Annotated in this window: 60 protein-coding genes and 1 other RNA gene (2 of these 61 cut by a window edge); 41 read left to right on the forward strand and 20 right to left on the reverse strand. The window is 61.9% G+C overall.

Going from position 1 to position 55,660, the window contains the following annotated elements; translation table 11 throughout:
- On the reverse strand, positions 1–110 hold the 5' end (the start) of the coding sequence (locus tag D4A92_RS00620; RefSeq protein WP_246753998.1) for a methyl-accepting chemotaxis protein. It extends 2,170 nt beyond the left edge of the window; 110 of the gene's 2,280 nt are visible here — the first part of the coding sequence; the start codon lies at positions 108–110; the stop codon falls past the left edge of the window.
- Between the two features lie 156 nt (positions 111–266).
- Positions 267–1,268, reverse strand: a complete 1,002-nt coding sequence (locus D4A92_RS00625) for an LLM class flavin-dependent oxidoreductase (protein WP_203017431.1) — start codon at positions 1,266–1,268, stop codon at positions 267–269.
- 151 nt (positions 1,269–1,419) lie between these two features.
- On the opposite strand from D4A92_RS00625, the gene ruvC reads away from it, so the two are divergent.
- The 18 genes from ruvC (at position 1,420) to glmM (ending at position 16,698) form a co-directional block, all read left to right on the forward strand.
- Complete coding sequence (gene ruvC / locus D4A92_RS00630) at positions 1,420–1,932, forward strand: crossover junction endodeoxyribonuclease RuvC (protein ID WP_006726817.1); 513 nt, start codon at positions 1,420–1,422, stop codon at positions 1,930–1,932.
- A 55-nt stretch (positions 1,933–1,987) separates the two neighbouring features.
- Complete coding sequence (locus D4A92_RS00635) at positions 1,988–2,248, forward strand: AbrB/MazE/SpoVT family DNA-binding domain-containing protein (RefSeq protein ID WP_203017432.1); 261 nt, start codon at positions 1,988–1,990, stop codon at positions 2,246–2,248.
- Positions 2,229–2,648, forward strand: a complete 420-nt coding sequence (locus tag D4A92_RS00640) for a type II toxin-antitoxin system VapC family toxin (protein ID WP_203017433.1) — start codon at positions 2,229–2,231, stop codon at positions 2,646–2,648. Before D4A92_RS00635 ends, D4A92_RS00640 begins: the two co-directional genes overlap by 20 nt.
- A 16-nt stretch (positions 2,649–2,664) precedes the next feature.
- A complete protein-coding gene (gene ruvA, locus D4A92_RS00645) occupies positions 2,665–3,282 on the forward strand; it encodes a Holliday junction branch migration protein RuvA (RefSeq protein WP_203017435.1) in 618 nt (205 codons plus the stop codon).
- A gap of 54 nt (positions 3,283–3,336) precedes the next feature.
- Positions 3,337–3,597, forward strand: coding sequence for an AbrB/MazE/SpoVT family DNA-binding domain-containing protein (locus D4A92_RS00650; RefSeq protein WP_203017437.1), 261 nt, complete (start codon positions 3,337–3,339; stop codon positions 3,595–3,597).
- On the forward strand, positions 3,594–3,992 hold the full coding sequence (locus D4A92_RS00655; protein WP_203017439.1) for a PIN domain-containing protein: 399 nt from the start codon (positions 3,594–3,596) through the stop codon (positions 3,990–3,992). The genes D4A92_RS00650 and D4A92_RS00655 overlap by 4 nt, the downstream gene beginning before the upstream one ends.
- Positions 3,989–5,029, forward strand: a complete 1,041-nt coding sequence (gene ruvB, locus D4A92_RS00660; protein ID WP_203017441.1) for a Holliday junction branch migration DNA helicase RuvB — start codon at positions 3,989–3,991, stop codon at positions 5,027–5,029. Before D4A92_RS00655 ends, ruvB begins: the two co-directional genes overlap by 4 nt.
- Positions 5,030–5,033: 4 nt before the next feature.
- The gene (locus D4A92_RS00665) at positions 5,034–5,549 is read left to right on the forward strand and encodes an NUDIX hydrolase (RefSeq protein ID WP_203017442.1); all 516 of its coding nucleotides are present in this window, start codon (positions 5,034–5,036) and stop codon (positions 5,547–5,549) included.
- A 118-nt stretch (positions 5,550–5,667) separates the two neighbouring features.
- Positions 5,668–6,051: a tol-pal system-associated acyl-CoA thioesterase gene (gene ybgC / locus D4A92_RS00670; protein WP_203019773.1), complete on the forward strand. Its 384-nt coding sequence runs from the start codon at positions 5,668–5,670 to the stop codon at positions 6,049–6,051.
- A 245-nt stretch (positions 6,052–6,296) separates the two neighbouring features.
- Entirely contained in the window at positions 6,297–7,016 is a 720-nt protein-coding gene (gene tolQ, locus D4A92_RS00675; protein WP_203017443.1) for a protein TolQ, read from the forward strand.
- 24 nt (positions 7,017–7,040) lie between these two features.
- Positions 7,041–7,493, forward strand: a complete 453-nt coding sequence (gene tolR / locus D4A92_RS00680) for a protein TolR (RefSeq protein WP_006726828.1) — start codon at positions 7,041–7,043, stop codon at positions 7,491–7,493.
- A 10-nt stretch (positions 7,494–7,503) separates the two neighbouring features.
- Positions 7,504–8,538, forward strand: a complete 1,035-nt coding sequence (locus tag D4A92_RS00685; RefSeq protein ID WP_006726829.1) for a cell envelope integrity protein TolA — start codon at positions 7,504–7,506, stop codon at positions 8,536–8,538.
- 21 nt (positions 8,539–8,559) lie between these two features.
- On the forward strand, positions 8,560–9,864 hold the full coding sequence (gene tolB, locus D4A92_RS00690; protein WP_203017444.1) for a Tol-Pal system beta propeller repeat protein TolB: 1,305 nt from the start codon (positions 8,560–8,562) through the stop codon (positions 9,862–9,864).
- 165 nt (positions 9,865–10,029) lie between these two features.
- Positions 10,030–10,569 (forward strand): peptidoglycan-associated lipoprotein Pal, encoded by a 540-nt coding sequence (gene pal / locus D4A92_RS00695; protein WP_006726831.1) that lies wholly within the window; start codon positions 10,030–10,032, stop codon positions 10,567–10,569.
- Between the two features lie 162 nt (positions 10,570–10,731).
- On the forward strand, positions 10,732–11,721 hold the full coding sequence (gene ybgF, locus D4A92_RS00700) for a tol-pal system protein YbgF (RefSeq protein ID WP_203017445.1): 990 nt from the start codon (positions 10,732–10,734) through the stop codon (positions 11,719–11,721).
- Positions 11,721–13,040, forward strand: coding sequence for a tRNA lysidine(34) synthetase TilS (gene tilS / locus D4A92_RS00705; protein WP_203017446.1), 1,320 nt, complete (start codon positions 11,721–11,723; stop codon positions 13,038–13,040). The genes ybgF and tilS overlap by 1 nt, the downstream gene beginning before the upstream one ends.
- Before the next feature lie 120 nt (positions 13,041–13,160).
- Complete coding sequence (gene ftsH, locus D4A92_RS00710) at positions 13,161–15,092, forward strand: ATP-dependent zinc metalloprotease FtsH (RefSeq protein WP_006726834.1); 1,932 nt, start codon at positions 13,161–13,163, stop codon at positions 15,090–15,092.
- A gap of 250 nt (positions 15,093–15,342) precedes the next feature.
- Positions 15,343–16,698, forward strand: coding sequence for a phosphoglucosamine mutase (gene glmM, locus D4A92_RS00715; RefSeq protein WP_203017447.1), 1,356 nt, complete (start codon positions 15,343–15,345; stop codon positions 16,696–16,698).
- Positions 16,699–16,778: 80 nt separating this feature from the next.
- On the opposite strand, the gene D4A92_RS00720 is transcribed toward glmM, so the two are convergent.
- On the reverse strand, positions 16,779–17,525 hold the full coding sequence (locus D4A92_RS00720) for a YebC/PmpR family DNA-binding transcriptional regulator (protein ID WP_203017448.1): 747 nt from the start codon (positions 17,523–17,525) through the stop codon (positions 16,779–16,781).
- Positions 17,526–17,672: 147 nt separating this feature from the next.
- On the opposite strand from D4A92_RS00720, the gene D4A92_RS00725 reads away from it, so the two are divergent.
- Entirely contained in the window at positions 17,673–18,176 is a 504-nt protein-coding gene (locus tag D4A92_RS00725) for a pyridoxamine 5'-phosphate oxidase family protein (RefSeq protein WP_006726837.1), read from the forward strand.
- Positions 18,177–18,191: 15 nt separating this feature from the next.
- Here D4A92_RS00725 and D4A92_RS00730 read toward each other — a convergent pair whose 3' ends face one another.
- The 3 genes from D4A92_RS00730 to D4A92_RS00740 form a co-directional block, all read right to left on the reverse strand.
- Positions 18,192–19,034: an MBL fold metallo-hydrolase gene (locus D4A92_RS00730; protein ID WP_203017450.1), complete on the reverse strand. Its 843-nt coding sequence runs from the start codon at positions 19,032–19,034 to the stop codon at positions 18,192–18,194.
- 108 nt (positions 19,035–19,142) lie between these two features.
- The gene (locus tag D4A92_RS00735; RefSeq protein WP_203017452.1) at positions 19,143–19,967 is read right to left on the reverse strand and encodes a TIGR00282 family metallophosphoesterase; all 825 of its coding nucleotides are present in this window, start codon (positions 19,965–19,967) and stop codon (positions 19,143–19,145) included.
- 10 nt (positions 19,968–19,977) lie between these two features.
- The gene (locus D4A92_RS00740) at positions 19,978–20,556 is read right to left on the reverse strand and encodes a 5-formyltetrahydrofolate cyclo-ligase (protein WP_203019775.1); all 579 of its coding nucleotides are present in this window, start codon (positions 20,554–20,556) and stop codon (positions 19,978–19,980) included.
- Positions 20,557–20,724: 168 nt separating this feature from the next.
- On the opposite strand from D4A92_RS00740, the gene D4A92_RS00745 reads away from it, so the two are divergent.
- Positions 20,725–22,749: a methyl-accepting chemotaxis protein gene (locus D4A92_RS00745; RefSeq protein ID WP_203017454.1), complete on the forward strand. Its 2,025-nt coding sequence runs from the start codon at positions 20,725–20,727 to the stop codon at positions 22,747–22,749.
- An 84-nt stretch (positions 22,750–22,833) separates the two neighbouring features.
- Here D4A92_RS00745 and ssrS read toward each other — a convergent pair.
- The 3 genes from ssrS to D4A92_RS00760 all read right to left on the reverse strand — a co-directional run bounded on the left by ssrS (position 22,834) and on the right by D4A92_RS00760 (position 23,771).
- A non-coding RNA gene (gene ssrS, locus D4A92_RS00750) (6S RNA) lies at positions 22,834–22,992 on the reverse strand.
- Positions 22,993–23,046: 54 nt separating this feature from the next.
- Entirely contained in the window at positions 23,047–23,427 is a 381-nt protein-coding gene (locus tag D4A92_RS00755) for a cell division protein ZapA (RefSeq protein WP_203017456.1), read from the reverse strand.
- A 71-nt stretch (positions 23,428–23,498) separates the two neighbouring features.
- Positions 23,499–23,771 carry a DUF4164 domain-containing protein gene (locus tag D4A92_RS00760; protein WP_076394074.1) on the reverse strand — a complete coding sequence of 91 codons (273 nt, stop codon included), beginning with the start codon at positions 23,769–23,771 and terminating at the stop codon, positions 23,499–23,501.
- A gap of 342 nt (positions 23,772–24,113) precedes the next feature.
- Here D4A92_RS00760 and tkt point away from each other — a divergent pair, with 342 nt between their 5' ends.
- From tkt to D4A92_RS00800, 8 genes are all read left to right on the forward strand, one after another.
- Positions 24,114–26,096, forward strand: coding sequence for a transketolase (gene tkt, locus D4A92_RS00765; RefSeq protein WP_203017457.1), 1,983 nt, complete (start codon positions 24,114–24,116; stop codon positions 26,094–26,096).
- 75 nt (positions 26,097–26,171) lie between these two features.
- On the forward strand, positions 26,172–27,182 hold the full coding sequence (gene gap / locus D4A92_RS00770; RefSeq protein WP_203017458.1) for a type I glyceraldehyde-3-phosphate dehydrogenase: 1,011 nt from the start codon (positions 26,172–26,174) through the stop codon (positions 27,180–27,182).
- Between the two features lie 249 nt (positions 27,183–27,431).
- On the forward strand, positions 27,432–29,090 hold the full coding sequence (locus D4A92_RS00775) for a BCCT family transporter (RefSeq protein ID WP_203017459.1): 1,659 nt from the start codon (positions 27,432–27,434) through the stop codon (positions 29,088–29,090).
- 212 nt (positions 29,091–29,302) lie between these two features.
- Positions 29,303–31,132 carry a potassium/proton antiporter gene (locus D4A92_RS00780; RefSeq protein ID WP_203017460.1) on the forward strand — a complete coding sequence of 610 codons (1,830 nt, stop codon included), beginning with the start codon at positions 29,303–29,305 and terminating at the stop codon, positions 31,130–31,132.
- A gap of 84 nt (positions 31,133–31,216) precedes the next feature.
- A complete protein-coding gene (locus tag D4A92_RS00785; RefSeq protein ID WP_203017461.1) occupies positions 31,217–32,416 on the forward strand; it encodes a phosphoglycerate kinase in 1,200 nt (399 codons plus the stop codon).
- Positions 32,417–32,844: 428 nt separating this feature from the next.
- Positions 32,845–33,759 carry a fructose bisphosphate aldolase gene (locus D4A92_RS00790; RefSeq protein WP_203017462.1) on the forward strand — a complete coding sequence of 305 codons (915 nt, stop codon included), beginning with the start codon at positions 32,845–32,847 and terminating at the stop codon, positions 33,757–33,759.
- 125 nt (positions 33,760–33,884) lie between these two features.
- Positions 33,885–34,808, forward strand: coding sequence for a PhzF family phenazine biosynthesis protein (locus tag D4A92_RS00795; protein ID WP_203017463.1), 924 nt, complete (start codon positions 33,885–33,887; stop codon positions 34,806–34,808).
- A gap of 163 nt (positions 34,809–34,971) precedes the next feature.
- Positions 34,972–35,415, forward strand: coding sequence for a PACE efflux transporter (locus D4A92_RS00800; RefSeq protein ID WP_203017464.1), 444 nt, complete (start codon positions 34,972–34,974; stop codon positions 35,413–35,415).
- A 6-nt stretch (positions 35,416–35,421) separates the two neighbouring features.
- Here D4A92_RS00800 and D4A92_RS00805 read toward each other — a convergent pair whose 3' ends face one another.
- A complete protein-coding gene (locus D4A92_RS00805) occupies positions 35,422–35,577 on the reverse strand; it encodes a hypothetical protein (RefSeq protein WP_006726853.1) in 156 nt (51 codons plus the stop codon).
- Positions 35,578–35,784: 207 nt separating this feature from the next.
- On the opposite strand from D4A92_RS00805, the gene D4A92_RS00810 reads away from it, so the two are divergent.
- The 4 genes from D4A92_RS00810 (at position 35,785) to D4A92_RS00825 (ending at position 39,353) form a co-directional block, all read left to right on the forward strand.
- Complete coding sequence (locus D4A92_RS00810; protein WP_203017466.1) at positions 35,785–37,080, forward strand: MFS transporter; 1,296 nt, start codon at positions 35,785–35,787, stop codon at positions 37,078–37,080.
- Positions 37,077–37,271 carry a DUF1192 domain-containing protein gene (locus tag D4A92_RS00815; protein WP_203017467.1) on the forward strand — a complete coding sequence of 65 codons (195 nt, stop codon included), beginning with the start codon at positions 37,077–37,079 and terminating at the stop codon, positions 37,269–37,271. Before D4A92_RS00810 ends, D4A92_RS00815 begins: the two co-directional genes overlap by 4 nt.
- Before the next feature lie 360 nt (positions 37,272–37,631).
- Positions 37,632–38,150 (forward strand): DUF1465 family protein, encoded by a 519-nt coding sequence (locus D4A92_RS00820; RefSeq protein WP_054148260.1) that lies wholly within the window; start codon positions 37,632–37,634, stop codon positions 38,148–38,150.
- A gap of 141 nt (positions 38,151–38,291) precedes the next feature.
- Positions 38,292–39,353 (forward strand): patatin-like phospholipase family protein, encoded by a 1,062-nt coding sequence (locus D4A92_RS00825; protein WP_203017468.1) that lies wholly within the window; start codon positions 38,292–38,294, stop codon positions 39,351–39,353.
- A gap of 79 nt (positions 39,354–39,432) precedes the next feature.
- Here D4A92_RS00825 and rpmE read toward each other — a convergent pair whose 3' ends face one another.
- Complete coding sequence (gene rpmE / locus D4A92_RS00830; protein WP_006726858.1) at positions 39,433–39,654, reverse strand: 50S ribosomal protein L31; 222 nt, start codon at positions 39,652–39,654, stop codon at positions 39,433–39,435.
- 188 nt (positions 39,655–39,842) lie between these two features.
- Between rpmE and D4A92_RS00835 the strand changes: the two genes are divergently transcribed.
- The gene (locus D4A92_RS00835; protein WP_203017469.1) at positions 39,843–41,645 is read left to right on the forward strand and encodes an ABC transporter transmembrane domain-containing protein; all 1,803 of its coding nucleotides are present in this window, start codon (positions 39,843–39,845) and stop codon (positions 41,643–41,645) included.
- A 12-nt stretch (positions 41,646–41,657) separates the two neighbouring features.
- On the opposite strand, the gene D4A92_RS00840 is transcribed toward D4A92_RS00835, so the two are convergent.
- The 7 genes from D4A92_RS00840 to D4A92_RS00870 all read right to left on the reverse strand — a co-directional run bounded on the left by D4A92_RS00840 (position 41,658) and on the right by D4A92_RS00870 (position 49,788).
- Positions 41,658–43,304, reverse strand: a complete 1,647-nt coding sequence (locus D4A92_RS00840; RefSeq protein ID WP_203017470.1) for an FAD-binding dehydrogenase — start codon at positions 43,302–43,304, stop codon at positions 41,658–41,660.
- 88 nt (positions 43,305–43,392) lie between these two features.
- Positions 43,393–44,424, reverse strand: a complete 1,032-nt coding sequence (locus D4A92_RS00845; protein ID WP_203017471.1) for a peptidoglycan -binding protein — start codon at positions 44,422–44,424, stop codon at positions 43,393–43,395.
- The gene (locus tag D4A92_RS00850) at positions 44,425–45,456 is read right to left on the reverse strand and encodes a flagellar motor protein MotA (protein WP_203017472.1); all 1,032 of its coding nucleotides are present in this window, start codon (positions 45,454–45,456) and stop codon (positions 44,425–44,427) included.
- 99 nt (positions 45,457–45,555) lie between these two features.
- Positions 45,556–46,356: an inositol monophosphatase family protein gene (locus D4A92_RS00855; RefSeq protein WP_203017473.1), complete on the reverse strand. Its 801-nt coding sequence runs from the start codon at positions 46,354–46,356 to the stop codon at positions 45,556–45,558.
- Positions 46,357–46,495: 139 nt separating this feature from the next.
- Positions 46,496–47,761 carry an MgtC/SapB family protein gene (locus D4A92_RS00860; RefSeq protein WP_203017475.1) on the reverse strand — a complete coding sequence of 422 codons (1,266 nt, stop codon included), beginning with the start codon at positions 47,759–47,761 and terminating at the stop codon, positions 46,496–46,498.
- Between the two features lie 180 nt (positions 47,762–47,941).
- A complete protein-coding gene (locus D4A92_RS00865; RefSeq protein WP_203017477.1) occupies positions 47,942–49,132 on the reverse strand; it encodes a tetratricopeptide repeat protein in 1,191 nt (396 codons plus the stop codon).
- Between the two features lie 8 nt (positions 49,133–49,140).
- Positions 49,141–49,788: a thiamine phosphate synthase gene (locus D4A92_RS00870; protein ID WP_203017479.1), complete on the reverse strand. Its 648-nt coding sequence runs from the start codon at positions 49,786–49,788 to the stop codon at positions 49,141–49,143.
- Positions 49,789–49,892: 104 nt separating this feature from the next.
- On the opposite strand from D4A92_RS00870, the gene D4A92_RS00875 reads away from it, so the two are divergent.
- The gene (locus tag D4A92_RS00875) at positions 49,893–50,669 is read left to right on the forward strand and encodes a sulfite exporter TauE/SafE family protein (RefSeq protein WP_203017481.1); all 777 of its coding nucleotides are present in this window, start codon (positions 49,893–49,895) and stop codon (positions 50,667–50,669) included.
- A gap of 84 nt (positions 50,670–50,753) precedes the next feature.
- Positions 50,754–51,014 (forward strand): ArsR/SmtB family transcription factor, encoded by a 261-nt coding sequence (locus D4A92_RS00880; RefSeq protein ID WP_040300270.1) that lies wholly within the window; start codon positions 50,754–50,756, stop codon positions 51,012–51,014.
- A 145-nt stretch (positions 51,015–51,159) separates the two neighbouring features.
- On the opposite strand, the gene D4A92_RS00885 is transcribed toward D4A92_RS00880, so the two are convergent.
- Entirely contained in the window at positions 51,160–51,336 is a 177-nt protein-coding gene (locus D4A92_RS00885) for a YdcH family protein (protein ID WP_069043460.1), read from the reverse strand.
- Between the two features lie 234 nt (positions 51,337–51,570).
- Between D4A92_RS00885 and D4A92_RS00890 the strand changes: the two genes are divergently transcribed.
- The 6 genes from D4A92_RS00890 (at position 51,571) to D4A92_RS00915 (ending at position 55,551) form a co-directional block, all read left to right on the forward strand.
- Positions 51,571–51,774, forward strand: a complete 204-nt coding sequence (locus tag D4A92_RS00890) for a YdcH family protein (RefSeq protein ID WP_006726870.1) — start codon at positions 51,571–51,573, stop codon at positions 51,772–51,774.
- Positions 51,775–51,791: 17 nt separating this feature from the next.
- Positions 51,792–52,292, forward strand: a complete 501-nt coding sequence (gene purE, locus D4A92_RS00895; RefSeq protein WP_203017482.1) for a 5-(carboxyamino)imidazole ribonucleotide mutase — start codon at positions 51,792–51,794, stop codon at positions 52,290–52,292.
- The gene (locus D4A92_RS00900; protein ID WP_203017484.1) at positions 52,289–53,353 is read left to right on the forward strand and encodes a 5-(carboxyamino)imidazole ribonucleotide synthase; all 1,065 of its coding nucleotides are present in this window, start codon (positions 52,289–52,291) and stop codon (positions 53,351–53,353) included. The genes purE and D4A92_RS00900 overlap by 4 nt, the downstream gene beginning before the upstream one ends.
- Before the next feature lie 177 nt (positions 53,354–53,530).
- Entirely contained in the window at positions 53,531–53,656 is a 126-nt protein-coding gene (gene ykgO / locus D4A92_RS00905; protein WP_006726873.1) for a type B 50S ribosomal protein L36, read from the forward strand.
- A gap of 113 nt (positions 53,657–53,769) precedes the next feature.
- Positions 53,770–54,405, forward strand: coding sequence for a tetratricopeptide repeat protein (locus D4A92_RS00910; protein WP_203017486.1), 636 nt, complete (start codon positions 53,770–53,772; stop codon positions 54,403–54,405).
- Positions 54,406–54,510: 105 nt separating this feature from the next.
- Positions 54,511–55,551: an alpha/beta fold hydrolase gene (locus tag D4A92_RS00915; RefSeq protein ID WP_425958571.1), complete on the forward strand. Its 1,041-nt coding sequence runs from the start codon at positions 54,511–54,513 to the stop codon at positions 55,549–55,551.
- Between the two features lie 57 nt (positions 55,552–55,608).
- On the opposite strand, the gene pyk is transcribed toward D4A92_RS00915, so the two are convergent.
- A protein-coding gene (gene pyk, locus D4A92_RS00920; RefSeq protein ID WP_203017489.1) for a pyruvate kinase crosses the window boundary here: on the reverse strand, positions 55,609–55,660 show its 3' end. The gene runs 1,388 nt beyond the window's last position; the window shows 52 of its 1,440 coding nt (coding positions 1,389–1,440); its start codon lies off the right edge, out of view — the gene reads right to left on this strand; it ends in the stop codon at positions 55,609–55,611.

Raw genomic sequence — 55,660 nt, forward strand, 5'->3', positions numbered from 1 at the left:
GCGCTGGAGCTGCGATAGGCAAAGACGTTAAGGAGCGCGACGGTGATGAAAGTCAGAACGAGAAATACGGCAATGACTTTGAACGATAGCGAATGGATGCGAGCTGTCATGATTGTTGTTCCCCTGAGCAGCCCGGCCAGAAGACCCTGCGCCCACAGTTTATGGCCTGCCAATTCGAGTCGGCAGGCTCCCCTTATGCGGGAACAATCACCCTCGGCGCTTAATCGGGGGTAAAGATCTCAGGCTAAACCCTGTAATCCAGGGGGTCAGGCCGTCTGCTCGACGCCCTGTCTGAGACCTGCAAACAGCTCGACAGACCGTAGGCGGGCGTCCAGGTCGTGTACCGGCGTCGAGACGATCACCTCGTCGGGCCGGACCGCCGCGAGGAAGCGCTCCAGTTTGTCCGATGCGGTTTCCCTCGAGCCAACGATGGAATAACGCAAGGTATGCTCGACCCCGATGCGCTCGATATCGGTCCAGAAGCCCTCCATTGTGTCGACGGGACGCGGAAAAGCCCGGCGAATGTTGCGCCGCAAATTGACGAACTGCTGCTGGGCCGAGGTGAAGAGATACGACGCCTCCGCATCCGTTTCGGCAATCGCGGCCATGACACCCACCATGACATATGGCTTCTGCAGGCCCGCCGACGGCTGGAACCGTTCGCGGTAGATCTCGACAGCCTCAAGCAATTGATCGGGCGCGAAATGCGAGGCGAAGGCATAAGGCAGGCCGAGGGCCGCCGCGAGATGCGCGCTGTAAAGGCTGGAACCAAGGAGCCAGATCGGCACATGGCTGTTCATGCCGGGCACGGCGATCAAGCCACTCTCTTCATCCGGTGTCCCGAGCAGCCGCTGCAATTCGATGATGTCATGGGGGAAGCTTTCAGCGCCGGCTTCCATGTTGCGGCGAAGGGCGCGCGCCGTGCGCATATCGGTGCCCGGAGCTCGACCGAGACCGAGCTCGATGCGCCCGGGATAGAGCGCCTCCAGCGTTCCGAACTGCTCAGCGATCACCAGCGGCGAGTGATTGGGCAGCATGATTCCGCCCGATCCGACGCGGATCGTCTCCGTGCCGGCAGCGACATGGGAAATGACGAGCGCAGTGGCGGCGCTGGCGATGCCGGGCATGCCATGATGTTCGGCCAGCCAGAAGCGGCGATATCCGTTTTTCTCGGCCACCTGGGCAAGCCGACGCGACGCATCCAGCGCTTCGCGCACAGTATGCCCTTCGGCAATCGGGGAGAGGTCGAGAATGGAAAACGGGATCATGTCGGCGGCTTTCGATCTGTGAGACCTTTCATGTAGGGAGGGCAGATCAGGCGCCCAAGAGGTGACGATAATAAAATATAATCACTTCGTTTGTTTTTGTTTTGTTCACATTTCAGTGGCACTTCTGCCCCGACCTGCACTAGGATTTGCCATGACTTCAACGATTCGCATCATCGGCATCGATCCTGGCCTTCGCCGCTGCGGCTGGGGCGTGATCGAGACACTCGGCAACTCGCTGCGTTTCGTCGCTTCGGGTACGGTCACCTCCGATGGCGACATGGATCTCGCATCGCGCCTCTGCCAATTGCATGACGGCCTGGCTGAAGTGGTTCATGCCCACAAACCCGACGAGGCGGCCGTCGAACAGACCTTCGTCAACAAGGATGCGGTGGCCACCCTGAAACTCGGCCAGGCCCGTGGCATCGCCATGCTGGTGCCTGCCCGCGCCGGTCTGCGTGTTTCCGAATACGCGCCGAATGCGGTGAAGAAAGCCGTCATCGGCGTCGGCCATGGTGACAAGAAACAGATCCACATGATGCTGAAGATCCTGATGCCGAAGGCCGAATTCAAGGGCAATGACGCAGCCGATGCCCTCGCCATCGCCATCTGCCACGCCCATAACAGAGGCGGCGAACGGATGCGCCAACTGCTCGCCAGCGCCTGATTTGTTCTTGACTTGTTCCAAGTCTGCACTTAAGTAATACCCCAGAGGTATTACCATGCGCGTTACGGAGAAAGGCCAAGTCACCATTCCCAAGGAAATCCGCGATCGGCTCGACATCAAGCCGGGGTCGGATGTCGACTTCGTCATCGCTGACACAGGTGTCATGCTGATCAAGACCGGCGATGCAACGGATGCATTCAAGGACTTCGATGCCTGGGCGCAGAGCGTCCAAGGGACCTTCGACACCAACGGAATGACAGCAGACGAATATGTCGATTGGCTTCGAGGACCGCGTGATGACCTCGACCATCATTGACACAAATGCGCTGATCGACGTGCTGGGACCGAACAGCGAAACGCGCGCCTGGTCGCTTGATGCAATGAAACGCTGCTTCCATGAAGGGCCGCTCGTGATCAATCCTGTGATTTGGTCCGAACTAGCAGCCTCGCCCTTGAGCGAGCAGCAGCTGAGCCTGGCCCTTGATTGGCTCGATCTGAAGAAGGAACCGCTTTCCTACGAAGTGGCGTTTCGCGCTGGCAAGGCTCACCGTCTCTATCGAAGGAACGGGGGGCAGCGCGAACGCACTCTGCCGGACTTCTTCATCGGCGCGCATGCCGCCGTCCGGTCTCACCGGCTACTGACACGGGATGCAGCGCGCTACCGCAGCTACTTCCCCGACCTCGACATCATCTCTCCCGAAACCCATCCCCTGTAACGCGACGGACGCTCCCATGATCGGCAAACTCAAAGGCACCATCGACGAGATCGGCGACGACTACGTTCTCGTCGACGTCCACGGCGTCTGCTATGTCGCGCATTGCTCGGCCCGCACCCTGTCGCGCATCGGCTCCGTCGGCGAAGCTGTCGTGCTGTTCATCGAGACCTATGTGCGCGAGGATCAACTGAAACTCTTCGGCTTCATGAGCGCGCTTGAGCGGGAGTGGTTCAACCTCTTGCAGAGTGTCCAGGGCGTCGGCGCCAAGGTGGCACTTGCCGTCCTCTCCACGCTCACCCCGTCGGAACTGGCGAATGCCATCGCGCTGCAGGATAAGGCCGCTATCTCCCGCGCACCCGGCGTCGGCCCGAAGGTCGCACTTCGCCTGGTAACCGAACTGAAAAACAAGGCACCCGCCTTTGCCGGCGAGGCCTCAGGCAATATCGGCCTCAAGCAGGAACTTGGCGAAGGCGTCGCCTCCGCACCTGTGGCCGATGCTGTGTCGGCGCTCACCAATCTCGGTTATTCCCGAGACCAGGCCGCCAATGCCATCGCCGCAGCCTTGAAGAACGGCGGCGAAGGGGCTGACAGCGCAAAATTGATCCGACTGGGGCTGAAAGAGCTGTCGCGGTGAATTCCTTGCCCGGAAGAAAATTCCTTACTATCATGGAATTGTAAGGAGAAAGCCATGAACGTGTTCTATGGGACGATGACCTCCAAGGGGCAAACAACCGTTCCCCAAGAGATCAGAGAGCTTCTGAAGTTGAAGCCGGGAGATAGAATTCGCTACGTCGTGCGAAACGGCGAAGTCGTGATCAAGGCAAAGAACAAACGGTTGATCGATGTGGCGGGTATCCTTCATCGTCCAAACGTTCCGGCGCTCAGCCTGACCGAGATGGATGAGGCCATTGCCGATGCCATCGTCGAACATGTGAACCGAAGCACATGATCGGACTCGACACCAACATTCTGCTTCGGTTGATACTTCAAGATGACGAAACACATTCGAAAAAGGCGCTTGCGCTGGTCGGCAGCCTGACACCGGCAGAACCAGGCTTCGTTAACAGCGCGGTCCTCCTGGAATTCATCTGGACAGCACGTCGGCAGGCAAGGATGTCCAGGGAAGAGCTCAAGCAGATCCTGGGAGGTCTTCTGGATTCAGACAATCTGGTGCTGGAGGATGAGAACGTCATCGAACTTGCACTAGACGAGATGGAGCGAAACGAAGAAGAGTTCGCCGATATTTTTATTGCCTTGAAGAACCGCGAACTCGGCTGCCGAACCACCCTGACCTTCGACAAACGCGCCGCCACCCGTGTGCCCGGTATGGAACTCCTCGCATGATGAACAACAACCCGATCCTGACGCCGGAAAAGCGCGGCGAAGATCTCGACGCCGCACTGCGCCCGCAGACGCTTGACGACTTCACCGGCCAGGCGGAGGCGCGCGCCAATCTGAAGATCTTCATCGAGGCGGCCAAGAATCGCGGTGAAGCGCTCGATCACGTGCTCTTCGTTGGCCCGCCGGGGCTCGGCAAGACGACCCTTGCCCAGATCATGGCCAAGGAACTCGGCGTCAACTTTCGCTCGACCTCAGGCCCTGTGATCGCCAAGGCTGGCGACCTCGCCGCCCTCTTGACCAATCTCGAAGAGCGCGACGTGCTCTTCATCGATGAGATCCATCGCCTGAGCCCCGCTGTCGAGGAAATCCTGTATCCGGCGATGGAAGACTTCCAGCTCGACCTGATCATCGGCGAAGGCCCGGCGGCCCGTTCGGTCAAGATCGACCTGTCAAAATTCACGCTGGTGGCCGCAACCACGCGCCTTGGCCTTTTGACGACGCCGCTGCGCGACCGTTTCGGCATTCCGGTCCGCCTGAATTTCTACACCGTCGAGGAACTGGAATCGATCGTCCGTCGCGGTGCCCGGCTGCTCAACCTGCCGATGACCGAAGACGGCGCCCGCGAAGTCGCCCGTCGTGCGCGCGGCACACCACGCATCGCCGGCCGTCTGCTGCGCCGCGTGCGCGACTTCGCCGAAGTCGCCCGTGCCGAGGCCGTCACTCGCCAGATCGCCGACGAAGCGCTCACGCGGCTGAACGTGGACAATATGGGCCTCGACCAGCTCGACATGCGCTACCTCTCGATGATCGCCGTCAACTTCGGCGGCGGCCCGGTCGGCATCGAAACCATCGCCGCAGGCCTGTCCGAACCACGCGACGCGATCGAGGACATCATCGAGCCCTACATGATCCAGCAGGGCTTCATCCAGCGCACACCGCGTGGCCGCGTCTTGACGGCCACCGCCTGGAAGCACCTCGGCATGACCCCGCCCAAGGATCTCGAGGCCGCACAATTCCGGCTGACGCTTGAGGATGACTGAACCCGTGTCGAAACGCACCCTGATCACCATCAAGGACGGCAAGCGACGCTTCAACCATCGTATCGCGGGCCTTGCCTTTCGCGACGGCCATGTGCTGGTCCACCGCGCAACGCATGAGACCTTCTGGACCTTTCCGGGCGGTCGGGCCGAGATCGGCGAGACCTCGGCCGAGACGCTGGTGCGTGAAATGCACGAGGAGCTGGGCGTGGCCGCAGAGGTCCGCGAGCTACTCTGGATCGTCGAGAACTTCTTCGACTACGAGCAAAAGGCCTGGCACGAACTCGGACTTTACTACCGGATGGAGATCCCGGAGCACTTCCCCTTCCACGCGACCGACATCATCCACCGCAACGAAGACGGCAAGAACAGCCGCGAATTCAAATGGGTGCCGGCGACGCGGGATGCGCTGGTCGCGCTGGATATCCCGCCCTACTTCATCGCCGATGAAATCGAATCCTTGCCGACCTCTCCCAAGCATATCGTCTGGCATGATGGCGATCTCGACGAGAACCAAGGCTGAGACTGGCTTCGGCCCATGGCTTCTGCTAGGTGCCGCCTGAGATCAGCGAGGACAGGGCGTGGTAGACAAAAGATCCATTTCGATTTGTGGCGAAATCATCGACGGCGTGCACCTCCTCATGCAGCGAGTCTACTACGAAGACACCGATTTTTCCGGTGCCGTCTATCATGCCCGTTACCTGCACTTCATGGAGCGCGCCCGCACCGACTATCTGCGCTGCCTCGGTGTTGCGCAATCGACCCTCTTCGAGACATCCGACGAAGGCCTCGCCTTCATGGTTCATCGGATGGAAATCGACTTCAAGGCCCCTGCCCGCATGGATGACGTCGTCACCGTCATCACGCGGACGGAAAAGGCCGGTGGCGCCAAGATGATCCTGCAACAGGAAATCCGCCGCGCGGATCAGCTGCTCATCGCAGCGAAGGTCGTGATCGCTGTCGTCAATCGCAATGGCCGGCCCAGGCGCTTGCCGGACGATCTCGCCAGGCAGTTCCTCACCTGACTTCACAAAGCCCTGATCGAGCTCTGCGGTAACCCCTTTTTAACCTTAATCGGGTCTTACTCGGAGGCTGGAAGATTGTGCAGCGCACGCCTTCCTTTGACCAAATTTTCATACCAGAAGCACTCTGGGAGCTAAGGCGGGAAAAGGGTTTCGGCGGCTGCGACCGCGCAAACTTTCCACAGCAGAGCTCATGTCACCGCCCGGTCCAACCCACCGGGCGTTTGGATTTCGGGGAATTGAAGGCGATGGAACAAGTTGGAATGGCTGCAGCAGCGCATGATGTGAGCCTTTGGGGCCTGTTCATGCAGGCAGGCCTGATCGTCAAGCTGGTCATGATCGGCTTGGTGGCTGCCTCCGTCTGGACCTGGGCCATCGTCATCGACAAGTATGTGAGCTATGCCCGCGCCCGGCGCCAGTTCGACCAGTTCGAACAGGTCTTCTGGTCCGGCCAGTCGCTGGAAGAGCTGTACCGGACGCTTGCCGAGCGCAGCAATACCGGCCTTGCCGCTATCTTCGTCGCCGCCATGCGCGAATGGAAGAAGAGCTTCGAGCGCGGCGCCCGTTCGCCGATCGGCCTGCAGATGCGCATCGACCGCGCCATGGATGTCACCATGGCACGCGAATCCGAAGCGCTCGAATCCCGCCTTTCGTCGCTCGCCACCATCGGCTCCGCCGGGCCGTTTATCGGTCTCTTCGGTACCGTTGTCGGCATCATGACCTCCTTCCAGGCCATCGCCGGCTCCAATAATGCAAGCCTCGCGGTCGTCGCCCCCGGTATCGCGGAAGCACTGCTCGCGACCGCCATGGGTCTGATCGCCGCTATTCCCGCCGTCATCGCCTACAACAAGTTTGCGGGCGAAGCCGGCAAGCTTGGTGCGCGTATGGAAGGCTTTGCAGACGAATTCTCGGCCATCCTGTCGCGTCAGATCGACGAGAAGCTGCAGCCTCGCCAGGCCGCCCAGTAAAGCTCAGGGAGCAGGAGACGCATCATGGGTATGTCGGTTGGATCGGGTAGCAAGGGCGGTGGACGCCGCGGTCGCCGCGGTGGCAAGAAAGCCCTCGTCAGCGACATCAACGTCACACCCTTCGTCGACGTCGTTCTCGTGCTGCTGATCATCTTCATGGTCGCAGCCCCGATGATGACCGTTGGCGTGCCGATCGACCTGCCGCAGACCCAGGCACAGGCGATGAGCAGCGAAAATCAGCCGATCACCGTCTCGGTCAATCCGGAAGGCGAGATCTATCTGCAGGAAACGGCGATCCCGATCGAGGAAGTCGTGCCGAAGCTGCAGGCGATCGCCACCACCGGCTACAGTGAACGCATCTTCGTGCGCGCCGACACCGCCGCCACCTACGGCATCGTCATGCAGGTCATGGCGCGGATTTCAGCCGCAGGCTTTACCAATATTGGTCTTGTGACCCTGCAGGAACAGCAGAACTGATCGGACGGACATGAAGGGCAGCCTCTTCACATCCTCGCTTCTGCACACTCTGGCGCTCTCGGCGGCGCTGGTGAGCCTCGGCTCGCCTGAAAAACTCGAATTCGCTCCGATGGAATCGCTCCCGGTCGACATCGTTCCGATCGAGGAGTTCACCCAGATCCAGAAGGGCTCGACGGACGCGCCGATGGCGGAGAAATCCGCGCCCGTGCCGACCAAGAAGCCACCGATTGCGGAGCCCGCCGAGAATATCGGCGACAACGAGGTCGATCTTAAAGCCCCACCGACCCCCTCCAAGCGGCCGGTCGAACAGGAAGTCGCGGCCGCACCGAAGAAGGTCGAGACGCCGGCGCCGACGCCTGATCCGAAGGTTAACGAGGTGAAGGAAGTGGTCAAGGAAGACACGGCTCCCCCACCGGAGCCGGAACCCCAGCCCACGGAGCCTCAGCCGGTCGAACAGGCGGTAGCCGAAGAAATTCCCCTGCCCGAGCAGGCGCCCATCCCGGCTGCCCGCCCGAAGCCCGAGATCGCCAAGCCGGCGGAGAAGAAGCCGGCACCGAAGCCTGATGCCAAGAAAGACACCAAGGCGCAGGAAACGGCGAAATCCAAGCCGCAGATGGAAAGCGACTTCAACGCCGACGAAGTGGCAGCCCTTCTCAACAAGACGGATGCCGCCGGCGGTGGCGCGAAGCGTTCCACCGATCAGGAAGCACTGGGCGGCCGCACCGACACCGGCGGCTCGAAGCTCAGCCAGAGCGAACTCGATGCCCTTCGTGGCGTCATTCAGGACAACTGGCTGATTACGCCGGGCATGGCGGATGCAGCAGACGTGCGCATCCGCGTCACCTTCCGCCTCGACCAGAACGGCGCTCTGATCGGCGAACCCGAAGCGACGGCCACCGGCGGCTCGCCCTCGGCCCAACAGGTCCTCATGAGCGGCGCCGTTCGCGCCGTGCGCAAGTCCGCCCCCTTCACCAATCTGCCCCCGGACAAATACGACGCTTGGTCTGAAGTTGTCGTCAATTTCGACCCCAGCGAACTGATGTAAGAGCTGAAAGGCTTGGTAAGCATGAAAACTCTCCTCCTCCGACTTCTGCTGGTCTGTGCCGGCATGGCAGCTGCCTTTGTGGCGCCTGCAAACGCAGCCGTTGAAATCAACATCAACCGCGGCAACGTCCAACCGCTGCCGATCGCCATTACCGACTTCATCTCGGCCGATGGCATCGGCGCACAGATCTCTGCGGTCGTGGAAGCTGACCTGAAGCGCTCGGGCCTCTTTGCGCCGGTCAACCGTGCGGCCTTCATCGAGAAGATTCAGAACCCCGATCAGGCACCGCGCTTTCCCGACTGGACAGCCCTGAAGGCCGAGGCTCTGGTCGTCGGACGCATCGTGCGCGAACCCGATGGCCGCCTGCGCGCCGAATTCCGCCTCTGGGACACCTTCGGTGGCCAGCAGATGACCGGCCAGCAGTTCTTCACCGATCCGAAGAACTGGCGGCGCGTCGCCCATATGATCGCTGATGCGATCTATGAGCGCATTACCGGCGAAAAGGGCTATTTCGACACCCGTGTCGTCTTCGTCTCGGAGAGCGGCCCGAAGACAGACCGCAAGCGTCAGCTGGCCATCATGGACCAGGACGGCGAGAATATCCGCATGCTGACCAACAGCAACGACATCGTCCTGACGCCGCGCTTCTCGCCGAGCCGCCAGGAAATCACCTACATGTCGTTCGAAGGCCAACAGCCGCGCGTCTATCTTCTGCAGCTGGAAACCGGCGCCCGTGAAGTGGTCGGCAACTTCCCCGGCATGACCTTTGCGCCGCGCTTCTCTCCCGATGGCCAGCGGGTCATCATGAGCCTGCAGCAGGACGGTAACGCCAACATCTACACGATGGACCTGCGTTCGCGCACCACAACCCGTCTGACGAACACGGCCGCGATCGACACGTCGCCATCCTATTCGCCCGACGGCAGCCAGATTGTCTTCGAAAGTGACCGCGGCGGCCGCCAGCAGCTCTATGTCATGGGTGCCGATGGCTCCGGCCAGCGCCGCATTTCATTCGGTGACGGTTCCTACTCGACCCCGGTCTGGTCGCCCCGCGGCGATCTGATCGCCTTCACCAAGCAGTCCGGCGGCCGGTTCTCCATCGGCGTCATGAAGACTGACGGCTCCGGCGAGCGCATCCTGACCACGGGCTTCCACAACGAAGGCCCGACCTGGGCACCGAACGGACGCGTGCTGATGTTCTTCCGCCAGAACGCTGGCGCCGGTGGCCCGCAGCTCTACTCGATCGACCTCACGGGCTACAACGAGCAACTGGTGAAGACGCCATCCTTCGCCTCCGACCCGGCCTGGTCGCCACTGATGGAATAGTGACTGGAAAGAGGCGCAATTGCGCCTCTTTCTTGCCTCAAAGGGCCGGCAATTGCGCTGTTTCTGACGAGAATTGACGCTTCGTTAACCATAATTGTTGGAAGCCGGTTAACCGCGATTGGTTATGCTCCGGCAACCCTAACAGAGAATTCAAGGAGACCGGCGATGAGCCGCATTCATTCCCCGGCCACGAGCCGCCTGCAGAAGATGGCAACCAATCCGGCCATGGTCGCATTTGCCGTGGCCCTCGCCCTTGCCGGCTGTGCCAACAAGAAGAACCTGCCGAACAGCGCCGGCGAACTCGGCCTCGGCGCCGGTGGCGCTGGTGCCGCCACCCCGGGCTCTGCCCAGGACTTCACCGTCAACGTCGGCGACCGCATCTTCTTCGACACCGACTCGACCGCCATCCGCGCCGATGCCGCCCAGACGCTCGACCGTCAGGCGCAGTGGCTGCAGCGTTACCCGAACTACGCGATCACGATCGAAGGTCATGCCGACGAACGCGGCACCCGCGAATACAACCTGGCGCTCGGTGCTCGCCGTGCAGCAGCGACCCGCGACTACCTCGCACAGCGTGGCGTTCCGGCTCAGCGTCTGAAGACCATTTCCTACGGCAAGGAACGTCCGGTCGCCGTTTGCGACGACATCTCCTGCTGGTCGCAGAACCGCCGCGCCGTCACTGTTCTCGGTGGCGCCGGCATGTGATCCGGTTCACCCGGTCATCACCAGAGCTTGAAGGCGGCCCATGGGCCGCCTTTTACTTTTCTCCTTACTTTGGCCGAACTTGGTTGCTTTTTGCAGGCAATTGGGAAAACTCCTGTCGGCGCTGGTTCGGCGCAAAATCATCGCGAAAACAGGAAAAGGAACATGAACAAACTTGTGATGGCCGCTCTGTTTGCGACGGCCTCGCTTACCGGACTGAGCAGCGCTGCTAACGCATTCCAGCTGTTTCCGAATGTCCAGCTCGGCCAGAAGGCCACCGGACAAATGCCGAAGGCAGACGTCCAGTTCGCTCAGGCGACGGATCCGACCTTGCGTGTCCAGCAGCTCGAGGAAGAAATTCGCGCCCTGAACGGCCGGATCGAGGAAATGAGCTTCCAGCTCCTGCAGATGCAGGAAGCCCTCCGAAAGCAGCAGGAAGACAATGAGTTCCGCTTCCAGGATCTCGAGAAGAGAAGCGGCTCGCTGACGCGTCCTGCCACCGCCGGCGACCAGCAGGATTCGGTCGCAGAGATCATCACCGAAACCCCGGACGTCGGCGTAACCGCCGACGCTTCCGGTCTCGGGTCCGGAACGGCACCCGGCGAACAGACGCTCGGCTCCATCGCGCTCGATGAAAGCGGCATGCCCGTCACGGCCACGCTCAACCAGGATGCGCTGAACAACAGCTCGACCGCCCTGCCCGGCGTCGATACCGGCGTGACCGCCCCCTCGACAACGCCTCCGTCTGCGCCGCAGCAGACCGCCTCGCTCAATTCCGAGGGCGACGTCTATCAGATTGCCTATGCCCATGTGCTCTCCGGCGACTATTCGCTGGCCGAGAGCGAGTTCCGCGATTTCATCGCGGCCTATCCAAGCAGCGCCAAGATCGCCGATGCTCATTTCTGGCTCGGAGAAGCGCTCTACTCCCAGGGCAATTTCAACGAGGCGGCCAAAACCTTCCTGAATGCCCATCAGACCTACAACACCTCCCCGAAGGCGCCTGAGATGCTGCTGAAGCTCGGCATGTCGCTCGCCGCCCTCGACAATACCGAGACGGCCTGCGCCACGCTGCGCGAAGTCTCGAAGCGCTACCCTAAGGCTTCCCGCGCCGTCGTATCGAAGGTCGCGAGCGAGCAGAAGCGCCTCAGCTGCTGATGAGCGCCGTCCTCGCGGCAGGGTCTTCACTGCCCGAACGCTCGCCTGAAGCCGCGATCCAAGACTTTCTCCTCTCCCTCAACCGTCCCATGCGCCTGCTCGTCGCCGTATCCGGTGGCAGCGATTCGCTCGGCCTGCTTTTGTCGCTGAAGCGCGCGATCGACGGACACACATATCCTCACCGCCACTCTCTTTCCGCCGCAACCATCGACCACGGCCTGAGGCCGGAAGCCGCCGACGAGGCTGAGCAGATCGCGATACTGTGCGGAGAGCTCGGCATATCGCATCGGATCGAACGCTGGACCGGCGAGAAGCCCACGACCGGCCTCTCAGCTGCCGCTCGCGAGGCGCGTTATCGGTTGCTCGCCCATGCAGCAGACACCTACGACGCCGACGCAATCGTCACCGGCCATACTCTGGACGATCAGATCGAGACTGTGGCCATGCGCGCGGGTCGCTCCGCCGACGCGGTCCTCGGTCTTTCCGGCATGGCGCCAGCCACCCTGTATGCAGGCCGCCTCTGGATCCTCCGCCCGTTTCTTCACACGCGCCGTGCCGCGATCCGCAGCAGCCTCGAGGCCTCAGGCCGGGCATGGATCGACGACCCGAGCAATGACGATCCCCACTACGAGCGCGTACGGACACGGCGCGCGGCTCCGACAGTCGATGCCGCCACGATCGACGCCGCCGCCAGACAAAGAACTTCCCTTTCGGCACAAGCGGCAGACTGGTTGAGACGCCACGCGACTGCCGGCCCCGGAATGTTGGTCACAGTGTCGCTGCCTGCCTCGACTGAGAAGGCAGTTAGCGATCACGCCCTCGGCGCGCTGGTCGCCGTGCTCGGCGGCAAGCCCCATCGTCCGAGTGCCGACAGTCTCGCGCGGCTGAGCCACAACCTCGACGAAGGCTCTGATTTTCGCCTGACGCTGTCAGGTACGCTCATTCTGCGACGGCGTGATCGGCTCTATCTGGTCCGCGAAAGGCGCGGTCTTTTGCCGCTGTCGCTTTTACCAGCGGCAATCGGTGTCTGGGACGGCCGCTATACAATCCTGAATTCGAGCGATGACGAGGTCACGATCACAGGCGGTCCTGCATCCACGATCGACCGCGCTTTGCCTGGCTCGATCCGTTCTGCATTGCAGGGTAACGCGCCACAAATCGCTGATATCCATGGCATTTCCCACCAGCAGGGCCCACTCGTGACGGTCGCACCACGGCTCTCGCTCTACGCGGATTTCATGCCCAGTTTCGACCAGCCATTGGCCGACGCGATAGCCACACTCATTGGCGCGGAACCGAGCCCCAGCTGTCCCATTTAAGACTTATTGACGGAAAACGATCTGTGAAGGCCCGTTTGCCTTGGCAAGGATGCGGCGTGATCCTATGTTAGAGAGTAATTCTGCGGGGCTTCGTCCCGCACCACAGGTTCGGGGAGTTCAATGAACCCAAATTTTCGCAATTTCGCGCTCTGGGCGATTATCGCATTGTTGCTGATCGCGCTCTTCAGCATGTTCCAGACCTCGCCGTCGCAGACGGCCTCGAGCGAGGTTCCCTACTCGCAGTTCCTCCGCGAGGTGGATGCAGGGCGCGTTCGTGAAGTGACGGTCACTGGCAACCGCGTTCTCGGCAAGTATGTCGAGTCTGGAACGGCGTTCCAGACCTACGCTCCTGTGGTCGACGACAACCTGTTGACCAAGCTGGAAGCCAAGAACGTCATGATCGTCGCCCGTCCCGAAACGGACGGCTCCTCCGGCTTCCTGAGCTACATCGGCACGCTTCTCCCCATGCTGCTGATTCTCGGCGTCTGGCTCTTCTTCATGCGCCAGATGCAGGGTGGCTCGCGTGGTGCCATGGGCTTCGGCAAGTCGAAGGCCAAGCTTCTGACGGAAGCACATGGCCGCGTCACTTTCGATGACGTCGCTGGCGTCGACGAAGCCAAGCAGGATCTGGAAGAGATCGTCGAATTCCTGCGCGACCCGCAGAAGTTCCAGCGTCTCGGCGGCAAGATCCCGCGCGGCGTTCTGCTCGTAGGCCCTCCGGGCACGGGTAAGACGCTGCTCGCCCGCTCCGTTGCCGGCGAAGCCAATGTGCCATTCTTCACCATCTCCGGTTCGGACTTCGTTGAAATGTTCGTCGGTGTCGGCGCAAGCCGCGTCCGCGACATGTTCGAACAGGCGAAGAAGAATGCGCCTTGCATCATCTTCATCGACGAAATCGACGCCGTCGGCCGTCATCGTGGCGCCGGTCTCGGCGGCGGCAACGACGAACGCGAACAGACGCTCAACCAGCTGCTCGTCGAGATGGACGGCTTCGAAGCCAATGAAGGCATCATCCTGATCGCGGCGACCAACCGTCCCGACGTTCTCGACCCCGCCCTTCTGCGTCCGGGCCGCTTCGACCGTCAGGTTGTCGTGCCGAACCCCGACATCGTCGGCCGTGAGCGCATTCTGAAGGTTCATGCCCGCAACGTGCCTTTGGCCCCGAATGTCGACCTCAAGGTTCTCGCGCGTGGTACGCCCGGCTTCTCCGGTGCCGACCTGATGAACCTCGTCAACGAAGCTGCCCTCATGGCCGCCCGACGTAACAAGCGTGTCGTCACCATGTCGGAGTTCGAAGACGCCAAGGACAAGATCATGATGGGCGCGGAACGCCGCTCCTCCGCCATGACCGAGGCCGAAAAGAAGCTGACCGCCTATCACGAAGCTGGCCATGCGATCACCGCATTGCAGGTGCCCGTCGCCGATCCGCTGCACAAGGCAACCATCATCCCCCGCGGTCGTGCGCTCGGCATGGTCATGCAGCTCCCCGAGGGCGACCGCTACTCGATGAGCTACAAGTGGATGGTCTCGCGTCTCGTCATTATGATGGGTGGACGCGTGGCTGAAGAACTGACCTTCGGCAAGGAGAACATCACCTCCGGCGCGTCTTCCGACATCGAGCAGGCCACCAAACTTGCCCGCGCCATGGTTACCCAGTGGGGCTTCTCGGATGTCCTCGGTCAGGTCGCTTATGGTGAGAACCAGCAGGAAGTCTTCCTCGGTCATTCGGTCTCGCAGTCGAAGAACGTCTCGGAATCGACCGCCCAGAAGATCGACATGGAAGTCCGCCGCCTGATCGACGAAGCCTATACCGAGGCCCGTCGCATCCTGACTGACCACCACGATGAATTCGTGGCGATCGCTGAAGGCCTGCTCGAATACGAGACGCTCTCGGGCGAAGAGATCAAGGCGCTGATCCGCGGTGAAAAGCCGTCCCGCGACAGCGGTGACGACAGCACACCGAGCCGTGGCTCCGCCGTGCCCTCGACCGGTCGCAAGGATGCGCCGAAGGGTGGCGAACCGGAAGGCGGGCTGGAACCGCAGCCGCACTGATCGCACGTGATAGAGATCAAGCGAAAGGCCACCCTTCACGGGGTGGCCTTTTTTGTATGGAACGGGCCAAGCCGCAAAATCCGGTGGACGATAGGGCCTCCGGTAACGCCATGTAATGAGTTTTAGCGCTATTTTACGTGTTCTTCGCCGCGTTCTATGGCATGAGCAGCCAACCGCGGGCCCCTGCACGATCGCTTCCGGCTGATCACGTGCAGCGACCGCCAGCGAAATGGACTTGAAGGAACACTTGATGACACGTCGTTACTTCGGCACGGACGGTATTCGCGGCCTCTCCAACCGCTTCCCCATGACACCCGATCTCGCCATGCGTGTCGGTATAGCCGCCGGCACGATCTTCCGCCGCGGCGGGCACCGCCACCGGGTGGTGATCGGCAAGGACACGCGTCTTTCCGGCTACATGCTGGAAAACGCCATGGTCGCGGGCTTCACGGCGGCCGGCCTCGATGCCTTCGTTCTCGGCCCGATCCCGACGCCTGCGGTTGCCATGCTGACGCGCTCGCTGCGCTGCGACCTCGGCGTGATGATCTCCGCCTCGCACAATCCCTTTGCCGACAATGGCATCAAGCTCTTCGGCCCCGACGGCTACAAGCTGTCGGACGAACTGGAGCAGCAGATCGAGGAACTGCTCGAGAAGGATCTCTACGGCCAGCTTGCAGCCCCCAACGACATCGGCCGTGCCAAGCGCATCGATGGCGTGCATGACCGCTATGTCGAATTCGCCAAGCGCACCCTGCCCCGCGACGTGACCCTTCACGGTCTGCGTGTCGCCATCGACTGTGCCAACGGCGCGGCCTACAAGGTGGCGCCGGCTGCCCTTTGGGAACTCGGCGCCGACGTGGTCACCATCGGCGACGAGCCGAACGGCACGAACATTAACCTGGAATGCGGCTCGACCCATCCGGACGCATTGCAGAAGAAGGTCCACGAGACCCGCGCCGACATCGGCATCGCACTCGATGGCGACGCGGACCGCGTCATCATCGTCGACGAAAACGGCACCGTTATCGACGGCGATCAGCTGATGGCGGTCGTTGCCGAAACCTGGGCTCAGGACGGGCTGCTGCGTGGCGGCGGCATCGTCGCGACCGTCATGTCGAACCTCGGCCTGGAACGTTTCCTCGGCGACAAGGGCCTGACGCTTGCCCGCACCAAGGTCGGCGACCGCTATGTCGTCGAGCACATGCGCAACCACGACTTCAACGTCGGCGGCGAACAGTCCGGCCACATCGTTCTCGCCGATCACGGCACGACCGGCGACGGCCTTGTGGCTGCCCTGCAGATCCTGGCGGCGGTCAAGCGCACCGGCAAGACGGTCAGCGAACTCTGCCATCGTTTCGAACCCGTGCCGCAGCTTCTGCGCAATGTCCGCTTCTCCGGCGGCAAGCCCTTGGAAGACGCCGTCGTCAAGCAGGCGATCGCTGACGCGGAAGCCGAGCTCGCCAAGTCCGGCCGTCTGGTCATCCGCCCCTCGGGCACCGAGCCGCTGATCCGCGTCATGGCTGAAGGCGACGACCGCGAGCAGGTCGAGCGCATCGTCAACGAACTCGTCGACGTTATTGGAAGCGTGCGCAGCGACGCTGCCTGAGCCGACGCAGGGACGCTGAGTAGCAAAAAGCCCGGCTGCGATGCAGCCGGGCTTTTGTATGTCTCGATCGGTCCAGACGATCAGGCGGACAACTTCGCCATGACTTCGTCGGAGATTTCGAAGTTCGAATAGACGTTCTGCACGTCATCATCGTCTTCGAGTGTGTCGATGAGCTTCATCAGCGAGGTCGCCTTTTCTTCATCGACCTCGATCGTGTTCTGCGGCTTCCAGATTGCCTTGACCGATTCCGCACCACCGAGCACGGCTTCGAGCGCCTTGGACACTTCGTTCATGTCTTCGAAGGCGCAGTAGATGGTGTGACCGTCTTCATCCGACACCACGTCTTCGGCACCGGCTTCGATCGCCGCTTCCATAACCTTGTCGGCATCGCCGACAGAGGCCTTGTAGGTGATCTCGCCGACATGGTCGAAGGAGAAGGACACCGACCCTGTTTCGCCGAGTGCACCGCCAGCCTTGGAGAAGGTCGAGCGGACAACGGAGGCCGTGCGGTTGCGATTGTCGGTCAGCGTCTCGACGATGACGGCAACGCCGCCAGGACCGTAGCCTTCATAACGGATCGCGTCGTAGCTCTCGGCATCGGCACCGGACGCCTTCTTGATCGCGCGTTCGATGTTGTCCTTCGGCATCGATTGCGCCTTGGCGTTCTGCACGGCGAGACGAAGTGCGGCATTCATCGCAGGGTCGGGCAGACCGGTCTTTGCGGCAACGGTGATTTCGCGCGCGAGCTTGGAGAACATCTTCGAACGGATACCGTCCTGCTTGCCCTTGCGGTGCATGATGTTTTTGAACTGTGAATGGCCAGCCATGGCACCCCTGATCAGGTCTGTTTGTGGGAATGGCCGCCTTATAAGGGCGAAAGCCAGCTGTTTCAAGGCCGCGACATCGGTTCAAAAAGCCGGAACAAGTGCCTGCCGAACTCGTTGCTCTGAGCACACACGACAAGGAGACAGAACATGGCAAGTTTTAGCGAAGCCCGCGAAAATCCCGTCGAACAGCTTTGGGATGAAATCGACAGCATCCATGCCGGTATGCTCGGCCTTATGGGCGGCAATATGCACATGCAGCCGATGGCCCCGAATGCGGATCGCAAGCGCAACAGCATCTGGTTCTTCTCCAAGACCGACAGCCATCTTGTGCAGGCCCTGCGTCCCGGCAGCCGCGCTCACTTCTGCGTCGTCGGCAAGGATCACGACTATCATGCCTGCCTCGCAGGCACGCTGGTGGAGAACAAGGATCCGGCCAAGATCGACGAATATTGGAATTCCGTCGTCGCAGCCTGGTACGAAGGCGGAAAGTCCGATCCGAAGCTGACGCTTCTGGAACTCAAGCTGGACGATGGCGAGATCTGGGCCTCCACCAACAGCTCGCTCAAGTTCGGCTGGGAAATCGCCAAGGCGAACATGAGCGACGAGAAGATGCCTGACGTCGGCGTACACCGCGAAGTCCGCTTCGCCTGAACCGCAGCGGGGGTACTAGACCCCCTGCAAGACGAGGATCAGCGGCTTTTTCGGCAATGTCCGCATCGACACCGTGAAGCCGCGATTCTCCGAGATCTGCGTATCGAAACTGTCGTCGAACATTGACAGGAAAGTTTCGATCGGTGGACCGCGACGATGCATGGGCAGGATCAGTGCGGAGCGCAGACGCTTCACGATCCGGCTCATGCTGTCTGCCCCGAGCGTCAATCCACCATCCACCGGCACCATGACGATATCCAGTCGGCCGATCTCACCGTAATGGGTGTCGGTCAATTCATGATGCAGATGGCCGAGATGGCCGATGCACAGGCCTGCGACCTCGATGATGAAGATCGAGTTGCCATTCGGCTCCATGGTTCCGCCCCAACTCCTGATATCCGTTGGCACGTTTCTGACATAGGCATCCCCCACGACCAGCCGGTGCTCGATCGGCTCTCCAGGCTGGGCCTCGTTCCAGCCGTGCAGGACTGCACCGATGGCGGGATCGGGATTGAGGGTATAGTGGCTCGAATGCGCCTTGTTCATCGTCACGACATCGGGTGTACGCGACGTGCGGAGCCAGCCATTGAAATCTGTTGCGATTGAAATGCCGGCCGGCGTGTCGATCTGGAAGGTGGAATGGCCGACAAAGCTGATAACCACATCTTCCTGCACCTGCGCGAGCGTCAAGACCGGGGCACCGGAGACTGCAGGCGTGAAGTTGGCGTACTGAACCTTGGGAATCTTCTCGGCGATCAGCTGGCACTGGCTGACCTGCGGTCGCTGTGCCTCTTGCGCCAAGGCACCACCGGCCAGAACCGAGAGCACCATCGTGGACAACACCAGTCTCAGCATCATGCCGCTCCCTGCACCGTCTAGCTTGAAAGCCAAGAATGCGGGAGCACCGGGAAAGCGTAAAGCTGCCTCCCCGTCTCCAGGCCTCACAATGGCGTTATCGCCGGGCCGTTAGGCCCAGAAGGGCGGGATCGTCTCGGCGAGCCGCGGGCCGAGCCGCAAGGGGGCGATCTTTTCGGCAAGCCCTGTGCTGTCGGAGATCTCGACGCCGACGCCGCAGATCGTCGCCGGCCCGCTTGCCGCCTCGAAGCGGCCCTTGGGCATCTTCGAGATGAAGCGGTTGAGCGGCTCTTCCTTCTCCATGCCGAGCGAGGAGTCGTAATCACCACACATGCCGGCATCCGACATATAGGCCGTGCCACCGTTCAGGATCTGGTGGTCGGCGGTCGGCACATGGGTGTGGGTGCCGACAACGAAGCTTGCACGGCCATCGACGAAATGTCCGAAGCACTGCTTCTCGCTGGTCGCTTCGGCATGGAAATCGAAGACGATGACGTCCGCCTGCTCCTTCAGCGGGGCGGCCGCAAGAATGCTCTCTGCAGACTTGAAGGGATCGTCCAGCTCAGGATGCATGAAGACGCGGCCCATGATGTTGGCGACGAGCACGCGCGCACCGTTGCGGGCGTAGAAAAGACCGGAACCCTTGCCGGGCGTGCCGGCCGGATAATTGGCCGGGCGCAGGAACTGGTCGTGCCGGGTGCAGAACGACACCGCTTCCTTCTGGTCCCAGACATGGTTGCCGGTTGTCACCACATCGGCACCGGCATTGATCGTCTCGAGATAGATATCCTCGGTGATGCCAAAGCCGCCGGCGGCATTCTCGCCGTTGACGATGACGAAATCGAGCTTCAGATCGGAGATCAGGCCCGGCAACCGCTCCCATACAGCCGTACGTCCGGTCTTGCCCACCATGTCTCCGAGGAACAGAAGTCGCATTTTCGTCCAATCACTCCATGAATCTTCTAAGGCCGCTCTCGGTCAGCACGGCTTCCAGCCGGACGTCATGGGCCTCGTAGGGCACTTCTGCCACCTCCTGACAGTCGAATGCAATGCCGATCAGCCTCGGATGCCGGCCTTTTTCCCTGAGACGGGCGATCGCGCGGTCGTAATGACCGGCACCATAGCCGATCCGGTTGCCGGCAGCATCGAAGGCCGACAGAGGCACCAGAAGCAGATCGGGGTCGAGAACCGCAGCTTCAGGGCCTGGCCCCCGGGTGCCAAAACCGGTATCGACGAGCTCCGCGCCGGCTGCGAGTTCGCGAAAGACGATCGTCTGCTTGTCCAGAACGACAGGCAGGCAGAGCCGCGCGCCCCGGGCCTTGAGCCGTGCCATCAGAGGGCGAATATCCGCCTCGGAGCGGATCGGGAAGAAGCCGGAGACGACGAGCCCGGGCTCCAGCGAAAGATCGTCTCCCGCAAGCTCCGTCATGGCAAGACTGTGCTCCAGTCTCGTCTCCGCCGGGATCGCGTCCCGCACCGCCAGCCGCGCCTTCCGGATCTCGGCCTTCAATTCCCGCTTTTCCACCATTTCAAGGCCCTTTCTTTCCAGCCACGCCAGATTTGGGGAGGCCGACTAACGAGAAATCGTGTTTTTGCCCTTCGTCAACTCGATTCCGAAAACCTCTGTAAAACCAAGGATTAACTCAAAGCGCTTAGACTAACGTCCAAGTCAACGTCCAAAGGCCCTTTTATAATGCAGTTCTTTTCGCGCTTCGGCATCACGAAGACAATCACCGCCACGACGGTCCTCATCCTGATCGCGGCGCTCGGAGCCGTGGCCTGGGTCATCTCCGGCAGCATCGAAACCCGCATCCAGCAGCAGGCGATCGCCGGCCAGGATGCAAGCCTTCGCACGGCGGCCACGATTATCGAACGGGATTTGCCCGGCACCCAGATCACCTGGGCTCAGGACGGCAACGTCAGCCGCATCGTGATGGAATCCATTCCGACTGAGTTCACCGAGCACGGCATGATCGACGTCATCGGCCGCATGACCGGCCAGACGGCGACGATCTTTGCCTGGGATGCCGAAAGCAAGGACTTCTGGCGCCGCACCACCAACATCATCAAGCCGGATGGCAACCGCGCCGTCGGCACCGCACTCGGCCAGACCGGCGCTGTCTATCCCTATTCCGTCAAGGGCGAGGTCTATCGCGGCGAAGCTGTCATCCTGGAGACGCCATACTACACGATCTACCAGCCGATCTTCTCGCCGACCGGTGATGTGCTCGGCATTCTCTATGCCGGCGTCCGCAAGGCGGACATCAACAGCATCGCAACCGAGATGACCTATGCGATCGGCACCACCGCGCTGATCGTGCTTCTGATCGCCGCAACGCTGATCGCCCTACTCGTCCGTCGCATCGTCGGCTCCCTGCCGCGCCTGACGGCTGTTGCTGACCGCCTCGCCTCCGGCCAGCTCGAAACCGACGTGCCGGATCAGCATCTGCGCAACGAGATTGGCGCACTTGCCCGTGCGATCAACGTCTTCCGCGAAAGCGCGATCCAGAAGATCGAGATCGAACGCCGTGCTGCCGATGCCGCCGCCCAGGGCGAGCAGGAACGCGCCGAGCGCGAAGTCGCCAAGGCAGAGGATGCCCGTCTCGTACAGGAAGCCGTCGATGCTCTCGCCGACGGTCTGAACCGTCTGAGCGACGGCGACCTGACCGTGCGCATCGATCGCGCCTTCACCGGAAACCTCGACCGTCTGCGCGTCGACTTTAACGCCTCCGTCGAGAAGCTCAGCAGCACGCTCGCCGAGATCCGCAATGAAACCGCGGGCATCGAGGCGAGCTCGGCCGAGATGCGCTCTGCGACCGACGACCTGTCGAAGCGCACCGAACAGCAGGCCGCTTCTCTCGAAGAGACCTCCGCCGCCCTTGAGGAGATCACATCGACCGTGCGAGGCTCGTCGGCCAAGGCAGATGAAGCCGCCACCATGGCGACCAAGGCTCGCCAGAGCACGGAGACCTCGAGCAAGGTCGTGTCCAACGCGATCGAGGCCATGAGCCGCATCGAGCAGGCGTCGAGCGAGATCTCGAAGATCATCAACGTCATCGACGAAATCGCCTTCCAGACCAACCTGCTGGCGCTCAATGCCGGCGTCGAGGCAGCGCGCGCCGGTGAAGCCGGCAAGGGCTTTGCCGTCGTCGCCCAGGAAGTCCGTGAACTCGCCCAGCGTTCCGCGAATGCTGCCAAGGACATCAAGGCGCTGATCAACAAGTCGGGTGAAGCCGTCGCCGGCGGTGTGTCGCTGGTTCAGCAGACCGGCAGCGCGCTCACCGAGATCTCCAACCAGGTGGCCGTCATTAACGACCACATCACCTCGATCGCCTCAGCTGCCCGTGAGCAGTCCACCGCGCTGAACGAGATCAATGGCTCGGTCAACCACATGGACCAGTTCACCCAGAAGAACGCCGCCATGGTTGAAGAAGCGACCGCCGTGACCCACCGCCTCGCCGACAGCGCCCGCAGTCTGGGTGGGCTCGTCGCGCAGTTCCGTGTCACCGGCGGAGCAGCTTCCCCGAACCGCGCTCCGACGCCGAGCTATGCTGCACCGGCACCGACGGCCCGTCCGGCAGCACGCCCGGCCGCCGCTCAAGCCGAGACGCGCCCCGTAGCCTCCCCGGCTCGCCGCATGGTCGGCAACCTTGCCAAAGCCTTCGGTGGCGGCAGCACCGCAACCGCCACCTCGCAGGACAACTGGGAAGAATTCTGATCCCAGGAACCGATCAAAGACAAAAGCCGTCGCGAGCGATCGCGGCGGCTTTTGTCTTGCATCATGTCTGATCAGAAGAGGAAGGTGCGATCCACGGCAACCGATGGAGATTTACGATCCTGGGTGCCTACAAACGTAGGTGGGCGCCATATGTCCAAGCCCACGGGCCTGGTCAGGGACAGCTCCCTTTGGATCGAGTATGGCCCCAGGGATTGTGGTTCCTGTCGTGAGGCGCAGATCGCATTTCAGATATAGGCGCTTCGCGGGCACCGCGCCAGTGGGCTGGAAAAATAGTCCTCAAGCCTGAGGCTGGGGCGCGGGCCGCTGGGTGAGTTTGCGGGTGATGCCATTCAGGCGATCCGCAAGGTCTGATATCGCATGTGCCACGGCCTCCTCGCGGTTATGCACGCCTGACAGGACCGTATCGCGCCCCTCCCGGAAACCAGCCAGCTCCGCCTCGGCCGCCGCAAGCCGCCGATTGATCTCCGCCATCTCGTCCATGACCATGATCCCGGCCATGACGGTGATCCGGAGATCGCCGATTTCACCGAATTGTCCCTTGAGATGGCCGACATAACGATCGAATTCGCTCGCAAGCTCCGTCAGATGGGCTTCCTGCCCCTCCTCGCACGCCATGCGATAGGCTTTTCCGTCGATCGTGACTGTGACCTGCGCCATCGGCGTTCCAACTCTCTTCTACGCGTGGTGCTCCCGCACCGTAAGCAAACAAGCGCCCCGTGGCCCGAATTTTACCGATCGAGCACCGCCCGGATCGTTTCCATCGCCGTCACCAGCCGACGCGAGACCTCGCGGTTGACCTCTTCGAGCCGGTTGGCCCGGAATTCCGACTGGTCAAGTTCCTGAGCAAGGCGAGCACGATCGGCATGAACGCGCCGCACCTCACCATCGATCTCCGTACTCTCGCGCTCCGCTTCGAAACGCATGTCGACGGCGTTCTCGAGCCCGGCGACAGCCTGCCGCAGCGCCGCGAGCGCGGCATCCACCGAATTTTCCGCCGGCATTCTCTTGCCCCTGCCTCAGTGAAGTCTGTTCGCTACACGAATCGTCATGGCCGCCCCGATCATGTGAGCCGGGACAGTAAGCCCCGCCCTTGGCACGCGTCAATAAAGCGCACACCTCCGGAAGAAGCCAATTCTGTGGAAGACTGTCTCGTTCTTGCCGCTCCGTAAGTCATCCGGCGCCGTCGCACAGGAAAGAGGCAAAGAGATGTTTTCTTGATCGCGAGAACGCCGCAACCCGGCCCATTTGTTGACTTGCGCGATGCACCTGCTAAGGATCACCCCCGTTCAGACGGCCCGTCTCGGCGAGCCGTGTCTCGAAGCCCCGGAACAAGCGGAAAAGCCATGATTTCTCCCGAAAAACATCAACGGATGGCCAATGCGATCCGTTTCCTCGCCATGGATGCAGTGGAAAAGGCCAATTCCGGCCATCCGGGCATGCCCATGGGCTGCGCCGATGTCGCGACCGTTCTTTTCACCCGCTACCTGAGCTTCGACCCGAAGAACCCGCTCTGGCCTGACCGCGATCGTTTCGTGCTGTCGGCCGGCCATGGCTCGATGCTGATCTACTCGCTCCTCTATTTGACCGGCTATGAGGACATGACGATCGAGGACATCAAGTCCTTCCGTCAGCTCGGCGCCAAGACCGCCGGCCACCCGGAATACGGCCACGCCTCGGGCATCGAGACCACAACCGGTCCGCTCGGTCAGGGCATCGCCACGGCCGTTGGCATGGCACTCGCCGAAAAGAAGCTCGCAGACGAGTTCGGCTCGGAGCTGCAGGACCATTACACCTACGTGCTCGCAGGCGACGGCTGCCTGATGGAAGGCATCAGCCAGGAAGCGATCACGCTGGCTGGCCACCTGAAGCTCAACAAGCTGATCGTCTTCTGGGACGACAACGGCATCTCGATCGACGGCGCGATTTCGCTGGCCGACTCGACCGACCAGCACGCCCGCTTCCGCTCGGCCGGCTGGAACACCATCGCGATCGACGGCCATGATCCGGAAGCGATCGCCGCTGCCATCGAAACCGCCAAGGCCTCCGACAAGCCGACCATGATCGCCGCCAAGACCGTCATCGGCTTCGGCGCTCCGAACAAGGCCGGCACGCACAAGGTCCACGGCTCGCCGCTCGGCGCCGATGAGATTGCCGCGACCCGCAAGGCGCTTGGCTGGGAAGACGAAGCCTTCTCGATCCCCGCCGACGTGCTCGACGCCTGGCGTCTGGCTGGCCTGCGCTCGACCAAGACCCGCAAGGACTGGGAAGCCCGCCTGGCTGCCGCCGACGCCGAGAAGCGCGCCGAATTCAACCGCCGCTTCGCTGGCGAACTGCCCGGCACGCTCGCCGGCGCCGTCGACGCCTACAAGAAGAAGCTCGCTGAAACCAAGCCGACGGTTGCAACCCGCAAGGCTTCGGAAGATGCGCTTGAAGTCATCAACGGTGTCGTCACCGAAACGCTCGGCGGCTCTGCCGACCTGACCGGCTCGAACAACACTAAGACCAGCCAGACCAAGTCGATCACGCCGACCGACTTCTCGGGCCGTTACATCCACTACGGCATCCGCGAGCACGGCATGGCCGCTGCCATGAACGGCATCGCCCTGCATGGCGGTCTGATCCCCTATTCCGGCGGCTTCCTGATCTTCTCGGACTATTGCCGCCCGTCGATCCGCCTCGCTGCCCTCATGGGCATCCGCGTCATCCACGTGCTGACCCATGACTCTATCGGTCTTGGCGAAGACGGCCCGACCCACCAGCCGGTCGAGCACATGGCAGCGCTCCGCGCTATCCCGAACCTTCTGATGTTCCGCCCGGCTGATGCCACGGAAACGGTGGAATGCTGGCAGGTAGCGCTCGAAACCAAGGATCGTCCATCCGGCATCGCCCTGACGCGTCAGAACCTGATCCCGGCCCGCACCGAGTATGAGGAGCGCAATCTTTGTGCTCAGGGTGCTTACGAGCTGATTTCGGCCAGCGACGCGAAGGTCTCGATCTTCGCCTCCGGTTCGGAAGTCGAGATCGCGATCAAGGCCCAGCAGCAGTTGGAAGCCAAGGGCATTCCGGCTCGCGTCGTCTCCGTTCCCTGCTTCGAGCTCTTCTTCGAGCAGGACGCCGACTACCAGGAAGCGATCATCGGCCATGCGCAGGTCAACATCGCCGTCGAAGCCGGCATCCGCCAGGGCTGGGACACCATCATCGGTTCCACCGGCACCTTCATCGGCATGAAGTCCTTCGGCGCCTCCGGCCCGGCCAAGGAACTCTACAAGCACTTCGGAATCACGGCTGACGCAGTTGTCGCCGCGGCTGAAGAGAAGCTTGCCTGACACAATCCCGCCAGGGCGTCCCCCAAGGCGCCCTGACATTGCCCAAGAGCTCAATATTCAATCGGGAGTGCACCAATGACTGTGAAAGTTGCCATCAACGGCTTCGGCCGTATCGGACGTAACGTTCTCCGCGCCATCGTCGAATCCGGCCGCACCGACATCGAAGTCGTCGCCATCAACGATCTCGGCCCGGTCGAGACGAACGCGCATCTGCTGCGTTACGACTCGATCCACGGTAAGTTCCCAGCCACGGTAAAGGTCGATGGCGACACGATCATCATCGACGGCGGCAAGCCGATCAAGGTCACCGCGATCAAGGATCCGGCAACCCTTCCGCACAAGGAACTCGGCGTCGACATCGCCATGGAATGCACGGGCATCTTCACCTCGCGTGACAAGGCTGCCCTCCACCTCCAGGCTGGCGCCAAGCGCGTTATCGTCTCGGCACCGGCCGATGGCGCCGACCTGACGGTCGTCTTTGGCGTCAACCACGACCAGCTGACCAAGGACCACCTGGTCATCTCCAACGCATCCTGCACGACGAACTGCCTCGTTCCGGTCGTCAAGACGCTGGATGACGCCGTCGGCATCGACCACGGCTTCATGACCACGATCCACTCCTACACGGGTGACCAGCCGACGCTCGACACGATGCACAAGGATCTCTACCGCGCTCGCGCGGCAGCGCTCTCCATGATCCCGACCTCGACCGGTGCTGCCAAGGCCGTTGGCCTGGTCCTGCCGCACCTCAAGGGCCGTCTCGACGGCACCTCGATCCGCGTGCCGACCCCGAACGTCTCGGTCGTCGACTTCAAGTTCGTCGCCAAGAAGAACACAACGGCTCAGGAAATCAACGACGCCATCATTGCCGCCTCGAACGGCGCGCTGAAGGGCATCCTCGGCTACACCGACGAGCCGCTGGTTTCCCGCGACTTCAACCACGACAGCCACTCGTCGATCTTCGCGCTCGACCAGACCAAGGTTCTCGAAGGCAACTTCGTGCGCATCCTGACCTGGTACGACAACGAGTGGGGCTTCTCCAACCGCATGTCGGATACGGCAGTGGCACTGGCCAAGCTCATCTGATCTCACTCAACTGATCTCGCATGAAGGCGGGCCAGCGATGGCCCGCCTTTTTTTTATTTCGGGCAGCCAACCACAGGCAGAAAAAAATCGTTCCCCACGGGAACAATAAGCCGCCTCGTCTGTTGCCCCTACGAATTGTGGCGCAAATGCGGCCACCCTTGTGGTCGCTTCACCACATTCCGGCGCCAGAACCTGCGCCTTCTTCCAGGGCTGCTCAGCCCCTGATGACATCGAAAGGATACCGGACCATTGGCTCTCACAACGACCGATCCCCAAACAGCCGTCGCCGAAGATGCGATACCGGCGCCCGAAGGGCGGACCGAAATCATCGACACTGATTATGAGATCGGTCAGGACAACATCAACTTCCGCCGCCGTTTCGTCTTCGAGCTCGACATCCACAATGTCGTCTTCAGCATCTCGGCCCTGTCAATCGTACTCTTTACCTTCCTGACGCTGGCCTTCCAGACCACGCTCGAACCCGCATTCACGGGGCTCAGAAACTTCCTGACGAGCAATCTCGACTGGTTCTTCCTGCTGACCGGCAATGTCTTCGTGCTCGTCTGCATCGGCCTCATCCTCTCACCGCTCGGGCGCATCCGTCTTGGCGGACCGCAAGCAACACCTGATTACGGCAATCTCGCCTGGTTCTCGATGCTCTTTGCCGCCGGCATGGGCATTGGCCTGATGTTCTACGGCGTCTCCGAGCCCATGGGGCATTTCACGGCTGCACTTGGTGGACCGGTCTTCGAAGACGGTGTTCGCACGGACTGGGCACCGCTGAATGGCGCCGTTGGCGATCCTGAAGCTGCACGCCGGCTTGCCATGGCAGCGACGATCTTCCACTGGGGCCTCCATCCCTGGGCGATCTACGCGATCGTCGCGCTTTCGCTCGCACTCTTCTCCTTCAACAAGGGCTTGCCGCTTACCTTGCGTTCGATCTTCTACCCGATCTTCGGCGAGCGCGTCTGGGGCTGGCCGGGCCATGTGATCGACATTCTCGCGGTCTTCGCCACCATCTTCGGTCTGTCCACCTCGCTCGGTATCGGTGCACAGCAGGCAAGTGCAGGCCTGGAGTTCCTCTTCGGCATTCCCTCGACCGAAACCACGATGATCCTCCTGGTGCTGGCCATCACCTGCATTGCCATCGCGTCGGTGGTTGCCGGCATGGACAAGGGCGTGAAACTGCTGTCGGAGGTCAACCTCGGTCTTGCGGCTCTGCTGCTGCTCTTCGTCATCGCTGTTGGCCCAACCATGCAGATCATCCAGGGCTTCTTCCTGAACCTGAAGGCCTATGCGACCTATCTGCCGGCCCTGGCCAATCCCTTCGGTCGTGAAGACACCAACTTCTCGCAGGGCTGGACGGCCTTCTACTGGGCCTGGTGGATCAGCTGGTCGCCGTTTGTCGGCATGTTTATCGCCCGTGTCAGCCGTGGTCGCACGGTTCGCGGCCTCCTGACCGCAGTGCTGCTCATTCCCTCGCTCGTCTCCATCCTCTGGATGACGGCGCTTGGCGGCACGGCGATCAGCCAGTTCGTCAACGACGGCCTGACCAGCGTCCAAGATGCAGCTCTTGAACTGCAGCTTTTCGAGATGCTTGCCCACTTGCCGATCACAGCGGTCACCTCGTTTGTCGGCATCGTGCTTGTGATCGTTTTCTTCGTGACCTCGTCCGACTCCGGTTCGCTGGTCATCGACACGATCTCGGCCGGCGGCAAGGTCAATGCACCGGTCCCGCAGCGCGTCTTCTGGGCGAGCTTTGAAGGTCTGGTGGCTGTGGCCCTGCTTCTCGGCGGGGGGCTGGTCGCGCTCCAGGCCATGGCGGTCTCGACCGGCCTGCCCTTCGCGATCGTCTTGCTTGGTGCAAGCTATGCGTTGATCAAGGGGCTCCTGTCAGAACCCCGATAAAACTTCGCTAAGGCGGATTTAAATATTTAAATCCGCCCTAATATCATCATGATCCCATTCCATTTTTCCCGAGCCGTCCGGCAAATCTGAGTTTCATGAAATTGTCAGCCTGCAGGCATGTCGCTCGCCCAGACGCAATTGGTCTGTCAGCCGCCATGCCTGTCGCAGAGCTGGATCTCGGGGATTGGCAACAGGGTTAGAGGGGAAGAGGATTGAGTGAGTTCTATGCGGTCACGCTGGTTGCGACAGCCCTGGTGTTCCTGGCCGCTTTCTCAAGCCTCATTGCCTTCCGCTTCGGCGCTCCCCTCCTTCTGCTCTTCCTGACGATCGGCCTTGGTGCCGGCATCGATGGTCTCGGCATCGAGTTCTCCAACTTTCCGCTTGCCTATGTCATCGGCTCGCTTGCTCTGGCGGTCGTCCTTTTCGATTCCGGTTTTGGCACCTCGCTCCAGTCCTTCCGGCTTTCGGCCGGCCCCGCCCTCACTCTGGCGACACTCGGCGTGCTGCTGACCACCATTCTCGTCGGGGTCGCCGCGCATTTTCTGTTCGGCCTCACCTATCTCGAAGGCATGTTGCTCGGCGCGATCCTGGGCTCGACCGACGCCGCAGCCGTGTTCTTCCTCCTCCGTATTGGCGGCATCAACATCCGCGACAGGGTTCGTTCCTCTCTGGAAGTCGAATCCGGCACCAACGACCCGATGGCAATCTTCCTCACCATCGCGCTCGTCGAACTGATTACGACCGGCAGCGGCTCCGATGGCCTGTCGCTAGAATTGCTCAGGCTCTTCATCGAACAGATGGGCATAGGCCTGATCCTTGGCCTCCTCGGTGGCGCTTCGATCGCCTTCATCTTGCGCAAGCTGCAGATCGAGCAGGGGCTCGCGCCGATTTTCATGTTGGCGATGGCGCTGATGATTTTCGCCTTCACCGGCCTGATCGGCGGTAGCGGTTTCCTCGCCGTCTATGTGGCTGGCATCTACGCAGGCTCTCGGAAATTGCCTTCAACGGTCTCGATCAAGCGCTTCCAGGACGGCATGACCTGGCTTGCCCAGATCATCATGTTCTTGGTCCTCGGACTGCTGGCGACCCCGTCGCAGTTTCCGGAAATCCTGCTGCCGGCAGTTCTGCTCGCTCTTTTCCTGGTCTTCATCGCCCGACCGATCGCCGTCTGGCTCTGCCTCTTGCCCTTCGACTTCACCCAGCGCGAAACCGGCTTCATCGCATGGGTGGGCTTGCGCGGCGCCGTCTCGATCCTGCTCGGCATCGTGCCCGTCGTCGGAGCGATGGAAAACGGCCAGACCTTCTTCAACACGGCCTTCATCGTCGTCATGATCTCGCTCGTGCTTCAGGGCTGGACCATCAAGCCGCTTGCCAAACGCCTCGGCCTGATCATTCCGCCGCGCATCGGCGCGATCGACAAGGTCGAACTCGACCTGCCGGGGACGGCCAATCATGAACTGCTGGCCTATCGTGTGGTCGCTGGCAGCCCCGTGTTGGGAGGCGAGCGTATACCGCGCTGGGCCATGCCGTCGCTCGTCATTCGGGACGGCAAGTCGATGCGCTATCAATATGCCGGACGACTGCGCGAGAATGATCAGGTCTATCTCTTCATCGCCCCGACCTATTCGAAACTCCTCGACCGCCTGTTTGCAACCGAGGCACCCGTCGCAGAGGACGATGGCGAATTCTTTGGCACCTTTGCCATTTCGCCCTCCACCCATGTGCGCGACCTAGACGAGGCCTATGGGCCTCTGTCGATCACGGACAGTGAACGCGGCAAGACGGTTGCCGAGATGATCACCCAGCGTCTCGGCGGTCGCGCCGATTATGCCGACCGCGTCCGCCTCGGCACCATCGTGCTCATCGTCCGCGACATCGACGAACTTGGTCACATTGCCAAGGTCGGCGTTTCCATGGAGCCTGTGGAGCCGGCGACCACCTGGCCGATCTTTCTCAACCTGCGTGAACTCGCCCACGCGACCCGCGACTACCTGCGCCAGAAGCGGGCTGCGGCAAGAGGCGATGTCGGCGGCGAAAAATGACGCTGCTCGCCTTGCACCGTCACGCGAGCGGTGTAAGGTCCGGCCCGTCAGCCCAGTTCAACAGCATTCAAGACGGGTAATTCCATGCCGGCTTTCAAGACACTCGACGATCTCACCGACATCGCAGGCAAGCGTGTGCTTGTCCGCGTCGACCTCAACGTACCCGTCACCGACGGCAAGGTTTCCGACACGACGCGCATCGAGCGTGTGGCGCCGACGATCCTCGAACTGTCTGAGAAGGGTGCCAAGGTCATCCTGCTGGCGCATTTCGGCCGCCCCAAGGGTGAACCGGTGGCCGACCAGTCGCTGTCGCTGATTGCCCCGGCCGTCGAGGAAGTCCTCGACCAGCGCGTCGCCTTCGCCTCCGACTGCATCGGCGCCCCGGCAGCAGATGCCATCGCCAAGATGGAAAATGGCGACATCCTGCTTCTCGAAAACACCCGCTTCCACAAGGGCGAAGAGAAGAACGAACCCGGCTTTACGGCTGAGCTCGCCAAGAACGGCGACCTCTACGTCAACGACGCCTTCTCGGCAGCGCACCGCGCCCATGCCTCGACCGAAGGCCTCGCACACCACCTGCCTGCCTATGCCGGTCGCACCATGCAGGCCGAACTCGAAGCCCTCGAAAAGGGCCTCGGACAGCCGACGCGCCCCGTCGTTGCCATTGTCGGCGGCGCCAAGGTTTCGACCAAGATCGACCTCCTGTCCAACCTCGTGACCAAGGTCGACGCGCTCGTCATCGGCGGCGGCATGGCCAACACCTTTATCGCCGCCCAGGGCATCAATGTCGGCAAGTCGCTCTGCGAGCACGACCTTGCAGACACCGCCCGCTCGATCATGGAAACAGCAAAGACCGCCGGCTGCGCCATCGTGCTTCCGGTGGACGGCGTCGTTGCGCGCGAATTCAAGGCGAACGCCGCCAATGAAACCGTCGACATAAACGCCATCCCTGCCGATGCCATGATGCTCGATGTCGGCCCGAAATCCGTCGAGCTGATCAATGGCTGGATCGGCAAGGCCGCGACCCTGGTCTGGAACGGCCCGCTCGGCGCCTTCGAGATCGCCCCTTTCGACAAGGCGACGGTTTCAGCAGCCCTGCATGCCGCTGAACAGACAAGAGCCGGCAAGCTCGTATCCGTCGCTGGCGGCGGCGACACGGTCTCGGCGCTCAACCATGCCGAAGTCGCGGACGACTTCTCCTATGTCTCGACCGCCGGCGGCGCCTTCCTGGAATGGATGGAAGGCAAGGAACTGCCAGGCGTTGCTGTCCTGACCAAAGGCTGAGCGATACCGACCTTAAAGCCCGATACCTCCAATGAACCGCGTGCCTCCTGGGCGCGCGGTTTTTTCGTACCGTAATTTGGCCGTCGAGGGAGACGTGTTACCATCCTCGTGAGGGAACCTCAGGCACAGTCAACGGGTTCGGATCTTTAAAGGGCTATTGGGAGGAAGGCGCTGGAAGGACCGCGAAGCTAACTTCGTTTGAAACACATTTAAAAATCTTTGAATTTTCAAACGATTGAAATGATTTCAATCGTTTCAATAGGTTAGCGCACCATTTTCCCGTCGCGGAAGTTCTGTTATCGCCGGAGACACGAAGGTCGGAATGACCTGAAAGCGGTCGAAGAGTAACCGGGGCGGCCGCGTGGTCCGTCTACGACTATAAGAATTGTCCGGCGCGTTGCGCGCCATGATCGGGATAGGAGTGAGTTATGGTGGACGCAAAGATGTTGAACAAGATCACCTCGGCGCCCGGCTTCATCGCCGCGCTGGACCAGAGTGGGGGTTCGACACCCGGCGCCCTGCGCCTCTACGGCGTCGCCGAAACCGATTACAGCGGTGATGACGAAATGTATCGCCTGATCCACGCCATGCGCGTGCGCATCATGAAGGCACCGGCCTTCTCCGGCGACAAGGTCATCGGCGCGATCCTCTTCGAGCGCACCATGGACGGCGATGTCGACGGCGAGCCCGTCCCCTCCTTCCTTTGGGAAAAGCGTGGCGTCGTGCCCTTTCTCAAGATCGACAAGGGACTGCGTGACGAAGAGTACGGCGTTCAGCTGATGAAGCCCATGCCCGACCTCGACGCGCTCCTGATCCGCGGCCGCGAGAAGGGCATCTTCGGCACAAAGATGCGCTCGGTCATCGCCCATGCCGACAAGGCCGGCATCGCAGCCGTGGTCAAACAGCAGTTCGAAGTCGCGCGCCAGATCATCGGCCAGGGTCTCGTCCCGATCGTCGAACCGGAAGTTTCGATCAAGAGCCCGAGCAAGGCCGAGGCCGAGACCATCCTTCGCGAAGAGATCGCCGCCGAGCTCAACAAGCTGCCCTCCGGCGACAAGGTCATGCTGAAGCTGACCATTCCGACAGTCGCCGATTTCTACGCGCCTCTCGTTTCGCATCCCTCCGTCGTTCGGGTCGTCGCACTCTCCGGAGGCTACAGCACGGCCGACGCCTGTGAAAAGCTGAGCCAGAACCACGGGATGATCGCAAGCTTCTCGCGTGCGCTGGCCGAGAAGCTGCGCGTCTCGATGAGCGACGCCGAATTCAATGCGAGCATCGCCGCAACCATCGACCAGATCTATGCCGCAAGCGTCAACAAGGTCGGCGCGATCGCCGCCGAATAGACGGCGTTCACGGCCTCCGGTTGATCCGCGGCCGCACGCGAAATCTTGTCATCAGGACACGAAAGCCCGGCCATGTGCCGGGCTTCTTGCGTTATCAGGATGCGCTAGAATCCTCTGGAGCCATCATGCCGTCCCCTTCCCGCAGCATTCCCTTCGTCACCCTCGACGTTTTCACCGATACGCGCTTCTGCGGCAATCCGCTTGCCGTGATCACCGACGCCCGGGGCTTGAGCGATAAGGAGATGCAGGAAATCGCGGCCGAGTTCGGCTATTCCGAGACGACATTTGTGCTGCCGCCTCAGGATCCAGGCAATACCGCAGAAGTCCGCATCTTCACACCGGTCACGGAAGTGCCCTTTGCCGGACATCCCAATGTCGGCACAGCCCATGCGCTGGCCATCGAGGGCAACGTCTTCGGCAAGCCTGTCGGAGATCGCCTTCGCTTCGAGGAGAAGGCAGGGCTCGTCGAGGTGAGCGTGAACCGTGACGCAGACGGCATGGTGACGGCAACAACCATCCGGGCACCCGGCCCCCTGACAACAGGCGCATCGATTGCACCCGAGATCATGGCACCCTGCATCGCCCTTGCGCCGGAGGACATTGTCACCAGCCGGCATCAACCGACATTCGCCTCCGTCGGCCTGAAGTTCATCCTGGTCGAGGTGGCAAACCTCGACGCGCTGGCAAGGGCTGCGTCTCGCCTGGAGCCGCTGACGGCCCTGAGGCAGATGCATGCCGGCGAAGATTGCGACTGCGCCACCTTCCTCTACACCTGGGTCGGGCCGGACCATCTGCGTGCGCGCATGTTTGCACCGTTCGACAATGTACCCGAAGACCCGGCGACCGGCAGCGCATCCGCAGCCCTCGGCGCCTTTCTGACGACGCTCGCACAGGCACCGGAAGAGCGGTACCTTCTCGTGGAACAGGGCGTGGAGATGGGGCGCCGCAGCCTGATCAGGCTTGCCGTACGGACAAGCAACGGCGCCTTCGACCATGTCGAGATCACCGGAAGCTCGGTCCTTGTCATGCGGGGTCAACTGGCGCTCTAGTTTCCCGCACGCCCGCGCACTCCCCGGATCCCGGCCGAAAACTTCGACGAGCGTACCTTGCCGCCTCCGTTCCACATGACTATATCAGTGCCCGAGGACGACCTCCCCACAATGGGCCTGATTGACTGCGGGACGACCCGCCTGTTTTCCCGGAGGGAAGAACATGCGGAAGACCGCAGATCGTATTCGTCACGCAATAAGCTTTGAACTCATCGGACTGGCCCTGATCGTGCCGCTGGGCACCCTGGCCTTCTCGATGCCAGCGAAGGACATCGGCGTTGTCGGCGTCGTGGGCGCGACCCTCGCGACCTTCTGGAACTATATCTACAATCTCGGATTCGACCACCTTCTGCGCCGCCTTACCGGCACGACGCTGAAGACGGTGCCTGTGCGTGTCCTTCACGCCGTCCTCTTCGAGGCCGGCCTGCTGATGATCCTGATGCCGTTCATCGCCTGGTATCTGCAGATCAGCCTCTGGCAGGCCTTCGTCATGGACGTCGCCTTTGCCCTTTTCTACCTGGTCTATGCCTTCGTCTTCAATTGGGCCTATGACCGCGTCTTCCCCTTGCCCGAGTGGAAGACGGAGAAGGCAGCAGCACCTCAGTAAGAGATCTCAGGGTCGAATCAGAAGCGTAACCGACCAGGTGACGAAGGCGACGATGGCGAGTTTCCAGAAATCGCTGCGTCGCCTCAGGCCCGGAAGGCCAAGCGGCTTGATGATCTGCACGATCATGGCGAGGATCAGGAAGGCGGATATGGCCTTGGTCATTGAATTTCCCTGTGGAGCCCGGACGGGATGCCGCGCCGACGGCTCTTGATGCGGCGGGACAGCCACACCGCTGTCACTTTTGCCCGCCAGAACTTGATCCTGCAAGCACCAAGGTCGCATTCAGACAACGGTAGGAAGATCCTTCTATTGTGATTCTGCCGTGCTCCTCCGATTCGGGCGCCCTCCACACCAATCGACAAGAATGCCATGAGACGTAATCTTCTGCCGGTAATGGCCCTGCTTCTGGGCACGCTCTTCCTCTTCCTCGGAAACGGCCTGCATGGTCTGCTCCTGCCCGTGCGTGGGGCAGCCGAAGGCTATTCCAACGAAGTCCTCGGCCTGCTCGGAACCACCTGGGCTGCCGGCTTCGTGCTCGGCTGCTTCGTGGCACCCAAGCTGGTCGTGCGGGTCGGCCACGTCCGGGCCTTCTCGACCTTCGTTGCCCTTATTCTGGTGAACGCGCTCCTGACCGGCATCGTTGTCGATGCGACCTGGTGGGTCGCGCTGCGCGTCATCACAGGTTTCTGCACCGCAGGCACGTCGATGATCATCGAGAGCTGGCTGAACGAGCGCGCGACCAATGAGAGCCGCGGCATGATTTTCTCGTTCTACATCTCGATCACGCTGATCGGTGTGGTAGCGGGACAGATGCTGGTCGGTGCCTTTGACCCGGCAACGACCATTCTCTTCATGATCTGCGGCATCGTCTACGGTTTCGCCATCATGCCGACCTTGATGTCGACCGCTGCCACGCCGCAGCCGCTTCGGTCGATCAAGCTTGACTTGCCACTGCTCTACCGCAACTCACCCGTTTCCTTCGTCGGCATCCTCATGATCGGCATCGCCAATGGCGCCTATGGCACGCTCGGAGCTGTTTTCGGATCGCGTGTCGGTCTCGACCCGTCCACCATCGCGCTGCTCCTGTCGGTCACGATCTTCCTCGGCGCCATCATGCAGTTTCCGGCCGGCAAGCTCTCCGATCGCATCGATCGCCGCTACGTCCTGGCAGCACTCTCGGCGCTCGCGGCCTTCGCCGCCCTCGCCATGGTCGCAATCACGCCGTCTGACCCGCTCTGGATCTTCATCTTCGTCGGCATCTACGGCGCGGCGGCCAATGCGCTCTATCCGATCGCCGTCGCCCATGCCAACGACTTCGCCAAACCCGACGAGTTCGTGAAGGTCTCCGGCGGTCTGCTGCTGCTCTTCGGCATCGGCACGATCATCGGACCGACGCTCGGCGGCCCGGTCATGACGGCGGCCGGCCCCTATGCACTCTTTGCAGTGACCGCATTTGCGCACCTGCTGATCTCGGGCTACGCGATCTATCGCAGCCGGACACGTGCCGCGATCCCGGCCGAGGATCGTGAGAACGTACCGAACCTGCCGATCTCGGCATCGCCGATGAGCAGCACGCCGGAAGGCCTGAGCCTCGATCCGCGTGCAGCCCCCTTGCCGGAGCAGGATGAGTTGGACGACACTCCGGAAATGGAGGCACGCACATGATCATCGATGAAGAAGCACGCAAGCGCAGCACTGGCCACGAGCTTGGCTGCGAGCTCTCGGCCATATCGGCTGACGAACTGCGCCACCGCATTTCGCTTCTGGAAGCCGAGATTGATCGAATCAGGGCGGAGATCGACCGCAAGGAAGCTGGCAGGAAAGCCGCAGACAGCCTGTTTGGACCGAGGTCTTAGCCGTCAATATTCGGTGAGACGCCCGTGATGTCTTGAAACGATCTGAATCTCATCTTGGCGTTTACCGTTTATTAAGCCATTTCAGGGAAACTACAGTCACCCCGATCTTCGGGCTCAGCTGGTTCGTTTCATGGAAACTCCTTCTGATTTCTCCCTGTTTTACCTTGAGAGCCGCATCTGCGGCTCTTTTTTTGCCCAAAACGGCAAAGGTTTCACGAAAGTGTGGGAATTAACCCTTCCTTAAGTTTCGCCTTGCGGATTTGGGCTATTGGTAGCATCGTAGCCTCACAAAATGCGGCAGGAACAAGTTTGTAGCGCTGTCGTTACATGCCTAAGTGATGCGTTTACAGGGAAACATCCATGTCTGAACTCGGTATGAATACGGTTAGCTTTGCCGGTCGTGTGGCAGCGTCCAGCCAGTTCAAGGCGACCTATGCCGAGGGCATGGGCCTTGTTGAAGAAACCGCCGCCTATCTCGATGGCCCGGGTCGCGCAGCCGCAAAGGTATTGCCCCGCCAGGCCTCCGTTCTCTACGCGGCGGAATCGATGCGCCTGACCACGCGCCTGATGCAGATGGCCTCCTGGCTCCTTCTGCAGCGCGCCGTGAACAATGGCGAGATGAGCCGCGATCAGGTTCTCTCCGAAAAGAGCAAGGTGCGTCTCGACGGCTTCAACGTCGATCGCGCAGCACCAGGCTGGAACGACCTGCCGGAAGCCTTCCGCGATCTCGTCGAGCGCTCGCTGCGCCTTCAGAACCGCATCGCCCTGCTCGACCGCGAAATCTATCGTCCGGCCAGCGAAGAAGAATTCCAGCCGGACAACGAAAACAGCGTTCAGGCACAGCTTAACCTGCTGCGCACCGCTTTCAACGCAGGCTGATCACGCCTCAAGCACGACCTCGACCCGGCCAGCGAAAGCTGCGCCGGGTCTTTTCACGCTTGAACAAGCTCGATTGCAAAAATTCACATTTACAACTTTAAATATTGTGCGACACTCTTCTGAACAGGGGGAGTTGAGCACATGGCAAGGTTCATTCTTTCGATCGATGGCGGCGGCATCAGGGGAACAATCCCGGCCGCTGTCCTGACCGTCCTTAAGGATAAGCTCGAGAAGCGGGACAAGCGTCTGCCACTGCATCGCTATTTCCATCTGATCGCCGGGACATCGACGGGTGCGATCATAGCAGCGGGGCTGACCTGTCCGAAGCCGGGGAAACCCGCTGAGCCGGCCGCCGACCCCTGGACACTGCTCGATCTCTACAAGCGCAAGGGCGCGGAAATCTTCAACATCGGCCTCTTCCGCAAGATCGCCAATTTCGGCGGATTGTTCGAGGAACGCTACGATGCCGCACCGCTCGAAAAGATCCTGCGGCAGATGCTTGGGGAGAAAAGCGAGATCAAGGACGCACTCGGGAAGGTTCTGATCACCGCCTATGACATCCATGCGCGGCGTGCGGTCTTCATGACCAATGCTGACAAGGATCACGAGCGCTTCCTCTTCTGGCAGGCCGTGCGTGGCTCGTCGGCCGCACCGACCTATTTCGAGCCGGCCATGGTCGAGGACCTTGCTGGTCAAAGTCATGGACAGATCCCGGCCATCCCGCTGATTGATGGCGGCGTCTTCGCCAACGATCCAGCCATGGCCGCCTATGTCGAGGGCTGCAAGCTCGGCTGGCGTGACAATGACCTCGTCATCCTGTCGCTGGGAACGGGATCGGCCAACCGCAAGATCCCCTACCAGCAGGCCAAGAGCTGGGGCGCGGGTGGCTGGATCAACCCGGCCAACGACACGCCGCTGATTTCCGTGCTGATGCAGGGACAGTCGAGCACGACATCCTACCAGTTGAACAAGCTGTTGAACGTCGACCCGCCCCGCTTCTCCGATGGTGCGACGGTGGTCACGACAGCCAACCGGAAGACGCTCAACTATTTTCGGCTGGATGCACCGCTCGTCGGCGTGAATGACGCGCTCGACGACGCGACGCCCGAGAACATTTCGAAGCTGGAGCGCTTCGGCCTGACACTCGCTGAAAAACACGATCTAGCACTCGAAGAGATCGCCGATCGACTCGCAGCCATTTAACTGCCCCGACGGAAGCAGGCGCAAATGCAAAAAGCCCGGCACAACGGCCGGGCTTTTTGTATCATATCGTTCGAAACGATCAGAGGCCGAGGCCGCCGAAGCGCTTGTTGAACTTCGAAACGCGACCACCGCGGTCCAGCAGCTGCTGGTTGCCACCGGTCCAGGCCGGGTGCGAGGTCGGGTCGATTTCGAGGTTCATGACGGCGCCTTCCGAACCCCAGGTCGAACGGGTCTCGTATTCGGTGCCGTCGGTCATGACGACCTTGATGACGTGGTAGTCTGGATGGATGTCAGCCTTCATCGCTCTATTCCTGCTGTGCCGTGGGGTCCAAATGCCGCAATTGCCTCGGCAGGACCTATTCAATAGATGAAGCCGCAGTCCGTCTGGGCTACGGCTTCCCAATTCGATGCCGTGCCTATACATGAAGGACGCAGGGATAACAAGTGCCATGGCGCGAAAGCACCTGGGCACTGAAGGAGCATGACAGAGTGACCTTGGAAGCCGACACAACAGACAAGAAACGACGCTCTCTGAAGCCTCTGACCAGCCTCTTTCCTTACCTCAAGCGCTACAGGGGTCTCGTTGCCGGCGCGTTGATCTTCCTCTGCCTCGCAGCCGCGACGACGCTGGCGCTGCCGATCGCCATCCGGCGCATGCTGGACCACGGTTTCCAGGCCGCCGACAGCGAATTTATCAACGCATACTTCGCCATGATGATTGTCATGGCGCTCGTTCTCGCCGTCGCCAGCGCCCTTCGTTATTACTACGTCATCACCATCGGCGAGCGCGTGGTGGCGGATCTGCGCCGCGACGTCTTCGCCCATGTGACGAAACTGTCGCCCTCCTTCTTCGACATCAACCAGTCCGGCGAGATCGTCTCGCGTTTGACTGCGGACACGACTCAGCTGAAGTCGGCCGTCGGCGCCACCGCATCGCTGGCGCTCCGCAACACCATTCTCTGTCTCGGCGCCGTCGTCATGATGATCGCAACAAGCCCGAAGCTCTCGATCATGGTGCTTGCGGCGATTCCCGTCATCGTCTTCCCGCTGGTCGGTTTCGGGCGCTCGGTCCGTCAGCGCTCGCGTGCCGCCCAGGACACGCTCGCGGAAGCCTCGTCCTATGCCGGCGAAGTCATTGGCGCCGCCCGCACCCTCCAGGCCTTCAACGCCGAGGAAGCCGCACGCACACGCTACTCGTCCTCCGTCGAAAGCGCCTATGAAGCGGCACGTTCCGCCATCCGCTCGCGTTCTCTCCTGACCGGCGTTGCCATCGCCTTGGTCTTCGGCAGTGTCGTCGGCGTCCTCTGGTACGGCGCACAAAGCGTGCTTGCAGGCACCATGAGCGGCGGCACGCTCGGGCAGTTTCTTCTCTACTCGCTGATTGCTGCCGGTTCACTCGGTACGCTTTCGGAGGTCTGGGGCGAACTTTCTCAAGCAGCCGGTGCAGCAGAACGCCTGCATGAGCTTCTCGCCGAGCACCCGGCCATCGCGGCACCGGCCGTGGCCAAGACGCTCCCCGAACCCGCCCAGGGCAGTGTCCGCTTCGAGGACGTGCACTTCAGCTATCCTTCGGCGAAGACCAAATCCGCCCTCAACGGTCTTTCCTTCTCGGTTGCCCATGGCGAGACGGTCGCGATCGTCGGCCCCTCCGGCGCGGGCAAGAGCACGATCTTTTCGCTGATCCTGCGCTTCTATGATCCGCTATCCGGCACCATCCGGCTGGATGGCATCGACATTCGCGAAGCCGATCCCGAGGCCGTACGCGCCCGGATCGCAATCGTCCCGCAGGACACCACGATCTTCGCCTCGTCGATCCACGACAACATCGCCTTCGGCACGCCGAACGCCTGTCGCGGCATGGTCGAAGTTGCAGCGGAAGCGGCCCAGGCGAGTGAGTTCATCGGTCGCCTCGAGAACGGCTTCGATACGATCGTCGGCGAACGGGGCGTGACCTTGTCGGGCGGCCAGCGCCAGCGCATCGCGATTGCCCGTGCCCTGCTGCGCGACGCCCCTCTCCTGCTGCTCGATGAAGCAACGTCCGCCCTCGACGCCGAAAGCGAGACGCTCGTGCAGAAGGCACTCGACGGCCTGATGCGCGACCGCACCACCATCGTCATCGCTCACCGGCTCGCAACGGTCCTGAAGGCCGACCGCATTCTCGTGCTCGACGATGGCCGCATCGTGGAGGAAGGCACACATCAGAGCCTCATCCAGCAGGGCGGCCTCTACGCCAAGCTCGCGCGTCTGCAGTTCGAGACCGGTGGCCGCGACTTCACTGCGGCCGCGCAGTAAGAGCAGCGGGCTTTATCGCCGGACGCTTCTTCCCGCCACGCGGCCGGAGAACAGGCAGCCGCCGAGGAATGTCCCCTCGAGCGCATTGTAGCCGTGCATGCCGCCACCGCCGAAACCGGACACTTCCCCGGCGGCGTAGAGCCCCGGCACCGGCTTGTTCTCGCGGTTCAGCACGCGCCCCTCAAGATCCGTGTGCAAGCCGCCCAGCGTCTTGCGGGTCAGGATGTGCAGGCGCACACCGATCAGCGGACCGGCCGCCGGATCGAGCAGCCGGTGCGGCTTTGCCGTCCGCATCAGCTTGTCGCCGAGATAATTGCGGGCGCCACGGATCGCAGTCACCTGCGCGTCCTTGGAGAAGCTGTTTTCCATCTCCCGGTCACGCGCTTCGATCTGCGCGCGCAGATGGTGGACGCCAAGCCGATACTCTCCGGAAAGCTCGTTCATCCCCGCAACGAGATCTTCGAGATTGTCGCGCACGACAAAATCCTCGCCCTTGTCCATGAAGGCCTGGACCGGGCCCGGCGGGTTCTTGCCGAGACGCTTCGCCAGCAGCGACAAGTTCTTGTCCGTCAAATCGGGATTTTGCTCCGAACCGGACAGTGCGAATTCCTTCTTGATGATCGCCTTGTTCAGGATGAACCAGGAATATTCATGCCCGCGCGACCGGATTTCCTTGAGAGTGCCGAGCGTATCGAAGCCAGGCATGGCCGGCGCTGGGAAGCGGTTGCCGTCTGCATCGCACCAGAAGGAGGATGGCCCCGGAAGGATGCGGATACCATGGTTCGGCCAGATCGGATCCCAGTTCTTCAGGCCCTCCGTATAGTGCCACATACGGTCGCCATTGATGATCTCGCCGCCGACAGCCTGGGTGATCGACAGCATGCGGCCATCGACATGGACAGGTACGCCCGCGACCATGGCTTTCGGCGGCGGCCCTAGGCGATCCAGCGGCCAGCTCTTGCGAACGAGATCGTGATTGCCACCGATGCCGCCCGAAGCCACGATGACAGCGCCGGCCTCGACCTCGAATTCTCCGACGACGTTGCGGGAACTCGATCCGCCGCGCGGCGTCGCATCACCGGCCAGAAGAACGCCGGTGGCACCCGTCACCGCTCCGTTCGTCACGGTCAGGCGGTCGACCTGATGCCGGAACAGGAAGGTGAGCTTGCCCTCTTCCGATGCCGCCTTGGCGCGACGCACGAAGGGCGCAAGCACGCCGGGGCCTGTGCCCCAGGTGACGTGGAAACGCGGAACCGAGTTGCCATGTCCATCGGCATGACCGCCGCCGCGCTCGGCCCATCCCACCACAGGAAACCAGCTGACACCCTGGGCTTTCAGCCAGCTACGCTTCTCGCCGGCGGCAAATTGCAGATAGGCCTCTGCCCACTGGCGAGGCCAGAAATCTTCCGTGCGGTCGAAGGCGGCGGATCCGAACCAGTCCTGCCTTGCCAGCTCCAGACTGTCACGAATACGCATCCGCCGCTGTTCGGGACTGTCGACAAAGAACAGCCCGCCCAGCGACCAGAAAGCCTGCCCTCCGAGGTTCTGCTCGCCTTCCTGATCGATCACCCCGACCTTCAGACCGCGATCGGCAGCCTCGGTTGCGGCGACGAGACCGGCCAGCCCTCCCCCGATGACGAGTACATCGAATTCCCGCATGCCTTCCTCCCGACAAGCTTTTTCTTACTTTTACGCGCACGTAAGCAAGGTCGCAAGTTGTCTGGCACACAAACAATTGCTGGTGGGATCAGCGCTCGGTCAGTTTGAGTTCAATGCGGCGGTTCTGTGCCAGGGTCTCGGGCGTATCGCCCTCCGCAATCGGTTGGAATTCACCGAAACCGGCAGCGACCAGCCGATTGGCAGGCACACCTCTGGAGATCAAGTATTTGACCACCGATGTCGCACGCGCGGACGAGAGTTCCCAGTTGTCGCGATACCGGCCTGTGCCTGTGAGCGGCGATGCGTCGGTGTGACCGTCGACCCGGAGCACCCAGTTGATTTCCTCTGGAATTTCCTGGGCGAGTTCGAGAATGGCAGCAGCGAGCTTGTCCATTTCGCCTTGCCCGGCCGCATCGAGATCGGCGCCACCGACGGGGAAGAGCACTTCCGACTGGAAGACGAAGCGGTCGCCGACGATCCGGATATTCTCGCGGTCGGAGAGGATTTCGCGCAGCCGTCCGAAGAAGTCCGAGCGATAGCGGTTGAGTTCCTGAACACGCTGGGCAAGCGCCACATTGAGGCGACGGCCGAGATCGGCAATGCGCGCCTGGGAGGCCTGATCCTTGGCTTCGGAGGCCTGGAGCGCACCTTCGATGGCGGCGATCTGCGCGCGAAGCGCGGCGATCTGCTGATTCAAGAGCTCGATCTGGCTCATGGCCCGTGCGCTGACCTGCCTTTCGGCATCGAGTTCATCGGTCAGCCGGCCAACCTTCTGATTGGCGACATCTGCCGAGCCTGCACCGCTGTCGAGCAATTGCTGCAGCCGGGTGCGCTCACTTTCAGACGAGGAGAGAGAGGATTGCAGCGATGCCAGTGTATCCTGGAGATCCTGGTTGCCGCTCTTCTCCAGTGCCAGCAATTGTGTGAGTTCGGCGATCTGGCTGTTGAGCCGGTTCAGCACCTCGTCCCTGCCCGAGATCTCCCGACCCAGAATGAACTGGGCAATGACGAAGACGGTGAGCAGAAACATGATGGCGAGCAGGAGCGTCGACAGGGCATCGACAAAGCCCGGCCAGTAGTCGACACCGCGCTCGCGGCGGCGGTTGCGCCCGAGCGCCATTTACTTCGCCCCGCCGATCTTGTCATTCAACCGGTCCAGCGTCTTGCGCATGGCGCGCGCGTCTTCCTGCTGGGCTTCGATCCAGTCGCGCAGCATCTGCTGCTCGTTGCGCATGTTCTTGACCAGCCCCTGGATCCCCTCGGCGAGACCCGCAATGGCCGCGACCGAGCGATCATTGCCCTCGCGACTGGCGAGTTTCTGGATTTCCTCGACCAGCAGGCGGATATCGTCACTCGCAACAGCGCCGTTTGAAGCGGAGGCGACAGGACGCTCCGAATCGAGATCGGTGACGGAGGACAGCCAGTTTTCGAGTTCGGTATAGAACCTGTTCTGCGCGCGACCAGCCTGGAGATCGAGGAAGCCAAGGATCAGCGAACCGGAAAGACCGAGCAGCGACGAGGAGAAGGCCGTGCCCATGCCAGCGAGCGGCGCCGTAAGCCCTGCCTTCAGCGACTGAAGGATGTCGTTGCCGTCGCCCGACGCAGGATCGAGCGAACCGATGACCTCGTTGATCGAGCCGATTGTGCCGAGCAGTCCCCAGAACGTTCCCAGAAGACCGAGAAAGACGAGCAGACCGATCAGATAGCGGGTGGTGTCGCGCGACTCGTCTAGCCGTGTGCCGATCGAATCGAGAATGGAGCGCAGCGCGGCCGTCGAAATCGCCATCGACCGGCGACCACCGATCAGCGCCCGCATCGGCGCCAGCAGCTTAGGGTCGCGGCCGACCAGCATGGCATTGTCGCCAGCCGCGCGGAAGGAATTGAACCAGCGCACTTCCGGTCGAAGCGCCAAAACCTGGGCAAAGACGAGGATGATGCCGACGACGAGAACGCCGAGGATCAGGCCGTTCAGGCCGGGATTGGTGATGAAGGCGGCATGCGCCTGCCGATAGAGGATTGCCGCGATGAAACACACGATGATCAGGAAGATCACCATCGTCGTGAAGAAGGGCATCGGGCTGGAGAGCTTCTGGCCGTATGCTCCCGGACGGGTCTCACCCACCTCGAGATCCTCCAACTTCACTTTCGCCATGGTACGCTCAACCTCCGGGGAATCTTGGACCGGAGGCTAGTGCAAAATTGAGACGAATTGAAGCCGCGGACTTTGGGAAAATTTTCCCTAAGGCCGAAATCAGGCCTGCGGCACCGGACGGTTCACGACCTCTTCGAGAGCCTTGCGGATATATTCGTTGCCGGCAAGCACCGTGCCGTTCTCGAACATGTCCTGGCCGCCCTTCATGTCAGAGACGAAGCCACCGGCCTCCTTGATCAGGAGAATGCCGGCCGCGATGTCCCAGGCATTGAGCTGCGCCTCCCAGAAGCCGTCGAGACGACCGGCCGCGACATAGGCAAGATCGAGGGCTGCAGCGCCCATGCGGCGCACGCCGGAGACTTCGCCCATGACATGGCGCAGTTCGATGAGAAACTTGCCGTGCTGGCCGCGGCCGAGATGCGGCACACCGCAGCCGACGACGCAATCGGACAGCACCTTGCGGGCGCCGACGCGAATACGGCGATCGTTGAGGAAGGCGCCGCCACCCTTTTCCGTCGTGTAAAGTTCGTCGGTCGCCGGATTAAAGATGACGCCCGCGACGATCTCGCCATTGCGCTCGAGCGCGATCGACACCGCGAACTGCGGAATGCCGTGCAGGAAGTTGGTGGTGCCGTCGAGCGGATCGACGATCCAGCGATGCGCGCCGTCGGTGCCCTTGATCTCTTCGCCTTCCTCGCCGAGGAAGCCATAGGTCGGGCGGGCCTTGAGCAGCTCTTCACGCACGATCTTCTCGGCGCGGAAATCGGCCTGCGAGACGAAATCGCCGGGGCCCTTTACCGAGACCTGCAGGTTCTGCACTTCGCCGAAATCGCGCGACAGCGACTTGCCGGCCTTGAGTGCAGACTGGACCATGACATTGAGAAGGGCGGAGCGGGCCATAGATCGAATTCCTTGAAACTGGGAGGCGCCGGAAGGCGGCAACGGGCAAGCGCGCGTCGGCGGCGGTGTTTGGCCGGTTCAAGACCACAAATGCCGCCGGAATTCAAGGGGCTTGGCCCTTTCGGCCCATGCACGCGGCTCAGACGTGCCCTGCAGCAAAGGTGACGAGCAGGCCGCCAGCCACGGCAAGCGCCGATGCGGCTGCAAGCCGAAGCGAGAAACCACGGCTACCTGCGACCGCCGCATAGACCACTTTCGCCACCATGTTGGCGGTCACGGCAATCCCGACCGCAATGAGCGCCACGTCGAGAGAGAGCGCAGGCAGCATGCCGGCGACCGTGACCGTCGCCGCATCGACATCAGCAAGCGCCGTCAGGGCCGAGACCACATAAAGGCCGCCGTCACCGAAGATCTGGCTTGCCGCACGCGCGATGAAGGCGATGACGGTGATCAGAACAGCCATCTTGATGACCTGCGACAGCTCGAACGGATTACCGGGCAGGTCTGCCTCCGACGCCGTGTCGGCGCGAGCGATGGCCGTCATGGCTCCTGCCAGCATGACTCCACCGGCAACGAGTAGGCCGGGCAACAGGCGCCAGCCGAGCGCCGGAGCGAGCGCGAGGAGAAGAAGCGCCGTCCGGAAAAGTGAGACGCTGCCGGCAGCGATCGCACCGGCTGCGGGACCGGCGGCCACTGCCGTGTTCTGGCTCTGGCGCGCCATGGCGAGCGTCGTTGCAGTCGAGGAGACAAGCCCACCCACGGCACCGGCGATGAGATCCCCGCGCCCGCCACCGATCAGCCGGACGGCGACGTAGCCAACATAGGAAATGGAGGCGAGCATGATGACCAGGATCACGAGACTGCGGGGCGAGACCCCGCCGAACGGGCCATAGGGATCAGCCGGAATGAGCGGCAGGAGCACGAAGCCCATGGCAAGCAGCACGACCGCCGAGCGGAGCTCGATCCACGTCAGCCGCCGGATCGCGGCATGCAGGAACTCGCGGCTGGCAAGGATCGTGACCGTGGCAGCGCCCGCCGCAGAGGCAACCGACATATCGCCCGCAACAGCAAGCGCACCGAGGCCAAACGTGGTGATGCCGGCAATGACGGTCGTCGCGCTGAACGAGCCTTCGGCCCGCGCCTCCATCAGGCCAAACAGCAGGAGAACCACGGCAATCACGATCAGGAAGCTCGCAATAATGAGCCCGGACAGTCCGGACGGCGTCATGCCTTGATCAAGAAGCCCGCCGATCCCGCCGGTCATTCCAATTAGCGTGAAGGTACGGATCCCGGCGATGCGCGCCCCCTCGGGCTCGTCGCGCTCGCGCCAGTGGCGTTCGACGCCGATGGCGGCACCGATGGCGATCGCAAGCCCGAGACGTTGAAAGACATCGATGAGATCCATGACCGCCGCCCTTCCCTTGATACCAGATCTCGACAGCAGGAACCGATGGGATCGGCCCCACCTATCCTGCAGGCCAAGAGAGATCGGCTAGGCGCGCCGCACCTCGCCGATGGCCTCTGACGGCCATCCTATACGTATCTACTATAGAGACTTGGTATACAGCGGCAGAACCTGGTCTCGTCAGATCCGACGGAAGCGGTTGGCGAGATCGATCGCCTGCTTCTGCTGTTCTTCGTTCAGTCCCAGATAGAAGTCCTCAAGCGCCGGATCCTTCAGCCCCGCGCGACGCGACAGCACATACCACTTGGCGGCTTCGACCGGATTGGGGCCAGTTCCGAGCGCATTGATATAAAGATGGGCGATCCGGTTCTGGGCAACCACATTCCCACGCGCAGCTGCAATGCTCAGCCAGCGATAGCCGGCCTCGTAGTCGCGGGGGCCGTTATAGCCGTTCACGAGCCATAGCCCCATGTCGAGCTGGGCGGTGTCGAAACCGGCGCGAGCCGCCCGCATCATCCATTCGCGAGCCCGCGCCTTCTTTTCCGGCGGCACGTCCTTCAACGCGGAATAGACCTGCGCCAGCGCATACTGCGCATCGGCAATCCCCTGCTCGGCAGCCTTTTCGTAATAGGGCATGGCGGCGGTCAGGCCGCGTACACCGGGCGTGCCCGACACCAGGATCTGCGCCCAGTTGAACTGCGCCGAGGCATTGCCGGCATCGGCCGCGCGCCGCATGTAATCATCGGCCTTGGCTCTGTCCTGCGGCACTTCACGCCCCTCCATCAGGAGAAGCGCATATTTGAACATGGCAGACGGATCGCCGCCCTGGGCAGCCTGACCATACCAGAAGGCAGCGCCTTTCAGGTCACGCTTCACACCGAGCCCGCGCGACATGATTTCCGCAAGCAGTGTCTGCGCCGCGGGATCACCGAGCTGAGCGCGCGGCAGCGCCTTGTCGACGGCCGTCAGGAAGAGCCCGCGCTGGAAAGCGCCATAGGCCTCGTCGGGCTTTCCATCATAGGGCTTTTCCGGCGGCAGTTCCGGCAGCGGTGCGCCCATGCGCAGGTAGATATTGATGCCCTGCAACTCGTCCGGCTTATCGTCCGCGGTCGGCTTGCCGCCCTTTGTCACAGGCGGCAGGGAATCCCGGTCACCGCGATCGAGCGTATTGGCGTCGCCCGTGCTGCTGCTGGGCCGTGCCCCGCGTTCGATCTCGCCCGCTTCGTCGGGATCGGCCGGCAGGATGGCCGGCGCGTCGCCGATCTCCAGACCATCCTCGCTCTCCTGTCCGAGCACCGGGCTGGCCAAGGCGAGGCATGCCCCGGCGAGCGCGGCGAGAATCAGGCGATGATGGGACGAGATTGAACGCATGAGGCGGTTCAATCTTCAAACCGTGGCGCTTTTTCGTCAAGCTCGGCATTCACCCGGGTCACAATCGCGGCAGCTTGTGCCGGATCGGCAAAGACGGCCTTGCCGAGCGCCACGAATTCCACGCCGCTTTCGGCAACGATGACGGCCGAGGAGGGGTCGGTTCCGCCCATGACGATGGCCGGGATCTCGATCATCGACGACCACCATTCGCCGAGCGCGACATTCTTCGAGTGCGCCTCCGGCTTGATGTCGCCGTCGAGTTTGCCGAAGAAGATATAGTCGGGCTGGATCTCGCCCATTTCCAGCGCATGGTGGCGGTCCATGGCATTGCCACCGCCGACGATCAGCTTCGGCGCATGCTTCTCGACAGCCTCGGCAAGCGCTTCGGCATTGCCGCTGACATGCAGTCCATCCGCCTTCACACGCCCGGCGACGCGGCTGTTATCGACGACGAGCGCAGCAGCACCCGCCTCCTGGATGACCGGAACCAGCATCTCGGCATGCTTCTGGAAGACGGTGTCGTCGAGCTCGTATTGCGGGATGATGACCGATGCGACATCGCCGCCGCGCAGCGCATTGCCGAGCACTTCGGCGCGCTCGGCGGGATCCGCCATATCGGGAACGATGAGGACCAGGCGGCAGCGATTATCGATCATGCGCGGTGTTTCCGTGTGCGGGACAGGTCCGTTTCTCAGGATTTCGTCCTCGTTTTCTCTAGACAAATCCGATAGACCGCTCTTCCGAAAGGATCAACCGCGCAATGCTGACAGACCCGAACTTCTATGCCGTCGCCATTCCCGCGGTTGCCCTTGTCGGCCTGTCGAAAGGCGGCCTTGGCGGCGCTTTTGCGCTGATCGGCGTGCCCCTCCTCGCCTTCGCCGTACCGCCGATGCAGGCCGCCGCCATCTTCCTGCCGATCCTTCTCGTCATGGATGCCGTCGCACTCTGGGCCTGGCGCCATCACAACAATCGCGCAACGCTCGTTGCCATGCTGCCGGGTGCCGTCATCGGCATCGGACTTGGCTGGGCGACATCGACCTATGTTTCGGCGGATGCGATGCGCCTGGTTCTCGGCGGCATTTCGATCGTCTTTTCGCTCAAATATTTCCTCGAAAGCTGGGCGGCCTACAAGGGACAGGAAACGGCACCCGCAGCCCAGCGCCCTGTCGCGGGCTCCTTCTGGGGCTCTCTTGCCGGTTATGCGAGCTTCGTTGCCCATGCTGGCGGCCCGCCCTTCCAGATCTATGTCCTGCCGCTGAAGCTCGATCCGCTGACCTATACCGGAACCTCCACACGCTTCTTCGCCATCCTCAACGCGATCAAGGTCATCCCCTATTTTGCGCTCGGAGAACTGGACGCGACCAATCTCAGCCTGTCGGCTGCCCTCTTGCCGATTGCGCTGGTGTCGACGCTCGCCGGAGCCCGCCTCGTGCATTACCTGAGACCGGCGATCTTCTATCCGTTGATGTACGGCATGGTCCTGATCGCCGGCAGCAAGCTGGCCTGGGACGGCACCCGGGGGCTTTTCGGCATTTGACACGCGATTTCGTGTTCGGCCATGGCTTGCTGCAGCGCACATCGGCGCTTGCCGCGGAGGGGCCTTTGACATAACCTTTCCGGCATGACGAACGCAGACCCGTTCATGGCGATCGCAGACCCGAACCGGCGGCATATCCTCGAGGATCTGCGTCGGGGGGAAAAGACCGTGAACGAACTTGCCGCGCAGCTGCCGATCAGCCGCCCTGCGGTCTCGCAACATCTGAAAGCATTGCTCGACAGCGGCCTCGTCGATGTCCGCTCCGAAGGCACGCGGCGGATCTATGTGATCAATCGACCCGGCTTCGACCGCATGAACATGTGGCTCGACCAGTTCTGGTCCTGAAACTCAGAAAACACTCTTCAACGCAAAACAAAAGCCCCGAAGTCATGTGAACTCCGGGGCTGAGGGTGCTGTCTTGGCTGCTTCATGAATACATCGGGATCGGTCTTTGGGTCCGCCAGATCCCGGCGCAGCCGGAAGGGTGGGATCAGTGGCGTGTGGAGGCCCTCAGGCGTTCCATTTCATCCTTGAGACGCAGTTTCAGGCGCTTCAGTTCGGCAATGTGCCGGTCATCGATGGAGGGGGATGCAAGCGCGTCATGGAGCTTTTCCTCGAGGGCTCCATGCTTCTTCTGCAGCGATTCAAGATGAGCCTGTATGGTCATTTGATGCGTCCTTCCTTATCGCCTACCTCCAGCCCTCATCCGCTGGAGTTTCAGGCTTTGCGAAGATAATGTGACACGAGAAATGCGGTTTGTCGAAGGCGAATTGGCCAAAAACGACCTCGAAAATCGGAGACAAGGATAACTTCCCGTTACCGGTATTTGGTGATAGGAGCTTGCGCGAATCTTCGGGGCATCCTTAAAGGATGGGCCACACGGCGATAATGGGGAACAAGCATGGCCGATCAGGAACAGGCCGACGTCAGGCTTTCGTTGGCACGGCTTCGCCAGGAACATGAAGACTATGATGCGGCGATCAATGCCATGATCACGACCGGCTGCGACGCCCTTCGGATTCAGCGCATGAAGAAGAAGAAACTATCCATCAAGGACAAGATCACCGCGCTGGAAGACCAGATCATTCCCGACATCATCGCCTGAAGGCACAAGGATACGAGATGACAGCTGAGTGCCCGCCCGTCGCCATCATCATGGGAAGCCAGTCCGACTGGGAAACCATGAAGAATGCCGCCGACACGCTCGACGCACTCGGCGTCTCCTATGAAGCCCGCATCGTTTCGGCACATCGCACGCCCGATCGCATGGTGGCCTTTGCCAAGGGCGCCCGCGACGAGGGCTTCAAGGTGATTATCGCCGGCGCCGGCGGCGCTGCCCACCTGCCGGGCATGGTCGCCTCGATGACCAATCTGCCCGTCTTCGGCGTGCCCGTTCAGTCGAAAACGATGTCCGGCCTCGACAGCCTCTATTCCATCGTCCAGATGCCCGCCGGCATTCCCGTCGGAACGCTTGCCATTGGCCGCGCTGGCGCCGTCAACGCCGCCTTGCTCGCCGCCCGCGTGCTCGCCGCCTTCGACGAAGAACTGGCCGACCGCCTCGACGAATGGGTCGAGCGCCAAACGGCATCGGTCGCTGAATACCCCGTGGACGAGGCCCCATGACCATCCGCACCATCGGCATCATCGGTGGGGGCCAGCTTGGCCGCATGCTGGCCATGTCCGCCGCCCGGCTGAATTTCCGCACCGTGATTCTCGAGCCGCAGGCCGACAGCCCCGCTGAGCAGGTGGCCAATCAGCAGATCACGGCCGCCTATGACGATCCGGCAGCGCTGGCAGAACTCGCCCGCCTTTGCGACGTCGTCACCTATGAATTCGAAAACGTCCCCGTTTCGGCCGCCGAGACGCTGGCTGCCAGCGTGCCCGTCTATCCGCCGCCAAAGGCTCTCGAGGTTGCCCAGGATCGTGTGACGGAAAAACGTTTCCTCAACGCATCCGGCATCGAGACCGCCCGCTTCCACGCCGTGGACAGCCAGGCCGACCTCGAAGCGGCCCTCACCGATTTCGGCGGTGAAGGCGTGCTGAAGACCCGCCGCCTCGGTTACGACGGCAAGGGCCAGAGGGTCTATCGCAAGGGCGACAGCTCAGACGGCGGCTATGAGGCACTCGGCTCGGTACCGCTCATTCTCGAAAGCTTCGTGCCCTTCGTTCGCGAGATCTCGATCATCGCCGCCCGCGGCACTGATGGCGAAGTCCGCTGCTACGACCCGACCGAGAATGTTCATCGGGGCGGCATCCTGCACACCTCGACCCAGCCTGCCGCGATCACGCAGGACACGGCCAAGGCCGCCCGCGAGGCCGCGACCAGGCTGCTCGACGCCCTGGCCTATGTCGGCGTCGTCGGCATGGAGTTCTTCGTGCTTGAAGACGGCAGCCTGATCGCCAACGAGATCGCGCCCCGCGTACACAATTCCGGCCACTGGACGGAGGCTGCCTGCATGGTCTCGCAGTTCGAGCAGCACATCCGCGCGGTCGCCTCTCTGCCGCTCGGCGACACCGTGCGCCACTCCGATTGCGTGATGACGAATCTGATCGGCGACGACATCGATTCTGTCCCCGCATGGCTCGCAAAGCCGAACGTGCTCGTCCATCTCTACGGCAAGACGGAAGCCCGCCCTGGTCGCAAGATGGGTCATGTGACCGAAATCCTGCCGTTTCGCGACTGATTTTCCCGGTTTTTTAGCAGGATGCGTCCCGCATTTTCGGCCTGAGATGTTGACATGGCGGCCTCCCTCGGGCTAATTGCCGCCAACTCTTCAGGGGCGCGCCCAGCGGCGCGCTTTTGATTGTTTAGAACAGTGGGTGAATGACACATTCCCCGACAATCGTTGTGGACCAGAAAAATGAAGATCAAGAACTCGCTGAAAGCGCTTAAGGCCCGTCATCGCGACAACCGTCTGGTTCGCCGCAAGGGCCGTATCTACATCATCAACAAGCAGAACCCGCGCTTCAAGGCTCGCCAGGGCTGATGCCCCGGGATCTCCGGATCCCATGAGCCGGACGGACTGCCCGCTGCATCTGCGGCGTGTTGATATCGGAAATTTGAGTTTGAAAGACGGCGCTGAGGGACTAACTTCCCTTCATGCGCCGTTTTTCTTTGCGACTCGCCCTCACCCTCCCGCTTCTGCCCGCCCTGCTCTTTGCAGGCACCGTCGCCGCACAGGCGCCGGAAGAGCAAGGGAGCACACAGGCAAATGAGATGCCTGTCGAACAGATCCCGCTCAGGCCGCCAGCAAAGCCGAAGACTGTCGATGATCTGCTCGCCGAACTGAAGAGAGAGCGCAACCCGCAGGCGGCCCGCCAGATCGCCAATTCCACGATGGCGACCTGGAGCGACTCGTCTAGCCCGACGGTCAACCTCCTGATGCAGTGGTCTGCGAAGGCCGCCGCCGAGAAGCGCAACGCGGCCGCCCTCGACTTCATCGACCAGGCGATCATCCTGAAACCGGATTTCGTCGGCGCGTGGAATCAGCGCGCAACGCTGCATTTCACCATGGGCAACTACAAGAAATCCGTCTCCGATATTGAAAAGGTGCTGGAACTGGAGCCCCGCCACTTCGGCGCCATCGCCGGCCTTGCCGGCATCCTCACCGAACGCGGCAGCAAGGATGCAGCACTCAAGGCCTGGGAACGCTATCTCGAAGTCTTCCCCGCCGACCGCGAGGCCCAGGAGATCGTCGCCAAACTGTCGGAAGAACTGGCCGGCCAGCGGACGTGAGGTAGCATCGACCTCCCTTGACGAACGGCACAGCCGCACGATCTTGTTGCCATATCGTCCAGCCCGGAAGCTTCGCTCTTGCTCCTCCCCCGTATCGGTTTCGTCTTGCTCGTCATCCTTCTGGTCCTCATCGCCGTGCTCGCGGCGCTCGCCATTGCCACGCAACTCCGTGCCCGAGCCATTGAGGCGAAGACACCGAACATCGGTGAGCTCATCGATGTCGGCGGCTTTCGTCTAAACGCTCTTCACGTGCCCGCAAGCCCCGAGGCCGACCTGCCGCCGATCGTGTTCATCCACGGCGCTTCAGGAAACCTCAGGGATCAGGCGGGCGCCTTCCTGCAGCCCTTGAGGGGCCGCGCTGAGCTTCTCTTCGTCGATCGCCCGGGTCACGGCTATTCGGAGCGCGGCGGCAAGGAGAACGACACGCCGGACGGACAAGCCAACGCCATCGCGCGGCTGATGGAGGAAAAGGGCATCGAGCGGGCAATTATCGTCGGCCATTCCTTCGGCGGCGCGATCACCGCAAGTTTCGGCGTTTTGCATCCCGACAAGGTGGAAGGCCTCGTCTTCCTGGCGGCTGCCACCCATCCCTGGCCAGGAGGCGTCGACTGGTACTACCACCTGGCCTCTGCGCCGGTGATCGGACCGATCTTCTGCCACACGCTGGCTTTGCATGCGGGCATGATGCGTATCGAGCCGGCGACGGAGCATGTCTTCGCCCCCAACCCAAGTCCGGAAACCTATGTAGAGGACACCGGCCCGGCGCTTGTCCTGCGTCCTTCCGCCTTCCGCTCCAACGCCACGGATGTCGCCGGCCTGCATGCTTATGTGACCGCCTTCGCTCCACGCTACCGCGAGATCACCAAGCCGACGGTTGTCATCACCGGCGACAGCGACGAGATCGTGCTGGAGGAGATCCATTCCAAAGGCCTCGCCCGCGACATCGCCGGCTCCGAACTCGTCTGGATCGCGGGGCTCGGGCACAAGCCGGACTACATCGTGACGGAGATCGCCATCGCCGGCATCGAGACGGTTGCGGGCAAGGAGCGCGATCTACAGACCATGGCGCGCAAAGTGGAGCCACGTCTTGCGGCAAGCCGGGTGGTCCCGGCAGGCTCCGCGCCATCGCTGCAGGCTGGCCAATAATCGAGCACTAAAAAAGCCGCCCGAAGGCGGCTTTTCCAGATCAAGGATGCGGTTGGCTCATACGCCCGACTGACCGTCGGAACCGATATAGGCGATGCGCAGCATGTTG

The sequence above is a fragment of the Rhizobium rosettiformans genome (assembly GCF_016806065.1).
GTDB lineage: Bacteria > Pseudomonadota > Alphaproteobacteria > Rhizobiales > Rhizobiaceae > Allorhizobium.

Bases quoted from the DNA above. Each gene is read 5' to 3' on its own strand.
- D4A92_RS00890 (WP_006726870.1), top strand. From the start codon at position 51,571: ATGGCCGATCAGGAACAGGCCGACGTCAGGCTTTCGTTGGCACGGCTT.
- D4A92_RS00865 (WP_203017477.1), bottom strand. From the start codon at position 49,132: ATGCGTTCAATCTCGTCCCATCATCGCCTGATTCTCGCCGCGCTCGCC.
- ruvC (WP_006726817.1), top strand. From the start codon at position 1,420: ATGACTTCAACGATTCGCATCATCGGCATCGATCCTGGCCTTCGCCGC.
- D4A92_RS00875 (WP_203017481.1), top strand. From the start codon at position 49,893: ATGCTGACAGACCCGAACTTCTATGCCGTCGCCATTCCCGCGGTTGCC.
- ykgO (WP_006726873.1), top strand. From the start codon at position 53,531: ATGAAGATCAAGAACTCGCTGAAAGCGCTTAAGGCCCGTCATCGCGAC.
- tolB (WP_203017444.1), top strand. From the start codon at position 8,560: ATGAAAACTCTCCTCCTCCGACTTCTGCTGGTCTGTGCCGGCATGGCA.
- D4A92_RS00685 (WP_006726829.1), top strand. From the start codon at position 7,504: ATGAAGGGCAGCCTCTTCACATCCTCGCTTCTGCACACTCTGGCGCTC.
- D4A92_RS00910 (WP_203017486.1), top strand. From the start codon at position 53,770: ATGCGCCGTTTTTCTTTGCGACTCGCCCTCACCCTCCCGCTTCTGCCC.
- D4A92_RS00635 (WP_203017432.1), top strand. From the start codon at position 1,988: ATGCGCGTTACGGAGAAAGGCCAAGTCACCATTCCCAAGGAAATCCGC.
- tkt (WP_203017457.1), top strand. From the start codon at position 24,114: ATGATTTCTCCCGAAAAACATCAACGGATGGCCAATGCGATCCGTTTC.
- D4A92_RS00760 (WP_076394074.1), bottom strand. From the start codon at position 23,771: ATGCCGGCGGAAAATTCGGTGGATGCCGCGCTCGCGGCGCTGCGGCAG.
- D4A92_RS00840 (WP_203017470.1), bottom strand. From the start codon at position 43,304: ATGCGGGAATTCGATGTACTCGTCATCGGGGGAGGGCTGGCCGGTCTC.
- D4A92_RS00730 (WP_203017450.1), bottom strand. From the start codon at position 19,034: ATGATGCTGAGACTGGTGTTGTCCACGATGGTGCTCTCGGTTCTGGCC.
- tilS (WP_203017446.1), top strand. From the start codon at position 11,721: ATGAGCGCCGTCCTCGCGGCAGGGTCTTCACTGCCCGAACGCTCGCCT.
- D4A92_RS00855 (WP_203017473.1), bottom strand. From the start codon at position 46,356: ATGGCCCGCTCCGCCCTTCTCAATGTCATGGTCCAGTCTGCACTCAAG.
- D4A92_RS00745 (WP_203017454.1), top strand. From the start codon at position 20,725: ATGCAGTTCTTTTCGCGCTTCGGCATCACGAAGACAATCACCGCCACG.
- D4A92_RS00900 (WP_203017484.1), top strand. From the start codon at position 52,289: ATGACCATCCGCACCATCGGCATCATCGGTGGGGGCCAGCTTGGCCGC.
- ruvA (WP_203017435.1), top strand. From the start codon at position 2,665: ATGATCGGCAAACTCAAAGGCACCATCGACGAGATCGGCGACGACTAC.
- D4A92_RS00785 (WP_203017461.1), top strand. From the start codon at position 31,217: ATGCCGGCTTTCAAGACACTCGACGATCTCACCGACATCGCAGGCAAG.
- D4A92_RS00825 (WP_203017468.1), top strand. From the start codon at position 38,292: ATGGCAAGGTTCATTCTTTCGATCGATGGCGGCGGCATCAGGGGAACA.
- D4A92_RS00885 (WP_069043460.1), bottom strand. From the start codon at position 51,336: ATGACCATACAGGCTCATCTTGAATCGCTGCAGAAGAAGCATGGAGCC.
- D4A92_RS00845 (WP_203017471.1), bottom strand. From the start codon at position 44,424: ATGGCGCTCGGGCGCAACCGCCGCCGCGAGCGCGGTGTCGACTACTGG.
- D4A92_RS00820 (WP_054148260.1), top strand. From the start codon at position 37,632: ATGTCTGAACTCGGTATGAATACGGTTAGCTTTGCCGGTCGTGTGGCA.
- D4A92_RS00880 (WP_040300270.1), top strand. From the start codon at position 50,754: ATGACGAACGCAGACCCGTTCATGGCGATCGCAGACCCGAACCGGCGG.
- D4A92_RS00795 (WP_203017463.1), top strand. From the start codon at position 33,885: ATGCCGTCCCCTTCCCGCAGCATTCCCTTCGTCACCCTCGACGTTTTC.
- D4A92_RS00870 (WP_203017479.1), bottom strand. From the start codon at position 49,788: ATGATCGATAATCGCTGCCGCCTGGTCCTCATCGTTCCCGATATGGCG.
- pal (WP_006726831.1), top strand. From the start codon at position 10,030: ATGAGCCGCATTCATTCCCCGGCCACGAGCCGCCTGCAGAAGATGGCA.
- D4A92_RS00720 (WP_203017448.1), bottom strand. From the start codon at position 17,525: ATGGCTGGCCATTCACAGTTCAAAAACATCATGCACCGCAAGGGCAAG.
- glmM (WP_203017447.1), top strand. From the start codon at position 15,343: ATGACACGTCGTTACTTCGGCACGGACGGTATTCGCGGCCTCTCCAAC.
- D4A92_RS00640 (WP_203017433.1), top strand. From the start codon at position 2,229: ATGACCTCGACCATCATTGACACAAATGCGCTGATCGACGTGCTGGGA.
- D4A92_RS00810 (WP_203017466.1), top strand. From the start codon at position 35,785: ATGAGACGTAATCTTCTGCCGGTAATGGCCCTGCTTCTGGGCACGCTC.
- D4A92_RS00800 (WP_203017464.1), top strand. From the start codon at position 34,972: ATGCGGAAGACCGCAGATCGTATTCGTCACGCAATAAGCTTTGAACTC.
- tolQ (WP_203017443.1), top strand. From the start codon at position 6,297: ATGGAACAAGTTGGAATGGCTGCAGCAGCGCATGATGTGAGCCTTTGG.
- ybgF (WP_203017445.1), top strand. From the start codon at position 10,732: ATGAACAAACTTGTGATGGCCGCTCTGTTTGCGACGGCCTCGCTTACC.
- D4A92_RS00755 (WP_203017456.1), bottom strand. From the start codon at position 23,427: ATGGCGCAGGTCACAGTCACGATCGACGGAAAAGCCTATCGCATGGCG.
- D4A92_RS00725 (WP_006726837.1), top strand. From the start codon at position 17,673: ATGGCAAGTTTTAGCGAAGCCCGCGAAAATCCCGTCGAACAGCTTTGG.
- purE (WP_203017482.1), top strand. From the start codon at position 51,792: ATGACAGCTGAGTGCCCGCCCGTCGCCATCATCATGGGAAGCCAGTCC.
- gap (WP_203017458.1), top strand. From the start codon at position 26,172: ATGACTGTGAAAGTTGCCATCAACGGCTTCGGCCGTATCGGACGTAAC.
- D4A92_RS00655 (WP_203017439.1), top strand. From the start codon at position 3,594: ATGATCGGACTCGACACCAACATTCTGCTTCGGTTGATACTTCAAGAT.
- ybgC (WP_203019773.1), top strand. From the start codon at position 5,668: ATGCAGCGAGTCTACTACGAAGACACCGATTTTTCCGGTGCCGTCTAT.
- D4A92_RS00735 (WP_203017452.1), bottom strand. From the start codon at position 19,967: ATGCGACTTCTGTTCCTCGGAGACATGGTGGGCAAGACCGGACGTACG.
- D4A92_RS00625 (WP_203017431.1), bottom strand. From the start codon at position 1,268: ATGATCCCGTTTTCCATTCTCGACCTCTCCCCGATTGCCGAAGGGCAT.
- D4A92_RS00650 (WP_203017437.1), top strand. From the start codon at position 3,337: ATGAACGTGTTCTATGGGACGATGACCTCCAAGGGGCAAACAACCGTT.
- D4A92_RS00860 (WP_203017475.1), bottom strand. From the start codon at position 47,761: ATGGATCTCATCGATGTCTTTCAACGTCTCGGGCTTGCGATCGCCATC.
- rpmE (WP_006726858.1), bottom strand. From the start codon at position 39,654: ATGAAGGCTGACATCCATCCAGACTACCACGTCATCAAGGTCGTCATG.
- tolR (WP_006726828.1), top strand. From the start codon at position 7,041: ATGGGTATGTCGGTTGGATCGGGTAGCAAGGGCGGTGGACGCCGCGGT.
- D4A92_RS00805 (WP_006726853.1), bottom strand. From the start codon at position 35,577: ATGACCAAGGCCATATCCGCCTTCCTGATCCTCGCCATGATCGTGCAG.
- D4A92_RS00815 (WP_203017467.1), top strand. From the start codon at position 37,077: ATGATCATCGATGAAGAAGCACGCAAGCGCAGCACTGGCCACGAGCTT.
- D4A92_RS00850 (WP_203017472.1), bottom strand. From the start codon at position 45,456: ATGGCGAAAGTGAAGTTGGAGGATCTCGAGGTGGGTGAGACCCGTCCG.
- ruvB (WP_203017441.1), top strand. From the start codon at position 3,989: ATGATGAACAACAACCCGATCCTGACGCCGGAAAAGCGCGGCGAAGAT.
- D4A92_RS00790 (WP_203017462.1), top strand. From the start codon at position 32,845: ATGGTGGACGCAAAGATGTTGAACAAGATCACCTCGGCGCCCGGCTTC.
- ftsH (WP_006726834.1), top strand. From the start codon at position 13,161: ATGAACCCAAATTTTCGCAATTTCGCGCTCTGGGCGATTATCGCATTG.